Origin of the sequence: Streptomyces wedmorensis (genome assembly GCF_000716445.1) — a bacterium.
Taxonomy (GTDB): domain Bacteria; phylum Actinomycetota; class Actinomycetes; order Streptomycetales; family Streptomycetaceae; genus Streptomyces; species Streptomyces wedmorensis.
In genome coordinates this window covers 1-57,671 of sequence record NZ_JNWK01000009.1, presented here as the reverse complement: position 1 = coordinate 57,671, position 57,671 = coordinate 1, and the positions used below count along the sequence as shown (strand labels likewise).

The 57,671-nt window shown below is 72.0% G+C and carries 37 protein-coding genes and 1 pseudogene (1 of these 38 running past the window's edge); 19 read left to right on the top strand and 19 right to left on the bottom strand.

Features of this window, described 5'->3' with window-relative positions; all coding sequences use genetic code 11:
- The 3 genes and pseudogenes from OO54_RS09780 to OO54_RS47235 form a co-directional block, all read right to left on the bottom strand.
- Positions 1 to 89: the beginning of a hypothetical protein gene (locus OO54_RS09780; protein ID WP_033202459.1), read on the bottom strand. 271 nt of this gene lie to the left of the window's left edge; only the first 89 of its 360 coding nucleotides appear in the window; the start codon lies at positions 87 to 89; its stop codon lies off the left edge, out of view.
- A 134-nt stretch (positions 90 to 223) separates the two neighbouring features.
- Positions 224 to 559, bottom strand: a complete 336-nt coding sequence (locus OO54_RS47240) for a helix-turn-helix transcriptional regulator (RefSeq protein ID WP_245236718.1) — start codon at positions 557 to 559, stop codon at positions 224 to 226.
- A gap of 198 nt (positions 560 to 757) precedes the next feature.
- Positions 758 to 1,194, bottom strand: a pseudogene (locus OO54_RS47235) (cupin domain-containing protein); the annotation flags it as partial.
- Between the two features lie 288 nt (positions 1,195 to 1,482).
- On the opposite strand from OO54_RS47235, the gene OO54_RS45770 reads away from it, so the two are divergent.
- The 8 genes from OO54_RS45770 (at position 1,483) to OO54_RS09740 (ending at position 18,178) form a co-directional block, all read left to right on the top strand.
- Complete coding sequence (locus OO54_RS45770) at positions 1,483 to 1,644, top strand: hypothetical protein (protein ID WP_157856446.1); 162 nt, start codon at positions 1,483 to 1,485, stop codon at positions 1,642 to 1,644.
- Positions 1,645 to 1,715: 71 nt separating this feature from the next.
- The gene (locus tag OO54_RS09770; RefSeq protein WP_033202458.1) at positions 1,716 to 2,786 is read left to right on the top strand and encodes a ferritin-like domain-containing protein; all 1,071 of its coding nucleotides are present in this window, start codon (positions 1,716 to 1,718) and stop codon (positions 2,784 to 2,786) included.
- Between the two features lie 244 nt (positions 2,787 to 3,030).
- Positions 3,031 to 5,703, top strand: a complete 2,673-nt coding sequence (locus tag OO54_RS09765) for a DUF6603 domain-containing protein (RefSeq protein ID WP_033202457.1) — start codon at positions 3,031 to 3,033, stop codon at positions 5,701 to 5,703.
- Entirely contained in the window at positions 5,700 to 9,239 is a 3,540-nt protein-coding gene (locus OO54_RS09760; RefSeq protein WP_033202456.1) for a hypothetical protein, read from the top strand. Before OO54_RS09765 ends, OO54_RS09760 begins: the two co-directional genes overlap by 4 nt.
- A gap of 14 nt (positions 9,240 to 9,253) precedes the next feature.
- Positions 9,254 to 13,897 carry a hypothetical protein gene (locus OO54_RS09755; RefSeq protein ID WP_033202455.1) on the top strand — a complete coding sequence of 1,548 codons (4,644 nt, stop codon included), beginning with the start codon at positions 9,254 to 9,256 and terminating at the stop codon, positions 13,895 to 13,897.
- A gap of 2 nt (positions 13,898 to 13,899) precedes the next feature.
- Positions 13,900 to 15,621 (top strand): hypothetical protein, encoded by a 1,722-nt coding sequence (locus tag OO54_RS09750; RefSeq protein WP_033202454.1) that lies wholly within the window; start codon positions 13,900 to 13,902, stop codon positions 15,619 to 15,621.
- A 101-nt stretch (positions 15,622 to 15,722) separates the two neighbouring features.
- Positions 15,723 to 16,706, top strand: a complete 984-nt coding sequence (locus tag OO54_RS09745; protein ID WP_234439542.1) for a WD40 repeat domain-containing protein — start codon at positions 15,723 to 15,725, stop codon at positions 16,704 to 16,706.
- Positions 16,707 to 16,741: 35 nt separating this feature from the next.
- Positions 16,742 to 18,178 carry an Ig-like domain-containing protein gene (locus OO54_RS09740; RefSeq protein WP_033202452.1) on the top strand — a complete coding sequence of 479 codons (1,437 nt, stop codon included), beginning with the start codon at positions 16,742 to 16,744 and terminating at the stop codon, positions 18,176 to 18,178.
- On the opposite strand, the gene OO54_RS09735 is transcribed toward OO54_RS09740, so the two are convergent.
- From OO54_RS09735 to OO54_RS09700, 8 genes are all read right to left on the bottom strand, one after another.
- Entirely contained in the window at positions 18,145 to 18,456 is a 312-nt protein-coding gene (locus OO54_RS09735) for a hypothetical protein (RefSeq protein WP_033202451.1), read from the bottom strand. The genes OO54_RS09740 and OO54_RS09735 overlap by 34 nt on opposite strands.
- A complete protein-coding gene (locus OO54_RS09730) occupies positions 18,443 to 19,669 on the bottom strand; it encodes a neprosin family prolyl endopeptidase (protein WP_033202450.1) in 1,227 nt (408 codons plus the stop codon). Before OO54_RS09730 ends, OO54_RS09735 begins: the two co-directional genes overlap by 14 nt.
- 321 nt (positions 19,670 to 19,990) lie before the next feature.
- Complete coding sequence (locus tag OO54_RS09725) at positions 19,991 to 20,905, bottom strand: ATP-grasp domain-containing protein (RefSeq protein WP_033202449.1); 915 nt, start codon at positions 20,903 to 20,905, stop codon at positions 19,991 to 19,993.
- Positions 20,902 to 21,714 carry a hypothetical protein gene (locus OO54_RS09720; protein WP_033202448.1) on the bottom strand — a complete coding sequence of 271 codons (813 nt, stop codon included), beginning with the start codon at positions 21,712 to 21,714 and terminating at the stop codon, positions 20,902 to 20,904. Before OO54_RS09720 ends, OO54_RS09725 begins: the two co-directional genes overlap by 4 nt.
- Before the next feature lie 16 nt (positions 21,715 to 21,730).
- On the bottom strand, positions 21,731 to 22,732 hold the full coding sequence (locus OO54_RS09715; protein ID WP_033202447.1) for a hypothetical protein: 1,002 nt from the start codon (positions 22,730 to 22,732) through the stop codon (positions 21,731 to 21,733).
- Positions 22,733 to 22,734: 2 nt separating this feature from the next.
- Positions 22,735 to 26,514 (bottom strand): hypothetical protein, encoded by a 3,780-nt coding sequence (locus tag OO54_RS09710; protein WP_033202446.1) that lies wholly within the window; start codon positions 26,512 to 26,514, stop codon positions 22,735 to 22,737.
- Positions 26,515 to 26,517: 3 nt separating this feature from the next.
- Entirely contained in the window at positions 26,518 to 30,078 is a 3,561-nt protein-coding gene (locus OO54_RS09705; RefSeq protein ID WP_033202445.1) for a PLL family lectin, read from the bottom strand.
- 22 nt (positions 30,079 to 30,100) lie between these two features.
- Positions 30,101 to 30,856, bottom strand: coding sequence for an N-acetylmuramoyl-L-alanine amidase (locus OO54_RS09700; RefSeq protein ID WP_033202444.1), 756 nt, complete (start codon positions 30,854 to 30,856; stop codon positions 30,101 to 30,103).
- A gap of 626 nt (positions 30,857 to 31,482) precedes the next feature.
- On the opposite strand from OO54_RS09700, the gene OO54_RS09695 reads away from it, so the two are divergent.
- Both OO54_RS09695 and OO54_RS42315 read left to right on the top strand, forming a co-directional pair.
- Positions 31,483 to 33,378 (top strand): FHA domain-containing protein, encoded by a 1,896-nt coding sequence (locus OO54_RS09695; protein ID WP_033202443.1) that lies wholly within the window; start codon positions 31,483 to 31,485, stop codon positions 33,376 to 33,378.
- 118 nt (positions 33,379 to 33,496) lie between these two features.
- Positions 33,497 to 35,134 carry a matrixin family metalloprotease gene (locus OO54_RS42315; protein ID WP_051786814.1) on the top strand — a complete coding sequence of 546 codons (1,638 nt, stop codon included), beginning with the start codon at positions 33,497 to 33,499 and terminating at the stop codon, positions 35,132 to 35,134.
- Between the two features lie 103 nt (positions 35,135 to 35,237).
- On the opposite strand, the gene OO54_RS09685 is transcribed toward OO54_RS42315, so the two are convergent.
- The 4 genes from OO54_RS09685 to OO54_RS09670 form a co-directional block, all read right to left on the bottom strand.
- The gene (locus tag OO54_RS09685; RefSeq protein ID WP_078905120.1) at positions 35,238 to 36,251 is read right to left on the bottom strand and encodes a hydroxyacid dehydrogenase; all 1,014 of its coding nucleotides are present in this window, start codon (positions 36,249 to 36,251) and stop codon (positions 35,238 to 35,240) included.
- Positions 36,252 to 36,286: 35 nt separating this feature from the next.
- Positions 36,287 to 37,225, bottom strand: a complete 939-nt coding sequence (locus OO54_RS09680) for a carbohydrate ABC transporter permease (RefSeq protein WP_033202442.1) — start codon at positions 37,223 to 37,225, stop codon at positions 36,287 to 36,289.
- A complete protein-coding gene (locus OO54_RS09675; protein WP_033202441.1) occupies positions 37,222 to 38,118 on the bottom strand; it encodes a carbohydrate ABC transporter permease in 897 nt (298 codons plus the stop codon). Before OO54_RS09675 ends, OO54_RS09680 begins: the two co-directional genes overlap by 4 nt.
- Positions 38,119 to 38,192: 74 nt before the next feature.
- Positions 38,193 to 39,503, bottom strand: a complete 1,311-nt coding sequence (locus OO54_RS09670) for an ABC transporter substrate-binding protein (protein WP_033202440.1) — start codon at positions 39,501 to 39,503, stop codon at positions 38,193 to 38,195.
- 239 nt (positions 39,504 to 39,742) lie between these two features.
- Here OO54_RS09670 and OO54_RS09665 point away from each other — a divergent pair, with 239 nt between their 5' ends.
- The 3 genes from OO54_RS09665 (at position 39,743) to OO54_RS46755 (ending at position 42,171) form a co-directional block, all read left to right on the top strand.
- The gene (locus OO54_RS09665; RefSeq protein ID WP_033202439.1) at positions 39,743 to 40,831 is read left to right on the top strand and encodes a substrate-binding domain-containing protein; all 1,089 of its coding nucleotides are present in this window, start codon (positions 39,743 to 39,745) and stop codon (positions 40,829 to 40,831) included.
- 152 nt (positions 40,832 to 40,983) lie between these two features.
- A complete protein-coding gene (locus OO54_RS09660) occupies positions 40,984 to 41,892 on the top strand; it encodes a hypothetical protein (RefSeq protein WP_033202575.1) in 909 nt (302 codons plus the stop codon).
- 129 nt (positions 41,893 to 42,021) lie between these two features.
- Positions 42,022 to 42,171: a hypothetical protein gene (locus OO54_RS46755; RefSeq protein WP_200146592.1), complete on the top strand. Its 150-nt coding sequence runs from the start codon at positions 42,022 to 42,024 to the stop codon at positions 42,169 to 42,171.
- Between the two features lie 160 nt (positions 42,172 to 42,331).
- Here OO54_RS46755 and OO54_RS09655 read toward each other — a convergent pair whose 3' ends face one another.
- On the bottom strand, positions 42,332 to 43,072 hold the full coding sequence (locus OO54_RS09655; RefSeq protein WP_033202438.1) for a class I SAM-dependent DNA methyltransferase: 741 nt from the start codon (positions 43,070 to 43,072) through the stop codon (positions 42,332 to 42,334).
- Positions 43,073 to 43,297: 225 nt separating this feature from the next.
- Here OO54_RS09655 and OO54_RS09650 point away from each other — a divergent pair, with 225 nt between their 5' ends.
- The gene (locus tag OO54_RS09650) at positions 43,298 to 44,527 is read left to right on the top strand and encodes a hypothetical protein (RefSeq protein WP_078905119.1); all 1,230 of its coding nucleotides are present in this window, start codon (positions 43,298 to 43,300) and stop codon (positions 44,525 to 44,527) included.
- Entirely contained in the window at positions 44,511 to 45,296 is a 786-nt protein-coding gene (locus tag OO54_RS09645; RefSeq protein WP_033202437.1) for an alpha-ketoglutarate-dependent dioxygenase AlkB, read from the top strand. The genes OO54_RS09650 and OO54_RS09645 overlap by 17 nt, the downstream gene beginning before the upstream one ends.
- A gap of 28 nt (positions 45,297 to 45,324) precedes the next feature.
- On the opposite strand, the gene zapE is transcribed toward OO54_RS09645, so the two are convergent.
- The 3 genes from zapE to OO54_RS09630 all read right to left on the bottom strand — a co-directional run bounded on the left by zapE (position 45,325) and on the right by OO54_RS09630 (position 50,736).
- Positions 45,325 to 46,386, bottom strand: coding sequence for a cell division protein ZapE (gene zapE, locus OO54_RS09640; RefSeq protein WP_234439254.1), 1,062 nt, complete (start codon positions 46,384 to 46,386; stop codon positions 45,325 to 45,327).
- Positions 46,387 to 46,505: 119 nt separating this feature from the next.
- Positions 46,506 to 49,859 (bottom strand): serine/threonine-protein kinase, encoded by a 3,354-nt coding sequence (locus tag OO54_RS09635; RefSeq protein ID WP_033202436.1) that lies wholly within the window; start codon positions 49,857 to 49,859, stop codon positions 46,506 to 46,508.
- Positions 49,860 to 49,884: 25 nt separating this feature from the next.
- Positions 49,885 to 50,736, bottom strand: coding sequence for a serine/threonine-protein kinase (locus OO54_RS09630; protein ID WP_051786812.1), 852 nt, complete (start codon positions 50,734 to 50,736; stop codon positions 49,885 to 49,887).
- Positions 50,737 to 50,921: 185 nt separating this feature from the next.
- On the opposite strand from OO54_RS09630, the gene OO54_RS09625 reads away from it, so the two are divergent.
- The 4 genes from OO54_RS09625 (at position 50,922) to OO54_RS09610 (ending at position 57,483) form a co-directional block, all read left to right on the top strand.
- A complete protein-coding gene (locus tag OO54_RS09625; protein WP_033202435.1) occupies positions 50,922 to 51,956 on the top strand; it encodes a trypsin-like peptidase domain-containing protein in 1,035 nt (344 codons plus the stop codon).
- 7 nt (positions 51,957 to 51,963) lie between these two features.
- A complete protein-coding gene (locus OO54_RS09620; protein ID WP_033202434.1) occupies positions 51,964 to 53,022 on the top strand; it encodes an effector-associated domain EAD1-containing protein in 1,059 nt (352 codons plus the stop codon).
- Between the two features lies 1 nt (position 53,023).
- A complete protein-coding gene (locus OO54_RS09615; protein WP_033202433.1) occupies positions 53,024 to 55,888 on the top strand; it encodes an ATP-binding protein in 2,865 nt (954 codons plus the stop codon).
- A gap of 236 nt (positions 55,889 to 56,124) precedes the next feature.
- On the top strand, positions 56,125 to 57,483 hold the full coding sequence (locus OO54_RS09610) for a PASTA domain-containing protein (RefSeq protein ID WP_033202432.1): 1,359 nt from the start codon (positions 56,125 to 56,127) through the stop codon (positions 57,481 to 57,483).
- Positions 57,484 to 57,671: the final 188 nt, after the last annotated feature.

Genomic DNA, 57,671 nt, shown 5'->3' with positions numbered 1-57,671 from the left:
GCGAACGACTGGCCCGCGGAGCCCAGCACGCCGGCGAAGGCCAGGGCAGCGGCCCCGACAGTGGTGGCGACCTTCTTGCGCACGTTCATTCTTCCCCCATGAGTTGGATCTCGGACGCCTCCTCGCAGGACGGCGAGGGGCACGGAGACGCGGCTGTCACAGGCCGGTGCCACTGTCGATGGCACGCCGGGCGTCGGGCCGGGTTGTTGTCCCATGGCACCGTTCACGCTGTGGCGCTGTCTCCAGCGGAAAATGTAGGCCGGAGCGGCGCCCGGTGGTGTGCATGGCGTGCCGGGTTCCTGTCCTCTGCGTGCCGCGGGCCGGCCAGGGAGAGCGCACGGTGCTCGGAAGGGGTGACCCCGAAGGCTTCGCGGAACGCCCGGCTGAAGCCGGTCGCGCTGGAGAAGCCCCAGCGGGCCGCTATCGCCTGAACGGGCTGGCCGCTCAGTTCCTCGCACGCGAGGTCGGTCTGGGCGTGCTCCAGCCGGCTCTGGCGGATGTGTGCGGCGACGGTCAGGGGCTGGTCGCCGAACAGGCGGTGGAGACCCCGCACGGACATGTTGTGCCGATCGGCGATCACCTCCGGCGTCAGGCCCGGGTCGCCGGGATCGCTCTCGACGAAGCGGTAGATCCGCTGCAGCGCCTCCTGCGCACGCGCCTCGGCAGGCGCCTCGCCGGGGTCACCGAACCGCCGCGCGAGAAACGCCGTGGCCAGGTCGAGAGCGACGGACCCCATTCCGCGCAGCTCCTCCGGGCGACATTGCGGCCCTCGTGCGAGCAGCGTCTTCAGGAAGTCCGCGAGGATCGCCCCTGACCCCACGTCCGTGGCCAAGTTCCGCGCGAGGAGCCGGTCCACCCGGTCGGGGCTCAGTCCCAGCGCCTGACGGGGGATCTGCATGACCACCGTCTCGATCCGCTCCTCTGCGCACACCCCCTCGCTCGGTCGTGAGGTGTTTGTGAGCACGATTCCCCCGCGACCACCGATTCGTTGCCGTGCTGGGAGATCCGCACCTCACCTCGAGTGACGAGTCCCAGGTGCAAGCGCTCGGGATCGTCACGCCGGACGTGAGTCGAGGTGCGGCGCGAGAGCACCGGCGAGCAGGCCACGGCGGACAGCCGCACCACCCCGAGATCCAGGTCCGTCATGCTCGCCCGGAAGTCGGCCGGGTTCCGGGTGCTGAGCGTGACGGGCATGACAGTGCTGGACACCGTCTCGCAGAACCAGTCGAACCCGTCCTCGCCCGCCCCGACGGCATCCGGCGAAGCCGGCAAACCCATGCGATCCCCTCTCGCCTCGCCGCGCCCGTGATCGATTATCAGGCGCATGCGGCTGCCACGGGGTCGTGATGCCGGCAGGCGGCATGCGGGAACCGACCGCACACCGGGTCGCCGCGGCGCGCCGTCGGCCATCCGTCGTCCTACCATGGATGGTGGTGGTGAAGAGCGAGATCCCGGTGTCGGGAACACCCCGCAGGACGGCAGATGAGCCCCTCTTCCTCCCTCCCGCCTCACCCCGCCCGCCTGCGGCAGATCGGTCGGTTCCGGCCGGAGTCCGACCGTGAGACCGTCGAGGTCCGCGGGAACGCGCAACGGCTCGTCCGCCACCTCGCCGAGGGCGATCCGAGCGAGGCCCTGCGGCACTGACGGGCCTTCCGGCACCCGCTGCGCGCGCCGACCCTGGAACCAGGTGGGATTCGTCCGGAAGGAGACCGGTGGTGAACGCGCTTCTGTATGCCCGGAGCAACCGCATCGTCGAACTGATGGAGCAGCCCGCGGAGCGGCGTGACACCGACTGGATGCGGGAAGCCGCACAGCAGGCGGTCCTGCTGGAACTCGCCACGCTCCCCCCGTATCTGTGCGGCTTGTGGTCGATCGACGCCTCGACCGGGGACGGCACCGTCGTCGACACCCTGCGCGAGATCGTCTTCGACGAGATGTCGCACTTCGGTCTGGCGTGCAACCTGGTCACCACGCTGGGCGGGACTCCCCTGCTGGCCGACGAGACGGTGGTGCCGAGGTACCCCGGCCCGCTTCCGGGAGGTGTGCGGCCCGAACTCTCCGTATTCCTCAGCGGGCTGTCGAAGGATGCGGTGGACATGTACTCCCGCATCGAGGAACCGGACCACCCGCTCGTGCGGGCCGTGGCGGAGCACACGTCGATCGGGGCCTTCTACACCGCGCTCCTGGAAGCGTTCCGCGCGCACCCGGAGCGGATCACCGGGAAACGGCAGCTGACCCTGCGCATGCCTCATCACGGTGAGGGGAACGACGTCGTGCCCCTCGACACGCTCGCCGCCGTCGAGTCGGCCATCGACGTGATCAAGGAACAGGGCGAGGGCACGTCCGCCTCGCCCGAGAACCCGTATCCGGGGGCGGCGGGAGAGCGCGCCCATTTCTACGCCTTCCGGGAGATCTTCCACGAGCGCAAGTTGAGGAAGAACCCGGAGAGCGGAAGGTGGGAGTTCAAGGGAGACAGGATCGAGGTGCCCACGGCCCTGCCCATGGGGGTCGTGCCCGAAGGGGGCTGGCCCCGGACGGGACCCTCCGCACCGGACGCCGAGACGATCCAGATCCTCGACGAGTTCAACCAGGCCTACAGTGACCTGCTGCGCGCGCTGGAAAAGCCGTGGCAGGAGACCGACGCGTCCCAGGCGGAGGACCTGCTGTGGGTCGCGGTGGGGCAGATGTCCTCGTTGCGGGACCCCGCGACACGGCTGATGGCACGCCCGGTCCCCGGCGCCGGCGGCGCCACCTACGGACCGGAGTTCCGCTACGTGGCCCCGTGAGGGGGTCGCGCTCGCGGGAGCCGGCGCACGCCCCCCGCAGGCTTTGCGCGCGCCCCTGCCGCGCGGGTGAAAAGGACACCGGTTCGGCGCCCCGGGCGGTTCGCGACCGCGCCCGGCTCCGTGTCCGGGGTTAGCGTCGGACGCGTTCCGATCCCCCATCCGCCCGGCAGGGGCCCCTTGCGTGCCCGCGGGCGGAGAACGGCGACGATCCGATGAACGTCCCCCATCCCTCCCGGGCCCGCTGATGGCAGCCGCCCCCCTGCCACAGCTGGCCACCGACATCCGCGACGGGCTCGTCCTCCTGCTCCCGGACCTCGCGGGGCTTCCCGCCACCGAGCGTCCGAAGCGCCTGGCACAGGCGCTCGGACTGCCCACCGACGCGCTCACCCCGGAGGCACTGCTCGCTCGGCTCGCGGTGCCGAGCGGGGCGGCGCCGGGGGACCTGTGGCCGGTCCTCGTCGACCTGCTGCGGACCGCGGCGCGAGGCGCGACGCGGGCCGCGCCGAACTGGTCGCTCGCCATCGCGGACGTCCTCCGTGCCGGCCCCACCGAGGTACAGGCGCTCGGCACCACCCTTCCCCCGGTGCTGAACGTCACTTTCAGGCTGAGCGACGCGCTCGACCTGGTGCCAGGACTCGCCGTACGGGACGGGATCAGTCTCGTGCTCGCCCTGCCCACCGCCGTACCCGACGACTCCACCCTCGCGTTCCGGGCCGACGGCATGGAGCTCGCGCTCGTGGACCACGAGCTGCTGAAACTCCTCGCCCCCGGCGGCCTCTCCCTCAAGGGGAGTCTGGGCGTCCACCTCGACAGGAGCGGGCTGCGGCTCGAAGGCGGCAGCAACGGCAAGGGCATCGCCCTGCCCCTGGACCGGGCCCCCGCCGGGCTGCGCGCGCCCTCGCTGTACCTGGCCGCGCGCGACGGCGGGCTCCAGCTCACCTCCTCCTTCCGTGCCTCCCTGCTCGGCGTCGCGGACGCGACGGTCGACGGGGTGGGGCTCGAGATCCGTCCGACGGCCGGCGGGTACACGCCGACGGTGGTGCCGCCGAAGGGGATCGGACTCACCCTGGCGCTCGGCCCGGCGAAGGGCGGCGGGTTCCTCGGCGAGCACGACGGGCAGTGCCGAGGCGCGCTCTCGCTCAGCCTGGGCCTCGTCGAGGTCAAGGCGTTCGGCATCCTGCAGCCCCGCCCGCCGTCGGTGCTCGTGGCGCTGAGCGCCGAGTTCACCCCGGCCATCGAACTGGGCCTCGCCTTCACCCTCAACGCCGTCGGCGGTCTGGTCGGCATCGGCCGCGCGCTGGACCGGGCCGGCCTGGCCACGGTCGTGCAGTCCGGTCACCTGGACGACCTGCTCTTCCCCGCGGACGCCGCGGCGGCGGCGCCGCGCATCCTGACCACCATGGGGACGGTCTTCCCCGCGCGGGCGGGGAGCACGGTCGTCGGGCCGATGTTCCGCATCGGCTGGGGCCGTCCGGTCTCGTTCGTCACGGCCGACATCGGTGTGGTGCTCGAACTGCCCAGCGGGGTGGTCGGCATCCTCGGCCGGCTGCGGGTCGCGCTGCCGGCCCCACAGGCGCCGGTGATCGACCTGCGGGCCTCGGTCGCGGGCGTCGTCGACGCCGCCAACGGACTGGTCGAGATCAACGCGAACCTGGCCGGGTCCCGGCTGCTGACCTCCTCGGTGGACGGGGGTCTCGCCCTGCGGGCCAAGTCGGGCCAGGACGCGACGTTCATCCTCAGCGCCGGCGGATTCCACCCCCGCTACACCCCTCCCGCGGGTTTCCCGACACCGAAGCGCCTGACGATCCCGATCGCGGACAGCCCGTTCCTGAAGGTGGTCTTCACCGGCTACTTCGCCCTCACCCCCGGCACCGTCCAGGCCGGCGCGGAGCTGTCCGCCGTCATCGGGACGAGGAGCACCGGCGTGTCCGGGCGGCTCTCGTTCGACGCGCTGGTGCGCTGGGAGCCGAGCTTCGGCGTGATGCTCGACCTCGGCGGCTCGTTCGCGCTCCGCGTCGCCGGGGCGACGCTGTGCTCCGTCGGGCTGCGCGTCCACGTGGACGGTCCGACGCCGTGCTGGCACATCGCCGGACGCGCCAGCGTGTCCTTCCTCTTCTTCGACGTCAGCTTCCCCTTCGACGAACACTGGAACTGCACCGGCACGGCGGTCGCCCCGCCGCCGCCGGACGTGCGCCGGGCCCTGGAACGGGTCCTGGACGATCCCCGCAGCTGGGAGCCGGTCCTGCCGGACGACGCGCGCACGATGGTCTCGCTGCGCGCCGACGGCGTGGCCGCCGGCCGTCTCCTGCATCCCCTGGGGCGGGTGCGGTTCAGCCAGCGCACGGTGCCGCTGGGGATCGAGGTGACCCGGTTCGGGCCGGGCAGACTGCCCAAGCCGACCAAGTTCGACGTGGACGTCACGTTCCCCACCGGGGCCGGGGTCTCGAAACCGGTCACGGAGGACTTCGCGCGGGCCGACTTCTTCGACCTCACGGACGATCAGAAGCTCACCCAGCCCGCGTTCGAGCGGTTCCGCTCCGGCGCCGAGCTGACCCCGCCGCCCACCTCGGACAACGCCCCCCGGACCACGGTGCCGGTCGAGTACGAGACCAAGTGGCTGGGCGGTACGGCCCCCGCCTCTCCCTGGCTGATCACCGACGCGGCACTCCTGGCCGCCCTCCCGTACGGTGCCGTCGGCCGCAGCCTCGTCCACGAGTTGAGCACCCGTTACGCCAAGACCGTGCGCGCACCGGTGCTGAAGGAACGCATGTACGCGATCGCCAGCCGCCAGACGCTGAAGGCGGCCCCCGTCCATCACCCCAAGAACACGTTCACCGAAGCCGCAGCCCAACTGAAGACCGTCACGGGCCGGTCGGGGCTCCTCCAGGTCGTGCCCGCCTACGAGGTGAGGCCATGACCGTGTACACGTTCGCGTCCTGGGACCGGGACGGCGCGGCCGCCTGTCTCACCGACGCCGACGACCTGTCCCGTACCACCCCCGTACGGGGATCGCTCGCGGCCACCGCGCACGTCAATGGCCCGCCCGGCCGGCCGGTCCCGGTGCCCGCGCTCCAGGTGTACGGCCCCGGGGACGTCCGGGCGCTCGACCCCAAGGAGATCGTGCGGGTCTTCCCGATGCCCGGCACACCGGACGCGGAGCCCACCAAGTTCCCGCTGGTGGAGTTCGAACGCAGCGAGATGCCCTGGCTGTTCACCCCGCTGCGCGCCGGTGACGCGGGCGAGCTGCGCCCCTGGCTGAGCCTCGTCTGCGTGCCCACTTCCAAGGGGCGGCCGCAGCGCAGACCCGGCGTGCCGCTGCCGGTCCTCGAAGTCATGGGCAGCGAGCTGCCCGATCCGACGACCCTGCACCTGTGGGCGCACGCCCAGACCCTCCCCGGCCACGAGGACGACCCGCGGCGGTCGGTCTCCCGGCTCCTCGCGCCCCGCAAGCTGGAACCGCACACCACGTACACCGCCTGCCTGGTCCCCTCCTTCCTGGCCGGCAAGCTCGCCGGACTCGGCAAGGACACCAAGGACGCCACCCTCGCCCCCGCGTGGGACCCGAGCCCGACCGCCCGGTGCGAACTGCCCGTCTACTTCTCCTGGGTCTTCTCGACCGGCGAGGCCGGGGACTTCGAGACCCTCGCGGCACGGCTCAAGGCCCGCCCGTTTCCTCCGCGCGCCGGCCGCCGGCCCCTCGACGTCAGCCGCCCCGGCCTCTTCGCGACCGGCCCCGGACCCGTCGTCCAGGAGGTGGAGAGCGCCCTGCGGGCCCCCGGCAACCTGCCCCGCGACCCGTGGCCCACCGGCCCGCAGAGCGCCCAGTGGCAGCAGCGCCTCGCGAAGGCGCTGGTCCCGATCGGCGACGGCACCGGCGACGAGGACCCGGACGTCCTGCCCCCGCTGTACGGAGGCTTCCACGCCCTGCGCAAGGGCGCCGACCCGGCCTCGACGGGCTGGCTCGACACCCTCAACCTGGACCCGCGGTGGCGGGTCGTGGCGGGGCTCGGCGCCCGGACCGTGCAGGCCGACCAGGAGGCCCTCATGGCCTCCGCGTGGCGCCAGCTCGTGGACGTACAGGCGGCCAACCGGTTCCTCGACCTGGCCCGGTTCGCGCGGCTGGTCTCCGGCCGCCTGCACCTGCGGCACGTGAAGCCGCTCTCCGCCGACGAGGTCCTTCGCCTCGCGACGCCGCTGCAGAGCCGGATCTCCCTGGCCGCGGACACCACCCTGTGGTCGTCGGTCCGGGCGAGCCTCCTGCCGAACGCCATGGCCACCACGGTGTTCCACCGCACGGTACGCCCCATGGGCGTCCTCAGCCGGCGGGTGGGCCTGCTCGCGGGGCGGACGGCGGACGACCCGGAGCCGCCGTTCGCGACGGTGCTGAGCTCGGTCGCGGCCTCCCCCACCGGACTCGCCGTGCCCCGCCGCGACCCGGACGGCACGGTGGCCTTCCGCGTCGCGCCCGAGGACGTCGTCGCCGCGGAGCGGCTCGCCGCCGTACGGAAGGTGTTCGCGCCCGAGGACGGCGCGCCGGACGCCTGGCGGCAGGTGGCGGCCGACGCGACCGCGCGCTCCCGGCTGCGCGACGTCACCACCGAACAGCTGGCCGCCACGTCACCGCTCCCCGCCGCCGGACTCAACCGGTCCTTCCGGCTCGGCGCCCTGCCCGAGGCGGAGGCGCCCGAGAACTTCCTGGCCAGGACGAGGATCGACCAGCACGGCAACCTGGTCTTCCCCACCGAACGGACCGGCCCGGCGGGACTCGACCTGTTCACCGGGGCGGTGGGCACCGGGGCGGCGCCGGGGCGGTTCACCGGCTCCTGGACCGGGCCGTGGGACACCGTCAACGGCGGCAGGGGCGAGCCGGCCGGCGGCTGGCGGGGCACCTGTTCGGGCACCTTGCGGGTCGGTCCCGACCGGTCGGGCACGTGGAAGGGCGCCTTCCACGGCACGTGGAGCAACAACGCGGGCGCCGGCGGCACGGACCCCACCTGGCTCGCCCTCTACACCGGCACCTGGGAGTCCGGCGAGGAGCGCGGCGTGTGGCGCGGGGTGTGCACCGGCACCTGGGACCCCTGGAACTCGTCGTCCGACGGCGTGTTCACCGGGACCTGGAGCTCCGACACCCACCACGGAACCTTCCGGGGTACGTGTCCGGGCGACTGGGACTGGGACACCCCCAGCAGCGTCGGCGGTGAGTGGAGCGCGGACTGCTACGGCGAGATCCTCGTCGCGGCCGAGGGCACCGGCGGGCAGGACCCCTGGGAGCCGGGGCAGCTCAAGGACCTCGTCGACCGCTGGCACGCCACCGGCACCCTGCCCCTGGACGTCTTCACCGGCGGCGGACTGCTCGGCGGCCAGCAGGACCGGCTGCCCGCCCCCGCCGTGCTCGACGCGAGTCCCGGGAACGTCAAGGACATGGTCGTCTCGGCGCACGACCGGGTCCTCGGCCCGTCGGACGCCCCGCCGATCCCGCACCGGGAACCCTTCCCGACCGGGACCTCGCAGAACGGCATCGTGGCCCTGACGGACCCGTCGGTGACGGTGCCCGCGGTGGTGGCCTCCCGGGTCGATCGGCCCGCGGGCACCGACCCGCAAGCACCGGTGCAGTGGGCGCCCGTCTTCCCCGACCCCATGTGGCCGCCGCTGTCCGAACAGTCCAACGAGTGGCTCTTCGGCGGCCTCGAACACATCCCCGCCGACACGGCGGTCCTCGCCGTCACCAACCCGCCCTTCGTGGCCTCGTACATGGTCGGTCTCAACCACGAGTTCGCCCGCGAGCTGCGCTGGCGCGAGTACCCCACCGACCAGCGCGGCACCTACTTCGCCTCGTTCTGGGGGTACGGGACGGACCACGAGTCGCTGGACACGTGGAAGCGCGAGCTCCCGCTGGGCGCGCACCTCACCGGCCCGCCCGACCGGGTGGTCCTGCTGCTGCGCAGCGCCCTGCTCCGCCGCTACCCCGGCGCGATCATCTACGCGGCTCCGCTGATCGGCACGGAACCCGACGAGAACGGCGCCCGGCACCCCATCTTCCGCGGCGGTCTGGACGCCGACACCACCATGGTGGGCTTCAAGCTCACCGAAACCGAACTCAACGCGTCGCCCTGGTGCTTCGTCATCGCGGAGCAGCCCACCGAACCCCGGTTCGGACTCGACGACCCCGACCCCGAGGCGCTCTCCACCACGCCGCCCCCCGGCGCCTGGGGCGGCCCGTACACCCCGCCGAACACTCCCGGTGAGGCGAACGACTGGAACGACCTGAAATGGAGTCACCTCTTCGACTCCAAGGACGCCTTCCTGGCCGCGACCCACGCGCCGGGAACCCTACGGCCCAACGTCTCGTACGGCGGCCTGGTCTGGGGCAGGAGCGCGGCCGGGACGGCCCGCCAGTGCTTCCAGCAGCCCGTCAGGGTCATCCTGCCCGCCAAACGGCTCATGGCCCCGTGAGGAGAGAACATCCGATGAGAGATCTCGGCGCGCTGCGCCAGGACGTGGCCGAGGCCGAGGAGCACCGCGCCCTGCTCGGCGCCGGAGCCACCGACGACGAACGCAAGGCCGCCTTCGCCCGCCTCGGCACCGCGCGGCGCGCCGTCGACGCGGAGCTGCGCGCCCTCGCCGACGAGGGTTTCGCCCCGCTGCTGCGCCAGGTGGACCCCGAGGTGCCGCTGATGCTGCTGCCGGTACGGCTGGAGACGCGGCTCTGCCTGGACGACCCGGCGTCCCACCGGCTGCTCGTCCGCATCTTCCCCGATGACATCCACATCGAGTCGCACGAGCCGCACCCCACCGACGGCGAGGTCCAGCAGGCCCGGCGGTACTGGCGGACCGTCTGGCGGGCGGGCCGTGCCGACAACGCGGCCGGGGACCGCGAGCGGCTGCTGCTCGCCGCCTGGGGCCAGTTGGCGGGGGCTGTCGGCGCCCGGCGGGCCCGGTGGCTGGTCCGGCTCCTGAAGCCGGTCTCGGACACCCGGCCGCCGTTGCCCGTGCCCGACACCGGGACGGTGCCGGAGCCGTCGTGGCCCGAGGTGCCGGTCCGGGGCCGCGGCTGGAACCGGGCGGCGACCGCCTCGACGCTGCCGGACATGTTCGTCGTACGGGCCTACCAGGGCGACCGGCTGGTCGCCGAGGAACCCGGCAAGCCGGTGCCCGACGTCGTCCACGTCGGTCCCGACCCGGACGCCGAGCCCGCGGCGGGCGGACCGCACCTCGATCCGGCGCTGCTCTGGCTGAAGCAGTACGACACCGCGGTGGAGAACGGGCTCGCGATCACCGTGCCGCTGCGCCCCGAGAACGGGTACGCGGCGGACCGGAAACCGCTGCTGACCCGTGTGGTCGTGTTCGGCGTCTCTGCCTCGCTCGCCCCCGAGGAGGCGGCGGCCCGCGTCGCCGGCCTCCTGTCGGGCCGGGACGGTGACGGCGAGGCGGCGTTCGTGCCGCAGGGCACGCCGACCAACAACCTCCCGGACGCCGGGTCCCCGCATCCCGCGCCGCCCGACGTCGACCGGCTCCTCGGCGCCGTCCCGACCGCCCCGGCCGACGGGTGGGACAACGGCAGGCGCACCGCCGCCGCCCTCGGCCTGCCGCCCGGCGGCCTCGACGCGCTCCCCGGCGCCGACGACCCGGAACAGGCCGACGCGCGCAACCTGCAACTCGCCCTGTGGAGCGCCACCGGGGACTTCTTCCTCGACGAGCTGATGGACCAGGACAAGGGAGGCGGGCAGCTCGACGTCGACCGGGAGTGGCTGCGGGTCCATCACCACGACCACGTCCGGGCCAGGGGCCCGCTGCCGGTCCTGCGGGTCGGCAGGCAGCCGTACGGGCTGCTGCCGGTCACCGCGACCGCGCGCTGGCGGGCCGACACCGCCGCGCACGAACCGCCCGGCCTCGCGGGGCTCCACCGCGTCCTCGGGGTCCTGCGCCCGTTCTGGGAGGTGGGCGTCGGCACGCTGCCCCGGGTCGACGGACCCGACCAGGACGACGACACCCTCCCCCTGGCCAAGCCCGAGAGGGACGTGCTACGGGCCCTCGGCATGGCGCCGGTCTCCGGCACGGTGTCGGTGCGGAAGGTCCAGGGCGGCATGCTCGCCTGCTTCGGCGACCTCGGCCTCGGCATCCTCGGCTCGCACTTCGGCGGCGGCGAGCAGTGCATGGCGAGCACGCCGGAGGACCTGCACTCACGGGCCCTCAACGAGGCCCTCGGCATCCGCTACCGGCCCCGCATCACCCATCACGTCAACGGCCGGGCCACCCGGCTCTGGCTGCCGTACGCGCGACCGCACCTGCCCGAGGGCCAGGATCCGGTGGCCGAGCTCGCCGGCTTCCTGGACCGCGTCGTCGAACGCTTCGAGCTGCGCAGGCTGATGGTCGGCAAGGCGGAGGCCCGCACGCTCCTGGAGGCACTGCTGCGGCACAGCGCCAACCTGGAGTACGGGCGCGCCGCCGCCGGGGCGAAGGACCCGCTGGTGTTCCGGCCCCGGCTGCGCTTCGCCGAGGTGCTGCTCAACCCCGACACGGCGCTGCAGACGATCAGTTCGGCGGGGCTCAAGGCGACGCCGTTCACTCTGGGCAAGATCATGCAGTCACCGGCAGGAGCGGTCGGCGGCGCGGACGGCGACGGGACCGGGACCGACCGGGGTCCGACGGTGTCCGAGGCCATCGTCGAGGCCCGGCTGTCCCTGGCCGGGCGGGTCTCGGACGCGGCGGTCAACAGCCGGGGCGTCTTCGCCCTCCTGGGCACCGAACGCCCGTGGAGCGTACGGCTCGCGGAGATGGACGCGGCCCTCCAGTACCTCGCCGGGCGGGTGAAGGCGTGGGACAAGCGCGGGGACGCCTTCGGGCCGGTCGAGCGGCTCCTCGGCGAGTCCCTCGACCTCGTGTCGCACCGCCTCGACGCATGGATCACCTCCCTCGCCACCGCCCGGCTGCACGCGCTGCGGAAGCGGCGTCCGGCCGGTGTGCAACTGGGCGCGTACGGCTGGGTGGAGAACCTGTCGCGGCACCCCGGCCGGCGCAGCAGGGGGTGGGTGCTCGCGCCCTCGATCCCGCAGGCGGCGACCGCGGCCATCCTGCGCAGCGGCGCCCTGTCGCACCCGACCGACCCCGGGGCCTTCGCCGTCGACCTGTCCTCGCGCCGGATGCGCGTGGCGATGACCGTCGTCGACGGCATGGCGCAGGGCCAGCCGCTGGGCGCGCTCCTCGGCTACCGGCTCGAACGGCGCCTGCACGACGAGCGCGAGACCACCGGCGGGCTCCGCGAGCTGGACCGGTTCATCGCACCGCTGCGCGCCAAGTGGTCGGTGCAGAGCGCGCAGCATCCCGGCGACGGAGCGCAGGGGTTCATCGGCCCGCACGACGTGACCGACGGCGCGCGCCTCGCCGAGGTGCCGGAGCAGATCGTCATCGACTACCTCAAGACGCAGGCGGGGACCACGCCGATGTCCTCCGCGGAGCAGTCCACCGTACGGCGGCACCTCACGGCCCTGCGGGACGACCTCGACGCCGTGGCGGACCTGCTCCTCGCCGAGAGCGTCCACCAGCTGGCCAACGGCAGCCACGACCGGGCGGCCGCCACCATGGAGTCCCTGGCGGCGGGCGGACAGCCGCCGCCCCGGCCGCAGGTCCTCGACACCCCGCGGCGCGGCATCCCGGTCGGCCACCGCGTCCTCGTCGTCGTACCGGAGGGCACCGCCAGGGCCGCGGGCTGGGACGGCGCGCAGCAGACCGCCCGGCCCCGCGCGCTGGCCGAACCCCGGCTCGACGCGTGGGCCGGACACCAGTTGGGGCCGACGGCCCGGATCCGGCTGCGGGCCGCCTGGCTGCGGCCCGGCCAGACCGCCGGAGACGGGTCGGCCACGGTCACCGAGCACGCCTGGCCGCTCGCGCGGTACTGCGCCCTGGACGTGGTGGCGCTCGCGTCGGCGGGCCGGCTGCGGGCCGTCCTGGAGCACGCGCTGACCTACGAGCGGCCGGCGAACGTGCCCGAGGACGCCCTGCCGCAGCTGCGCACCGCCCGGGCCGCCGCCTGGCCCCGTACCACCGTGGGCATCGCCCAGGTCGAGGCGCTGGCCGCGGCGGTGACCGCCGTGCTCAGCTCCGGCAGGGCGGGCACGGAGGGCGATCTGGCCGCGGCCCACAACCCGCCGCAGTCGGCCGTCGACCAGGAGCTGAAGCAGCGGGCGGACACCGCGCGCGACGGCCTGCGGGCCGCACACGCGGCCGAGGACCTGGAGGCGCTCGCCGCCTACGGGGTGACCGGCCCTCCGTCGGGCTCCGCAGCGGAGCTCCAGGACCAGTTGGCGGGCGCGCTGCGCAAGGGGCGGGAGCGGCTCGGCCAAGCCGACGAGCTGGCGAAGCGCACGGACCCCGGGGCCTCGGCCGCGGTCCTGGAGGCCGTGTTCGGCTCCGGGTTCCGGGCCGTGAGCCTCTCGCGCGCACCGGAGGGCGACGCGCTGGACGCCTCGTTCGGGTCCGGCCTCGACCGGGGCGGCGACGCCCGGCTCGTCCCGGGCGACTGGGTGGAGCAGATGGGCATGGTCCGGCCCGGCGCCGGCGCCCTGGCGGACCTCCTCATGCACACCCAGGCCGCCGGGACCGGGGCGGGCCACGAACTGCGGATCGGTCAGGTCCCGTTCGCGCAGGGCGACCGCTGGGTCGGCGCGCACAGGACCGCCGACGACGAGAAGGCGCCGGCGACGGGACTGGTGGTGCACGGGCCCGCCAAGCCGTTCGCGACACACCGGGCGGCCGTCCTCGTCGTCGACGAGTGGTCGGAACTGATCCCGGCGCAACGACACACGGCGGGCGCCACCTTCCACTACGACGCGCCGGGGGCGCGCGCCCCGCAGGCCGTCCTGCTCGCCGTACCGCCCGAGGTGGGCGCGGCCTGGACGCCCGACGTGCTGGCCGCCACCGTCGTCGAGGCCCTCGACCTGGCCAAGCTGCGGCTCGTCGACCTCGACGCGCTGGGCTGGCTGGGGCGTTACCTGCCCGCGGCCTACCTGCCGGACACGGCGCTGCCTTCGGCGCCCTCCGTGAACATGAAGGACCTCATGAAGCGGGCCGAGCTGGGGTCCCTCGTCAAGCTGCTGACCGACAAGGAGTCCTGACGGTGTTCGATGTCATGCACTTCGGCCAGTTCCACCGCGTGGAACCGGTGGTCAGGCCGAGCGGTACGGGCGGTCAGCTCGACGACGCGCTCGCGGCGCGGGTCGCCGACCCGCTGTTCCTGCTGGCCCGGCAGTGGCAGGTCGCCGAGTTCGCGGGCGAGGACGGCGGATCGCCCGTCTGGTGCACCCTCAGCACCGAGAGCACCCCGCTCGACTCCTTCCGTCCGGCCTCCGACGGCACGGCGGTGGCCCTGTCGAAGGGCATGCCGCTGGAGTTCCTCGCGGAGGCCGGGGCGGCGCCGGGCGAGAGCGCGGGGGAGCTCACGCTCCGCGCCGCCGCCCGGGCCGGCGCACGGTTCCTCGCCACCCTCCGCACGGTGAACCTGCCCTCCTCCGTCCTGGACGACATCGACGAGGAGGTCCTCGACAGGGCGCCGTTGCCCGTGCCCGGAGACGTTCCGGAGGAGGACCCGCTGCGCCGCGACCCGGCCGGGCAGGGCCTGCGCGAGATCCTCGCGGGCCGGGCCCCCGACGGGGCCGCGCTCGCCGGCCATCTGGCGGACGGCTGGCGGCCGCCGGGGCTCACGGCCTCCCAACGGACCGCCTTCGACAAGGCGGCCGCACTCTGGCTGGCCTGGTACGGGGAGCGGTACCGGCCACCGGTGACGTCGAGCTGGGCACGGGAGCGGCTGGAGCACCGCTTCGCCGTCACCGCCAAGCCCGGCGGCCGGACGGTGACGCTGACCGCGCCCGAGTACACCGGCGGCACCGCCGACACGTACCACTTCGACCTCGACCTGGGCGGCGGCGCGCTCCCCGCCCCGGTCGGCGGCACACCGGTGGGTGTGCTGCCCACCCGGGTCACGTACCCCGGCATGCCGGCCGAACGCTGGTGGGAGTTCGAGGACTCCGCCGTCAACCTGCCCGACATCGGCGCGGGCGTGCCGGACCTGGCCCGGCTGCTCGTCGTCGAGTTCGCGAACGTCTACGGGAACGACCACTGGATCGTCCCGGTGGAGCTGGCCACGGGCGCGCTGCACCGGATCGCCTCCCTCACGGTCGTCGACACCTTCGAGGAGACGATTCCGGTCAAGGCGGCCGACGACGACCACTGGTCGGTGTTCCGTCTCACGGACGCCGCGACCGGAGCGGCGGCGCCGCCGCTCCTGCCGCTGCTGCCGACCGCCTCCGCCCGTCTCGAAGGCGCCCCCGTCGAGGAAGTCCTGTTCGCCCGCGACGAGATGGCCAACCTGGGCTTCGCGATCGAGCGGGTCGTGCAGAGCGCCACCGGCCGACCGCGGGTCCGGGCCGACGAGCCGCCGGACGACACGCCGCAGGTCCCGCCCGCCGACCCGACGGCGCTCGCCTACCGCCTCCTGACACCGGTGCCGCCGTACTGGATCCCCCTGGTGCCGGTGCCGTTGGAGGAGGACTCGGCGGCCGTCTGCCTGCGGCGCGGGCAGATCCCCCGTTTCGACGCGCACGGCGACCGGTTGCCACAGCTCAAGGCGGCCGGGCAGGTCCTCGAACCGAAGGTGAAGCGGGTGTTCTTCCGCGAGGAGGAGGTCCCGCGCTCAGGAGTGACCGTCAGCCGCGTGCCGGTCGTGGCCCGCGGCGAGGACGGCCGCATCTACCAGTGGGTCGGCCGGCGCGTCCGGGCCGGCCGGGGCGAGGCGTCCAGCGCCCTCGCGTTCGACGGGGCCGTACCGCCGAAGGGGTCGTGATGAACACGGAAGCCAGGACGAACGCACACACCGGGACGGGCATGCCGGGCAGAGGGAGCGAACACCGGCGCGGCGACCGCCCGCGGCGCGAAGCCGTCGCCGTGAGGAGCACGACCCGCTCGGCGGGCGAGATCACCACGCCCAGGGAGCTGATGGTCCTCGACCTCACCTCGGACGACACCGAGATCGTCGGGGTGGACTTCATCGGGTACGTCCACCGGTGGGACAGGCTCCTCGGAAAACCCGTCTCCGCCCCGGTCCAGGTGCACACGCGGACCGTCTACGCGATGCTGCTCACCCCCGACGACCACGAGATCGTCATCGGCGGCGGCGACGGCGTCCTGCGCCGCTGGAACCGGGTGAACGGCACCCCCCTGGGCGAGCCCCTCACCGGCCATCGGAGCCGCATCCGCGGCCTCGCCGTCACCCGTGACGGGCGGGAACTCGTCTCCGCCTCCCAGGACGGCACGGTGCGCCGCTGGGACCGGGCGGCCGGCTCCCAGCTCGGCGAACCCCTGACGGGGCACGCGGGTACGGTACGGGCGGTCGCGCTCGCCGCCGACGAGGAGCTCGTCGTCACGGCCGGTCAGGACGGCACCGTACGGCGCTGGAACCGGGCGGACGGCACCCCGGTCGGCGAGCCGCTCGTCGGCCACAGCGGTCCGGTCCAGGCGCTGGCGACCGCCCCCGACGGGCGAATCGCCGCCTCCGGCGGCCGGGACGGCACCGTGCGCCGCTGGGACCTCGGCTCGGGACGGCCGGTCGGCCCCCCGCTGGTCCTCGACTCGGCCGTCTGGTCGGTGCTGCTCACGCGCGACGGCGAGATCGCGGCGGGCAGCGCCCACGGCCTCCTGCACCGCTGGGACCGCACGGGACAGCGGATCGGCGCCCCCGTCGCGGCGCACGGCTGGGGCGTGCCGTCGATCGCGGCGACGCGGGACGAGTCCGAGCTCGTCACCTGCGGCTGGGACGCGAGGATCCGGCGCTGGGCGCGCGTCACGGGAGAGCCCACCAGGTCGGCCCGGAAGGAGACCCGCATCGACCTCGTACCGCGCCTGGAGATCACCGGCACGACACCGTCCTGACCCCCTTCCCCACCGACGACCGATCGGAAGAGCCGATGCCGGCCATCACCATCGACACCTCACAGCTGACGTTCCCTCTGGTCGCGGTCGCGGTCTCCGACACCGGGTCCGGGTCCGGGTCCGGGTCCGGGTCCGGGTCCGTGGCGGGAGCCGTACCCGGGTACGTGGACGGGGATGGGCACGCGTCCCGTTCCGGATACGGCGCCCGGCCCGGGACGCGGTTCCTCGACGGGGCGGCCGACCCGCCGCCCGAGGTGTCGCTCCCGCCACGTACGGGCTATCTGCTGCGGCCGGCCGATTCCGCCACGGCCGCCGTCACCTTCGACGTACGAGAGGACGGCACGCTCGACTTCGACCCGGAGTTCGACGCGTTCCTCGACGGCCGCGGCGGACGGCGGCTGACCGTGCGCGGCGTACCCGTCGCCATCGACGCCCTGGCTCTCGACCATCCCCTCGTACCGGAACTGCCGGACGCGGAACCCCTCACGCCGGACCGGGTTCACGAACTGCGTCTGCTGCCCGCCTACGGCTACCGGCTGCGGGCCTCGGCAGGCACCGCCGACGGCGGCCTCCGCTTCTCCGTCCCGCCGGACGGCCGGGTCCGGCTCGACCCGGAGGCGGCCGGCTTCGCCGACGCCTCCGGGCACACCCTGACGGTCCACGGGCACACGATCACCGTCGACGGCCGCGGGCTCTCCCACGGTCTACTGCCCGTCGGCGCGTCCGTCACCGGCACGGGCTCCCTGGCCCGCACCTCGACGCACCGGCTCACGCTGCTGCCGGCGTCCGGGTACCTCCTCCAGGCGAGTCCCGGGGTGACCGCCGACCTCGCGTACACCGTCCGGTCCGACGGCACCGTCGACTACGAGGAGTCCTGCGACCCCTTCCTGGCCGGACGCGGCACGGACACGCTGGTCGTGGGCGGGTTTCCGGTGGTGCTTTCGGCGGTCCGGGCGGACGGCGACCTCCTCGGCGTCACGGCCCTGGACTCCCTGCCGCAGACCCCCCGCGAGCTGACGGCCGTCCTCGCCCCGGCGACGGGCTACCTCGCGCGGACCGCGCACGGCCTGTGCAGCGCCTTCGGGATCGCCCGGGACGGCTCCTTCGCCATCGAGCCTTCGGCGTCCCGCTCCTTCGCCGCTCGGCCGGCCCTGGTCACGGGATCGCCCACGACGCTGACGGTACGGGTCACGGCGACCGTCCCCGGCGGTCCCCCGCCGCGCGGCGCCGTCACCTTCAGCACGGACGGCCGGGTGCTCGGCACGGCCCTCCTGGACGAGGTGGGCATGGCGACGCTGCGTACGCCGCACCCGCCGGTGGACGGGGCCGGGATCGTCGTCTCGTACGAGGGCGACGACGACCACGGTCCGTGCGGCGTGACCGTCTCCTCCGACTCCGCCGGGGTTCCCACGGCGTCCCGGAGCGTTCTCCCGGTGTCTCAGGGGGACGGGGGCGACGCCGCCGCCCCGTGAGGCGGCGGCTCGTCGGGATTGCGGGTCGCCGGGGCGTCGGTGACGACCCGTTTGCCGTCCAGGGTGTAGTCGCGGCGGCGGCGCCGGGGCACGTACCCGTCGGGGCAGAGCCGCACGCCCCGCCCCGGCGGGGCGCCCTGGTCCTGCGTGGGCGGGTAGGGCGGCGGCTCCACCGCCCCGCCCGCCCGGTCGATCCGGACGCACTCGACGTCCGGATCGGCCTCGGAGGGGATCACCTCGGGCCGGTCGTCCTCGGCCGGAAGGTCACTCGACTCCACCCGGACCTCCCCAGTAGCAGTTCGAGCCCCAGGTCGTCGCACCGGAGAAGTCGGTCGTGATCCGGTAGGCGTTCGGGTTGGTCTCGTGGATGTAGCCCTGCATGTTGACCATCGACCCGGCGGTGTCGGACTGATAGGCCAGGTTGCGCATGTAGGCCGCGCGGCGCCAGCCGTGGTAGGGGAAGTAGCCGCTGCCCATCCAGGTTTTCGTCGGCCCGGGGTGGCTGACCTCGTCGACGACCTCACCGCCCCAGTCGATGGACTGGGCCTGGTTGAGCAGCCCCGCTGCGTTGAACAGTCCGTCGGGGCCGCCGGCGGGGTAGTACCCCATCCACTCGTTGCCTATCCGGACCCACCAGTTGCCGGCGAAGAGCGTGACCTTGATGGCGAGTTCGTACTGGTTCCCGTCGAACACGCTCTCCGCGAGGCGTATGGTCGGGTAGACCGTGGTCGACTTCTGCTTCCAGCCGAGCACGTCGGTGTTGTAGCCGCCCTTCTTCGGGCCGCTGGCCGTGTAGTTGTTGGTCGTGTAGAAGATGAACAGGTGCGGATACCAGTCCCCGTAGAGGCCCTGGTAGGTCTGCGTGCCCACTTCGACGGTCTGCCCGTCGGTCGTGCCCGGCGCGAAGCTGCCCCGCACCACCCACTCCTGCCCGAGGGAGAACTCGTCCGACCACTCGACGTAGGGCCGCCAGGTGTTGATGACGCCTTCCGTCCCGTAGTTCGTGACCTGCTGGATGGTGTGCGCGTACTTGTGCGGGGAGACGGCTCGGGGCGCGATGCCGGGATCGTCGGGCGGTGTCACGAGCTTCGCGCGCGTCCCTTTGGCGAGGTAGTCCTGGAGCGTGCCGGCGGCGGTGATGCTGTCCAGCTGCTTGTGCACCATCGGGACCGTGCCGGGAGGGCCCGTCTGGCCGCTGCCGGCGGCCACCTCGAAGGGCTGGGGCAAAGCGGGACGGTCGCCGGGACCGGAGTCCCTCGGGTAATCGAGCTCCGGTGGCTCGGCATCGGCCTCGCTGGGGACCCAGTCGAGGTCCTCCCCGTACGGGGTCGTGGTGCGTGCCACCACATCGCGTCGCGCGTACAGGTCCTTGAAGTACTGCCGGATCTCGTCCAGCTGCTCCGCGGCCTCGCGGTCCAGATCCCGGCCCGCTCGCGGTGGCGGCGCCGACTTCGGCGACTCCGGGTTGCGTTCGATCCTGCCGAATTCCATGGTTCCCTCCTTCAGGGCTTCGCGAGGGACCCCGGGACGCCGACGACGTGACCGGGATTCAACACGCCGCCGCCCCCGTGGAAGAGCGAGATCCCGACCACGCCGTCGACGTCGCGGATGATGGTGCGAGGACAGGGGGTTCGTGTGCGTCACCGGTCATGGAACCTCTTGACGTCGGATGCGGGCGACGGTGTCGCGGCCGCATCGGCCCCGGTATCTCCATCGTGCCCCCACACGGGAGTCGGCGCAGCTCGACCCCTCCCGGCCGAGCCGGCCGCGGCCCGCCGGATGCCGGGTCGGGTGACATCGCACGGGCGCTCTTCATCGTCCGGCCAGGGCCCTTGCGATCGCGTCGGAGATCGGCTGGGCCGTGTGGTCCTCGTAGAAGCTGTACGCGGGGCTGGGGTTGACCTCGAAGCAGTAGAACTCGCCGTCGTCCGTGAGGACGAGGTCGATGCCGGCGAGGGCGAGGCCGAGCCCGCCGGCGAGGTCGGCGCAGCGGCGCGCCAGTTCGCGGGGCGGGGTCCACGGCGTGAGGTCGGCGCGGCCTCCGTACCGGCCGGCGTAGCGGTAGTCCACCTGGTCGGTCTCGATGCGGGTGGCGAGGACCTCGCCCGCGACCACGTGCACGCGGATGTTCACGCCGGTGACGTAGCGCTGGAACTGGACGGGGCACGAGCGGATCCGCGGGAGCCGGGCGGCGGCCTCGTCGTCGAGCAGCCGCACGATCGAGCGCACCGAGCTGATCGACTTGTAGACGACCCGGCCGTGCCGGTCCCGGAAGGCGAGTGCGCGGTCCGGGTCGTCGGTGACGAGGGTCTCGGGGACGCGGAACCCGGCACGGCGGATCAGCTGGGCCTGGTAGGGCTTGGAGCGGTTGGTCGCCGTCGCGGAGGCGCGGTTCATCACGCGTCCCGGCGCGATCTCGATCCAGGTGCCGAGGGCCTGGTGCCAGGCCTGGCAGTGCCGCAGCGTCTCCTGGTCCGCGCCGCGTGCCTCGGGCAGCAGCCGCCAGTCCATGAGCCGGGTGTAGATGCCGGTGACGTCGGAGCAGGCGACGGTCAGGCCGTCGCAGCGCAGGTGCCCGCGCACGTCCGTGCCGTCGACACGGATGTCGATCGGGGTGTCCGTGAAGTGGCGCTGGTGCAGCACGGCGTACGGCAGGCCCCGGCGTCGCAGCGCGTCGATGACGAGGGCGATCGGCCGCTCGCTGGCGATGCCGCAGACGACGATCACCGGGACCTCGCGGGCAGCCGGGTCAGGTACGCGTGGAGGCCGTCGAGCATCGCGGCGCCCGCGATCCGCAGGTCGGGCAGGAGCGTCGCCCCCGCGAATCTCGCGCCGTGCCGGGCGTGCGCGTCGGGCTCCAGGCGGATGCCCAGGAGGTCGGCCTCCGCGCTGCGGGCGAGGCGGAGGCAGGCCGGGGAGAGGCCGTCGAGCGATTCGCCGTCGTGGACGCCGTAGACGTCGTCGCCGAGGACGACCAGGGTGCGGGCGGGCGACCGGTCCGTGGGCGGTTCGTCCGGGATGTCGTCGGTCAGCCTCAGCGGCGACACCGCCAGTCCCGCCGCGGCGGCGAGCACCGTCCACTCGGCGGGAGAGCGGAGGGTGCCGGAAAGACCGAGGGGGCTGGGGCGGTTGACCGTCACGGGGGCGAGGCACTGGAGCCAGCTGAGGACGAGCGCGTCCCATTCCGCCATCGCGTAGGCGGTGTCGGCGTAGGAGGCGAAGCGGAGATGGTGCAGGGGTGCGAAGGTGAGCCGGTTGACCACGCCGTGGACGGCGTCGCTCGCGAGGTCGCGCCCGTCGGGCAGGGTGAGCTCGAAGCCGGCCCGATCACCATCGGCGGCATCGTCGCCGGACGGCTCCGGCTCGGTCCGGTCCTCCCCCCGGCCTCGCTCCTCCTCGATCCGGTGCGTGGACCGTTCGGTGCGCGTCAACGTCCCGGCGTCGACGAGCTCCAGCGGGTCGAGCCCCCTTTCACGCAGCCCGGCGGCGGCCCAGTGGGCAGCCCGGTCCTCCGCGTCGCACAGCACCAGCCACATGACGACCGCCGCCTCGCTACGGCGCCGGGTCCTCGTGGACGAGGGCGCTCGTCGACACGTCGGGGCGCAGCTCCTGGGGGATGAAGTGCACGTGCGGGGAGGCCGCACCGGCCCAGGCGACGAGGGGCGAGAGGGGGGTGGGGAAGAGGTCACCGACCATCATCAGTTCGTCCGGCGTGTCCTTGTTCTCCTTGTCCTTCCCCTCCTTCTCCTTCTCCTTGCCCTCCTTCTCCTTCTCCTTCTCCTTTTCCTTCTCCTTGCTCACCTTCTCGGAGCGTGTGAGGTGGAGCGTCCGCTCCTCCACGTCGCGGGTGTCGGCCTGCAGTGTGAAGTCGGTGCTGTGCCTGACGAATCCGACACCGCCGGGAACGAACTCGATGGGGGCGACCTTGATACGGAGGTGCCCGCAGGCGTTCGGAAGGACGGGCGACGTCCTCTCGTCCAGGAGGAACCCGTTACCGAGGTCGGTTCCCGCCGGGGTGTCGATGGTGAGTTCTCGCGTACCGACATTGGCCACGTTCACCACGATGTCGCCGACGGGCTTTCCCAGAAGGGCTTCCCTACCGTGGGACCGTTCCATCATGAGCCGCGGTTGACGGGTGTCGTCCTCGAGGTCCGAGACGACCCAGACGAAGAGGAGTTCCACCGGCGCCTTGTTCGTGATCCGTATCTCCCAGGGCCGTTCGGATGGTTTGCCGATGCTCACGCTGATCAGGATGACGCCCCGGGGCTCAGGGATCCAGGATGCCGTGGCGACCGGCGTCAGGGAGGCGTCATCGATCGTGACGGTGTCCGGTCCGCGTGGCACCGGCACGAAATCGCCCTCTCCCGCGCGCAGTTCGACGACCACGGCCGATTCCCCGGGAGGCGCGCACTCCGTCCCCGCCTTGATGAGGCGAAGGAACACGCCCGACAGCTGGGCACCTACCTGGAAGGCGACCGGAGTACTGGGTGGCGATCCCGCGGCGAGTCGCAGCGGCCCCTCCTCGGGATACATCTGGAAGACCGGGTCGACCATGGTCACCACACTCCAAGGGGGACGATGTCGGCGTAGACCAGCCGCCCCGGGCCCTCGACGGCGGATCCCGTCTCGTTCGTGGCGGGCGGATGCGTCTCGTACTCCTGGACGACAATGCGCTGGGGGCGGTCCCCGGTGGCGGGGAGGTCGAGGTCGCGGGCCTGACCGAGGGACCCGGTGGTCCGGAAGACGGTGCTCCAGCCCGCGCCGCCGCCGTCCGCGGCCGGGTCGGATCTGACCTGGAGTTCGGTACGGACGAGGTTCGGCCGGGGGCCGGCCGGGCCGAGGCCGTCGAGGAGCACGGTGGCCCGCCCCGTCGTCCGGGTGACGAGGAGGCGGCGGTGGGGCGGGAGCTGAACCGGCTCCGTCAGCACCGAGGGGGACAGGGTGGGCACGCCGTCGACGGTGTGGTCCTGGTAGCGGGCCAGGGCCAGTCGGACGAAGGGGAAGTAGGAGGCGGTGACGAGCGGGGACAGGTCGATGTCGGCGTACCAGCGGTCGGCCGCCTGGTCGAAGTGGACGGGGTACGCGATCACGTCGACGGCTCGTTCCAGTTCCGGCAGGTCCACCCGGTCGCCGCGCGGGGCGACGACGTCGCTCCGGCTGAGGACGGCGGGCGGGGCGCCGGTGGTCCAGATCGGGTCGCGGCCCGCCACGCTGACGTACCGCAGCACGTCGGCGGGGGCGGACGGGCTGGGCCAGGTGAGGACGGCAAGGCGTTCGTCGTCCCCGGAGACGTACCAGGGCCGTTCGAGCAGGACCCGAAGGCCGCCTCCGTACCTCCAGCGGGTGAGCGACTGCTGGCCGTCGTGCGAACGGGTCCAGCGGAACGTCGGCACGGTGTGGAGGACCTTGGGTGCGGGCGGTCGGGCGGAGCTCGGCACGTCGGTGACCTCCAGGACGCCCTCGCTCAGGCAGGCCTGGGGGTCGGCGGCGGTGGCGCGGGGGAAGCAGTCCTGGAAGCGGGAGACGGCGGTGGCGCGGTACGTGACGTGGCGGCGGCGGGTGTCGCCGAACTCCTGGCGGATCGTGGTGAACGCCTCGTGCTGCGGGGCGCGCTGGACGTCGTACGAGCCGAGGATGGCGGTCTGCCGGGGCTCGGCCGGCTTGTGCGGCGGGAGGTCCTCGTGGTCGGTCCACTCGGCGCGCAGGTCGAGGCGGCCGGTGCTGGCGATGTGGATGCGCAGATCGTCGGTGTTCAGGACGGCGCTGGTCTCTCCGGCGATCCGGCGGGCGGCGAGCAGGCCGGAGGGGACCGCCAGGGGGCGCTGCACGGCGTGGACGAGGGTGACGGTGCGCGGGGGCGTGACCAGGCGGTTGCTGCCCTCGGTGATGGGCTGGAACGCGGTGGGGTCCGTGGGGTCGATGCCCAGCCAGGTGACGATGCCGAACAGCTGGACGCTGCGGGTGCCGGGGCAGGAGGGGATGTCGAAGGTGACCTCTTCGGCGGGGCCGAGCGCGACGGTGAACGTGCGCTGGTCCGGGGAGCGGGTCAGGGTGCAGCCTCTGGGGCCGCCGACGAGGCGGAGCGAGATCGGCGCGTACGCCGGCCAGGTGCCCTGCCACAGGCCGGTCCTCTTGTCGCCCACGACCGTTCCGTACTTTCCGGATTCGGGGTCGAGGGGCCTGCGGCGCGGGCGCAGGGCGAGGTGGGTGGTGGCCGGGTCGGGCAGCCAGGGCAGGGAGACACCGGTCTCGGGGAGGAAGACGTACGGGGCGGGGACGGTCGAGCCGGTCTCCGTTCCCACGACGACCGCGCCGGCGATGTCGGAGAGGGACCGGTCGGCCCGTTTGGCTACTTCGAAGAACTCCTTCACCTTCGCGGTCGGTACGTCGGGGCCGAGGGCGGCGTCGAAGGTGCGCTCGTGCTGGAGGGCCAGTTCCAGGGAGCACGCGGGGGCGAGGAGGTGGCGGAGGTCGAAGGCACGGTGGCCGTGGGCCGCCGCGTAGGCCTCCACCGTCGTGTCGCGGTCGCTGCGGATGACCATCAGGTCCAGGGTCTCGCCGTCGGCCAGTTTGCGGGTGGGGACGAGTTCCGGGGGTGGGAGGGGCTCGAAGCGGTGGTGCCGGAAGACGTTCGTCCGTTCTTCTTCGGGCTCGGTCTCGTCGGGGCGCAGTCCGCCGCCGGCGAGGTCGGCGATCCGTACGCGGAGGCGGTAGTCGCGGCCGAACCGCAGGCGGGGCAGTGATCCCGGGTCGGTTTCGACGACCGCGTCGAAGGGCGGCGGGTCGACCGCCACCGGCATGTCGTCCCCCGTGTCGACGATCCGCTCGGGTCGCTCCACGACCGGGCTCCAGCCGTCGAAGCGCAGCACGATCTGGTGGAGGTACAGGTCGTCCTGCGCGCCGGCTCCGGTCGTCGCCGCCTCGGGGCGTACGAATCCCTCCTCGAGGAGGCCGGCGGGGCCGCTGCCGCCGGACGTCTCCTGGCCGATCGTCACGTCGCCGATCTTGTAGCGGACTCGCCTGCGGCAGAGGGGGAACCACTGTCTCCTCGCCACGTCGAAGACGTCCACCCGGTAGCCGCCGAGCAGCGAATCCGCCGTCACCGGCTGGGAGGTGAGGCCGTCGGCCGTGGCTCGCTGGGCGGCCCGCTGGAGCTGCCTGCGGTGCTCCTCCACGCGGTCCCGCTCGACGAGGGCGAAGCCCATCGACCGCAGGGCGGGCAGCGCGCCGACGTCGGCCCGGTCCCGCGAGGCCGTCCCGGCGCGGTCCGACTCGGCGACGCCGACCATGCGCAGGGCGGCGCCGTCGACGTCGAACGGCATCACCTCGTACCGTGCGCCCGCGTCCCCTGCGGGGGACGCCACGCCGGTTCCGGCCAGGGGCAGCATGCCGCGCTTGAGTTCGGTGGCCGCCGGTCCCGGCAGTGACGCGGTGACGAAGCGCTTCCCTTCCAGGAGGTAGGCGGTCTTCGGGGACAGGTCGTCCTGGGTGGCGTGGGACCAGCCTGGGGGCGCGGAGCCGTCGGGGTTCGGCCACTTCGGGACGACGCGCAGCTCCTTCGCTCCGCCGGCCGCCGTCAGCGGGGTGGGCTCCACGGCCAGGTCGACCAGCAGTCCGAGCGCGCGGAGGAGCAGCGGGTGGTCGGCGAGGCGGGAGACGGTCTCGTGGAACTCGTGCACGGGGACGGCGGCGGGCGTCGGCAGCGCCGTGAACGCGTCGGACTCGCGCCGGTAGAAGGCGTACGCCTGGGCGAGCGCCGACCGGGGTGCGGACGGGTTGCCGTCCGCCGCGCCGTCCGGAGGCGCGAGTCCCGCCTGCCACATCGCGCTCACCCGGCTCAGCGCCGCTCGCAGCCCGGGGTCGGTCTCGGGGTCCCCGCCGTCGTGGTCGAGGTGGACACGGGCCGTGGCCGTGTACGCCTCCCGGACCTCGGCGGCGGCCTCGGCGGCCGGGAACTCGCGGATGTCACGATCGCCGTAGGAGGTCGTCCGGTACGGGACCACCGGCGAGTCACCGGTGAACAGGGCCTTCCAGGCCGAGAGTTGGCCGGCGGTGGTGAAGCGGACCTCTTTCTGCTCGATGGTGAGGTGCGGGACCCGGTGGGCGGTGACGGGCTGTGTTCCCCGGAAGACGTCGAACCGGAGGGCGGCGAGCCGCTCGGGCCAGGTCTGCATGCCGAAGTCCGACAGCTTCCGGTCACCCGGGGGGCCGATCAGCCGGGGGGTGAGGAGGACGGACAGCAGGGCCATCGGGGTGGAGTGTCCCGGGACGAGGGCGACCCGTCCTGCCGGGATCGGGGTCCAGACGAACTGTCGCCGCAGGACGGAGGCCGACATGGGTCACTCCTTCGCGAAGGCCCGGCAGTACGTCTGCCACGGGAACGAGGAGCCGTCGGGGCCGAGCGCGGCCTCGACGGTCGAGGTCCGCAGCGCCGCGTCCTCGGAGGCCTGCCGTGCCGCAGCGGACGCCGTCAGGGCGTCCCGGGGACCGGCGGCGAGGCTGGGGCCCTTGAAGCTCTTGTGGCATTCGAGGGTGACGGACGTGGACCAGAAGGTGAGGTCGACGGTGATCACGAGCCGGGCGGAGCCGTGCAGCTCGTTGCGCTGGACGTCGTAGGTGAGGCTGAGCGTCAGCTCCACGGAGACCCGGATCAGGCCCAGGACGGAGACGCTGCCCCCGATCCGCAGGTAGCCCGTGATCTCGATCGTGCTGCCCGTCTTGACGAAGACGACACCGCCGAAGACGTGGACCTCGCCTGCCGCGACGCCGAAGTCCATGGCGACGCCGGCGCCGAACTCGATGCCGCCGACGAACCGCTGCAGTCCCCCGTCGGGTTCTCCGGCGCTCACTCCGAGCTCCAGATAGCCGCCGCCTCCGAAGCCGCTGACGGTGACGAGGAACGGCCGTTCCCGGGTGGCGAAGGCGAAGTCGATCTCGATGGGCCGCTGGGCGAGGGAGAGGGTGAGGCCGATGCGGATGGCCAGGTTCTGCACGGTGAAGACGCCCATGCCGAGGGTGGGAACGGCGATCGTGTACGTGGCCCGGATCTGGAGCGCGGAGGCCTCGACACGCGGCCCGCCGCGCCCCGCCTGCGGGATCTTCTCCGCCAGCGTCCTGACGAAGTTCAGCTTCCCGGCGAGCCGTGCGTCCGCGAGCTCGAAGGTGAGGGAGGGGTTCGCTCCGGAGTCGCCGGTGAAACGGACCTTCTTGAAGGTGAGGACGACGAGGGCGGAGGCTCGGGTCGGGATCTCCAGCGTGAAGTCCGTGACCTCGCCGGTCGTGCGCAGCTGGGGCCGGCCGGCGACGACCTGGGAGAGGACCTCGAGGAAGACCTGGGACGTGGGCGTCTTCGGGTGGAAGGGTTCCACCGCCGTCGTCAGCTTCTCGCTCCAGGTGAGCTTCGCGGACGGCGCGCCGACCGCGTCGGACCACGTGATCTGCGGCCGTGAGGTGATGACGGACACGATGCGGCGGAGCGAGATGACGCCGAAGAGTCTGGCGTCCTCGGCGAACATGTCCTGCGGCCTCGGCGGGAAGGGGCCTCCGGCGATCGGTCCGGCCAGCCGGGAGATCTCGGTGACGGCCATGTTCGGCGCGGCGACCATGCCCGTACGCGCCCCGGCCGCGGCGAAGTCGATGACCTTCGGCTCCAGGAGGGCGAGCAGGACCTCGGGCCGCTGGCCGCCCGTGGCCGTCAGGAACGCCTTGGAGAACTCGGCCGGCACCGTCGGCGACGATCCGGTCAGCTGGCGTACCGCCGGCAGCGCGACCTCCATGCGGGTGACGCGGGGGTGGAATCCGACGCCGTTCGCGGCGAGGGCGGCACCGGTGCCGCCGAAGGACATCGACCGTACTTCCTGGACCGCGCCTTCGAGCGGCTGGGTGGCGGTCTTCATGGCGAGCGCGATCCTGCGGCCGATCTCTCGCGTGGGGTGTCCCGTGGCACGCTGGACGCCCGAGCGCGGTCCGCGGGCGTACTCGGCGTCGTGAGAGGCGGCGTGGGAGGTGCCGACGGCCGCGTCGTCGACGAACAGCATCGGCAGCCGGAAGTCGACGACCTCCCGGTCCGCCCGCGCGCGAATGGTGAACTCGACTGCCGCTCCCGACTGCGTGGGCCAGAACGCCTTGCCGGGCAGCCACACCGCCGGGTCCAGGCCCGTCAGCTGCCGGGGCTCGACGGACACCTCCTGGAAGGGGAAGGCACGCTCGTACGCCCTGCCGGCGCCGTCGCCGATGCCGTAGTGGCGCGTCGGCTCGGTGACGATCAGCGTGCGTGTCGTGCGGAGCGCCGCCACGGCCGGAGTCTGTCGGTCGAACCGGCGCTCGGTGACCTCGACGAAGGCGGCCCGGTGTCCGAAGGGGAAGAGCGCGCCGCGGGTGAGGACGCGGACGTAGTGGTCGCGGCCCATCGCGGTCCGGTGGGTCCAGTCCAGGGTGGGCCACGAGGCGGAGGCGTCGAACCAGGCGCCGAACGCGCTGAGCATGAGCCGGTCGACCGTCACGGGCGGATCGGCGGACTGCGCCCCGAGGGCGGCGATCGTCGCCGTGTGGCGGCCGAGCGGGGTGGCGAGGGCCGATTCGTCCGGGAGTGCCTTGACGGGCCTCACCCGCAGCGCGTCGGCCCCGTCGGGGCGCGTGATGCGGCTGTGCCACAGTTCGGTGATGCCGTCGTGGCCGACGGCGGGCTGGGTGTGATGCGTGCAGTGGGCGCCGGTGGGCAGCTGCACGAGCAGGCGCCAGGGCAGTTCGAGGCGGGCGTCTTCCGCCCCCGTGGTCCCGGGCGTCGCGACCAGGGGCAGTCTGCCCATGGCGGTCAGTACGCCGTCGACCGTGAGCGGCACGGCCTCCCGGCCGATGGCGAAGGCCAGCCGTGAGGGTCCCGCGATCCGCGCCTGGCTGGTCGTGCCCGTCTGGGAGACGGTCTCGGCGATGTGCTGCGACGGGAACTCGACGACGAGTCGGGCGTCGGGCTGGGCGGCGAGGACTTCCACCACCCCGTCGGCGCGGACCCGTTCGCGCAGTCCGCTGCCGCGGACGGTCAGCGCGACGAGGTCTTCGGGACGCAGCGCCTGGTAGGCCCGCACGTCGGCCCAGATGTCGATGAGCCGCCAGTCGGACCACGTGCGGTCGAGCTGCCGGTGCATCAGGGCCGTACCGGCCCAGACGGCGAACACGTGGGTGGGACCGGCCTCGTCGTGGACGGCGGCGAGGTGGGGGGCGCTCCCGTCGTCGGAGGTGAGGTCGCCTCCGAGGTCCTCCCATGGGGTGCTCTCCGTCCACATGCGGTGCCACAGTCTGCGACCGGCGACGGCGAAGAGGTCACGTTCCGTCGCGGCGAAGCCGGTGGGCCGGGGGTCGGCGTCGGAACGCCGACCCTCGGAGACTCGTCTGCGGAGCAGCGCCGACTGCTCGTCCGTCAGCGGCGGGGCGGTCGCCGGAGGCCGCCCCGCGAGCGGGTCGGGGGACGTCCACGGGGTCCAGCCGTGGCCGGCCACGTCGCCGAGGACATCGTCGACGACGTCACCGGCTCCGCCGCCCGCCTCGGCACCGGCGGTGTTTCCGGCCTCGGCGTCGGCCTCTTCACGGAGTGTGTCGACGGTCCCGTCACGGGCCGCCGCGAAGAGCCTGTGCTTCGCCCCCCGGCCGCCGCCCAGGGCGAGGAGCTCGATCCGGCCGGGGCCGGAACGCAACGCGGCCAGCCAGCCGGCGCGCTCCGGCGCTCCGGGCGACGGCCACGGCCGGCCGAGCGAGTGCCACGCACTCCACTGTCCTCGGACCGCGTCGTGGGACTCCGTGCGCGTCCTGTGCCATACGCAGCCGTCGCCGTCGCCCACGAACAGGTCGAGACGGCCGGGTGCGACCGAACAGGCAGTGAGCGCGGTCACCGTGGAGGCGATCATGAGGCGTCACCTCGTACGCCGGTCAGAGCGTCTGGTAGGAGGGCGCCTCGGACCCCTGTGCCGTCTGGATCGGGGTACCGGAGGTGAGGGTCGGGCCGGACGGGCTGTCGGCCATGCGGCTCGCGAAGTACTCCACGCGGTTGATGTAGTAGTCCCACGGGAAGTACGGTCCCGGGTCGGTGTGACTGTTGCCGGGCACGTTGTAGTGACCGCCGAAGCCCGTGAACCAGTCGCGCTCGTTCGGGGCGAGCGGCACCTCGATCGGGATGCCGTACAGGACGCACATGTACGCCGAGAGCTCCGCCGAGGAGTCCATCATCTCCTCGGTCCAGTCGGCGGGGTAGGTGGCCCCCGTGTACCCGAACTCGTGCTCGATGCCGAAGTAGCGGGTGTTGCCTCCCTTGCAGTGCCAGGCCGTGTACCGCCCGTCCCTGGGTCCGTTGGTGTCGGGGTCGGGCAGCGGGACCATCTGGACGCGCCGGCCGTCCCTGGCGACGATGAAGTGCGCCGAGACCTTGGACGCGGGGTTCTGGAAGTGGCCGATGGCTCCCTCGTACCTGCCCTGGGTGTAGTGGACGACGATGCCCTGCGGGACCAGCGGGCCATACGCGTCACGGTTCGGACTGTTCTTGTAGGGAACCGCGAGGCTCCGCAGGTTTCCCAGGTTCTGGTGCGAAGCCAGACCCGACTGCTCGGTCACCTCGCCGTTCGTCTGCACGGCGTACGACGACACCTCGCCGCACTTCGGGCAGGCGAACTGCATGTTCTTGATCGTCATGTCGCTCTCCGGAGACTGGTCCGGCTCAGAGGGATGCCCTGCACACAAAGGAGGGCAAAGATCGTTGATGAGACAACTTCTCAGTTGTTTCGGACGATTCCGTTCCGCATGGGGCTGCCTCCTTCCATACTCTTACGCCTTCCGCAACCGCTCAACCGGGACGCTCGCCCGGCAACTCGCCGTAGCAGAAGACACTCAGAGTCAACGTACGGCCCTGAGGCATACGGAGTGTGACGAACCGCCGGTCTTCTTCCGGACGCACGAGCACCCGTCCGTCCCGACAACCGCCGCCTGCACCACCGGGCCGCCGCGCTGCCGCCTGGGTTCAGGAACGGCGTTCGGGCAAAGGCGAATTCGGCTTCCGAAGCCGACGCCCAACAGATTGCGCCATTCCCGCCACACCATTCACATGCGACGCACCGACCCCGTCGGGATTCCTGTTACATCGTCACGGACCGCCCACCGTGTGGTGATAAGTCACTCCGTATGCCTTCTCAGCGACGTCGCGGCCCGCTTACGATTGCCCTGCGTGCCGGACGACTGGCGGTGTGGTGTGGGGTGTTGCCGTCCGGTCGCCGGTCTCGCCCTTTGTCATCGGATCCGTGACTCATGGAATTGGGTGACCCATGCCCCCTCGGCTTGTCGGCCATCAAGGCTCCCTGACGGGAAAGCAGTTCCCCATCGGAAGCACACCGGTCACCTTGGGCCGCAATGGCGAAAACAGCATAGTCATAGTCGGCGAGAACGTATCGCGATTTCACGCCGAAGTACGTCGTGAAGGCCATGGATTCGTGCTGTACGACAGCGGCAGCAGCAATGGAACGCACGTCAACGGGACGCGCGTGACCTCGCACGAACTGCAGCCCGGAGACCTCATCGCGATAGGAACCGAGACCTTCCGCTTCGAAGCGGCCGACGCGATGGAGACCATCCTCGACCTCTCCGTGCTGCGCCCGCTCGGCCCCTCCTCGCAGGCGGCACTGGCGGCGGGGCCGGTACTGAACGTCACCGTCTCCGGCGGTGGTCCCGTCGGCCTGAGCTTCGCCCTGCTCCTGGAACACCTCATGGGGCACCGCGTCGCCATCACCGTGTACGACGGCCGCTGGACCCAGGACGGTCCGAAGGTCGTCTGGAAGAGCGAGAGCCAGGGCAACGTCCGCCGGCAGCAGGTCGTCACGGTGCAGAGCCGCCAGTATCTGAACCTCCCCGAAGAAGTGCAGCAACGGCTGTTCCGCGGCGACGCGTACTCCGAGATGTGGCCGGTCGGCCCCGACTCGATCCGCGGCCGCAGCCCGAGGAACCTCCGGATCGCCTACATCGAGGACACGCTTCTCGACCTGGCCAACGAGAAGCCGGACCGCATTCGGCTGGTCCCCGAGACGTTCGACCCGGCCGAGCACCAGAAGTCCGGGACCAAGGATCACGTACTCGCCATTTGCGAGGGCGGCCGGTCCCGAACGCGGGAGCACTTCGCCGACAAGTTCGGCAACGCCGACAAGTCCATCTACTCGCTGCACGGTCAGCACGTTCAGGACGTCGTCCTGGGCCTGCGCGTCACATCGACTCTGACGGACCCCATGACGGTCCTGCTGACGGTGGCCCAGAACCGCTTTCTCCTCAACGCCCTGCGCGGCGAGGGATTCCTGAACATGCGGCTCACCGACGAAGAGGCCGCGGAAGTCGTCGGAATCGATCCGGTCCGGCACGTATTCGAGGAGTGCATCGCCTCACGCCCGTGCGTCATGGGACGCGATGACCACGGCGACTTCCACTGCTCGACGCACAGCACGCTCTTCCTGCCCGCCATGGTCAAGGGTTCGGCCCTGTGGAAGCGGGTCCTGGAGGGGCTGACACTGTTCGGCGTCGCCGAACAGAACCTGCGGGCCGTCACCGCCTTCCGGCTCGACATGGTGCAGCGGCCCAGGTTCACCACCCGTCTGCACTCGGCCACGTCGACCTCCCCCGGGACGTACGGATTCCTCCTCGGCGACGCCGCCAACGCGATCCACTTCTGGCCGGGCCGCGGGCTCAACAGCGGCCTGGGCTCCGCCGTATCGCTCGCCCGGACCCTCAACGGAGCCTGGACCGGCAGGCCGTTCCGCGACGCCGACTTCGCACGCCACGAAGCGGCCATGTCCATGCTCCAGTACCGGCACAAGAGCCGCGCCTGGAACACGATGATCACCACCGACGAGAACGGCGTCAGCCGCCCGATCAAGGAGAAGATCGCCCAGAGCATCGAGGAGTCCGAAGGGAAGGACCTCGACAGGAACGCGGACATCGACGCCCTCATGGAACGACTGCGATCGATCCGCGACCGGCTGACCTCACGCCTCCCCGGCATGCCCGACGACTCGACGCTCCGGAACCACCTGGACTCCCTCGACTCCTCCACCCTGCGCACCCTGTGGGAGAGCGGAGCGTGGGACACCCTGACCGTCGGCGGCGAGGAGGTGGACATCGACATCTTCTACCAACAGGACCCATCCCCCACAGCGACGAAGACCCCGGCGACCTCCTGACCACGGTCGTGCCGATGGAGAACGGATTGCGGAGGCTGTCGCCCCGCAGGAGACTGAAGGTGCACCCCGGCTCCTGCAGGACTCGGTTCGATTCCCATCGACGCCGAAGGAGTCCGCCATGGGACAGCACACCACCGCGTCGAGACCCACCGTCGCCGGCGTGCCCACCACGAAACCCGGTCAGAAGCAGGACGGCTTCGAGTACGTTCAGAAGTTCCTGGAAGAGCTGGGGTACCTTCCCGCTCACTCCTACGAAGCCGGGCGCCTCGACGGCATCACCTCACTGGCCCTGACCTGGTTCCAGGAGCACAGCGCGCTCACGCCGACGGGTTCGTTCGACGAACGGACGCGCGAGGTCATGCTGAAGTCCCGCTGCGGGTTCATGGGTGACCCGGTCTTCCGCGCGATCGGAGAGCCCATCCTCCACAGCGTCAACGGGCCCATGTGCGCCTGGGACAAGAACCACTTCACCTACGCGTTCGGCGCGGGGACCGTGCAGATACCCGGTGACGACGAGTTCACCGCCGTGCGGACCGCGTTCGCCACGTGGCAGGCACTCCTCCCCATCACCTTCACCGAGGTGTCCTCTGGGGCGAACCCCGACTTCATGGTCAGTTGGGTTCCGGCGAACGACCCCGACTACCCCCTCCTGGTAGGCCCACGCCACGCACATTCCTTCCCGCCGCCGGGGTGCGGGACGCCCGATATGCCCAAGCCGCTCCACTTCGACAAGGACGAGCACAAGTGGCACATCGGGGCCAAGCCCGACTGCTTCGACGTGGAGAGCGTCGCCCTCCACGAGATCGGCCATCTCATCGGCATGCGGCACGCGGCCGGAGTCGGCATGCAGCATGACGTCATGTGGGCGTTCTTCGAACCCAACACCCTGAGGCGGGTGCCGACGGAGAGCGACAAGAGGCGCGCGCGCAGCCTCTACTGGCAGCAGCTCGACGGCAACCCGGCCACCGCCCAGCTCGCCGCGTCGGGCAACCGGCTCTACCAGCGCCACAGCACGGGCGCGATCTTCGAGTACACCGGAACGCCCATGATCGGCTGGGTGGCACTCGACCTGAACCCCACGACGACACAGATCGTCGCCGACGGAGGCGAGCTGTACCAGCTGCGTCACACCAGCGGCGCGATCCTCCGGTACACCGGCACCCCGCTGGCGGGCTGGCAGCAACTGGACGCCAACACCGCCACCGCGCAGCTCACCGCGTCCGGAGGGAACCTCTACCAGCGTCACAACTCCGGCGCGATCTTCCGGTACACCGGCACGCCCATGACCGGGTGGCAGCTCCTGGACAACAACCCGTTCACGGCTCAGATCGTCGCCGACGGCAACCAGCTGTACCAGCGGCACACCACGGGTGCGATCTTCCGGTACACCGGTACGCCCCTGACCGGCTGGGAGCTCCTCGCCTTCGCCGGCAGCGGCGCCACCCGGATCGAGGCCGGCGGCGGAGTCATGTACCAGTTCAGGCTGGCCAGCGGTCAGATCCTGCGGCACCTGGGAGGAACGTCCTGGGACACGGTCGACACCGACCTGCGGACCTTGGAGATCAGCGCCTCCGCCGGGGACGTGTACCAGCTCCTCGACAATGGAGAGATCTTCCGGCACACGCCGAGCGGCGAGGTGGGGCAGGTGAGCCACCTCCGACTGTCGGGCCGCCCCATCCCGGTCATGATCGCGAGTTCGAGCACCCAGCTGTACCACCTGCGGGCCAACGGAGAGCTGATGCGGTACTACAAGTAGCCGGCGCGACGGAGCCGGCGATGGACTCGCCGTCGCCGTCCCGGCGGGGCCGGGGTCGGGGCCGGGGTCGGGTCGCGGCCCGTCCCCGGCCCCGGTGTACGCGTCAGGCCGAGGTCGCCAGGGACGCGGGGTGGACGGAGTGGGCGAACGGTCTGCCGGAGGAGTAGCGCTCGATCTCGTCGAGGGCGGTGGTGGTGATGCGGCGGAGTTCGCCGCCGAGCGAGCCGGCGATGTGGGGGGTGAGGAGGACGTTGGGCAGGGAGTAGAGGGGTGAGGCGGCGGGGAGCACTTCCGGTTCGGTGACGTCGATGACCGCGTGGATCCGCCCGGTCACCGCTTCGGCCGTGAGGGCGTCGGTGTCGACGAGGGAGCCGCGGGCCGTGTTGACGAGTGTGGCGCCGTCACGCATCAGTCCCAGCCTGCGGGCGTCCAGCAGGTGCCGGGTCTCGGGCAGTTCCGGCGCGTGCAGCGACACGACGTCCGATCCGCTCACCAGCTCGTCGAGGTCCACCAGGCGGGCGCCGAGCGCGGCGGCCCGCGCGGTGTCGACATGGGGGTCGGCCAGCAGCAGTTCGAGGTCGTAGGGGCGCAGTAGTTCGAGCACCTTGCGGCCGACGAGCGAGGCGCCCAGCACGCCGACGGTCCGGCGGTAGTTGCCGAATCCGGGGAACAGGCGGGACCAGTCGAGCGGCGCGCGGTGGTCACGGTAGAGCCCTGCGATGTCCAGGACGCGTTTGTTGGCGAAGAGGATCGCGGCGACCGTGTACTCGGCCACGGGCACGGCGTTGGCCGCGGGAGCGGAGGACACGGCGAGGCCGCGGTCCCAGCACGCCTGGGTGACGTGGTGCTTGACGCTGCCCGCGGCGTGGACGACCGCCTTGAGGTCGGGGGCGCGCGCCAGCACGTCCGCGTCGAGGGCCGGGCATCCCCAGGAGGTGATCAGGAGTTCCACTCCTTCCAGGTCGGGCTCGTCGGCGAAGTCCTCCACGACGTGGTCGGGGTCGATGTCGACGTGGGCCTCGAGGCGTCGGATCACGTCCGGCGGGAAGAGCTGCTCGCGGTGGTGCCGGGCCATGGCGAACAGGGCGCGCGGGCGGGTGGTCGTGGACGGGGCCATGCGGGGGATCCTCACGGTGTCGGCCTGTCTGACGGCTACTTGACGGCGCCGGCGGTCATGCCGGACTTCCAGAACCGCTGGAGCATCAGGAACACGGCTATGAGCGGGGCGACGGAGACGAGCGAGCCGACGACGGCCAGCAGGTAGTCCTCCGGACGCCCCTGCGAGAGGGCGGACGAGTACCACACGTACAGGCCGAGGTTGACCGGGTACAGGTCCTGGTCGGAGAGCATCACCAGGGGCAGGAAGAAGCTGTTCCAGATCTGCGTGAACTGGAAGAGGAAGATGGTGACGAAGCCGGGCGCGATCATCGGGAAGGCGATGCGGCGGAAGGTCCGGAACTCGCCGGCGCCGTCCATCCGCGCCGCTTCCAGCACCTCGTCCGGCACGTAGGCCGCGCTGAAGACCCGCGCCAGGTAGACCCCGAACGGAAAGACCAGTCCGGGCAGGAACACGCCCCAGAACGTGTTCACCAGGCCGACCTTGGCGGCGAGCAGGTACAGCGGGATGGCGAGCGCCGTGGCCGGCACCATCACCCCGAGCAGGACGAGGGAGAACAGCCGCTCCTTGCCGGGGAACGCGAGCTTGTCGAAGGCGTAGCCGGCCGCGACGCTGAACACCGCCGCGAGGAGGGCGCCGACACCCGCGTACAGCACGGTGTTGAGCACCCAGCGCAGATAGACGCCGTCCTGGGCGCTGAACAGGTACTGGAGGTTCTGCGTCAGGTGGATCTCGTCGCCCAGCGCGAAGCCGTTCGTGCCGAACAGGTCCTGGCGGCTCTTGGTGGAGGACAGCAGCAGCCAGGTCAGTGGGAGAAGGGTGTAGAAGGTGGCGAGGGCGAGGAGCGCGGTGACGCCCGTCTTGGAGAGCAGGGCCGACGGCCGTCTCGCGGCGCGCCGCCGGCCGCGGGGCGGCGGGACGGGGCCGGGGGCGGGCACACGTGCGGGGGCGGGGGGTCGGACGGAAGTGGTCACGGCTTGCTCCCGCGGCGTGAGATACGGGTGACGGCGAAGGAGAGGACGGCGGCGAAGAGCGCGATCAGCAGGGACGCGGCGGCGGCGAGGCCGAAGTCGTTGTCCTGGAAGGCCGCGGTCTGGACGTACATGTTCGGCGTCCAGCTGCTGCCGATCGCGGTGGAGGCGCTGTAGATGACCTTGGGCTCGGTGAACAGCTGGATGGATCCGATGACGGTGAACAGGACGGCGAGCGCCACTGCCGGACGGATCATCGGCAGCTTGACGGACAGGGCGGTGCGCAGCGCGCCTGCCCCGTCGACCTTCGCGGCGTCGAGCGTCTCGCGGGGCACGGCCTGCAGCGCGGCGTAGAAGATGACCATGTTGTAGCCGGTCCACTCCCACACGGCGATGTTGGCCGTGGAGAAGACGGCGTTGTCGGCCGACAGGAAGCTGACGGCGAGGCCTCCGGACTCGAGGAGGTCGATCACCGGGCTGAGGCCGGGCGTGTAGAGGTACACCCAGATCAGCGCGGCGATCAGCCCCGGCACGGCGTGGGGCAGGAACAGCGCCAGCTGGAAGAAGGACCGGGCCTTGGCCAGTCCCGAATCGAGCAGCAGGGCGAGGGCGAGCGCTCCGCCGATCATCAGGGGGATGTAGATCGCGCAGTACGCGGCGACGACGAGGAACCCGTCGCGGAACGCCGGGTCGGCCAGCGCGCGCACGTAGTTGTCCCACCCCGCGAAGGCGTTCTCGGCGCCGCCGAACCCGAGGCCCGAGGTGCGGGTGGTGAACAGGCTGAGCCAGGCGGCGTAGAGGAGTGGAACGAGGGTGACGGCCGTGAAGAGGCCGAAGAACGGTGAGAGGAGCAGCGCGGCGGCGCGGCGCTGTCCGCGTGTGGAGGTGCTTGCCATGACGGCCTTCCGGGATGGGGCGGGGCCGGGTCCGGTGGCCTGTGCGGGCGGGCCACCGGGCCGGGCGGGGGCTGTCAGGGAGCGGAGACCTTCATGCCGCGCCGCTCCATCTGCTCGACGGTGGTCCGCTCCGCCTGTGTGAGGACCGCCGGCAGGGCGGCCGTGCCGTCGGCGACCTTGGGCAGCTCGTCCGCGATGGCCGCGTTGGTCGTGCCCGTGACCGGACCCCACGTCCAGCCGCTCCGGATCGCCTTGTACGACTCCGCGCCGACCGCGTAGACGTCCTGGCCGCCGTAGTAGTCCGTCTTGAACGCCGCCCTGGCGACCGGTACGAGCGCCGGATCGGCGGGGAGCATGCTGCTGGTTCCCGAGGCCACCCACGCCTTCATGCCTTCGGGGTCGGTGGTGATCCACTTGATGAACTCGGCGGCGGCACCGCTGTTGCGCGCCCCCTTCGGGACCACGAAGGAGGAACCGCCGAACATGGCCGAGGCGGGCTTGCCGTCCCAGGTGGGCGCGGGCGCCACGGCCCACTTGCCCTTCTGGTCGGGGACGGTGGCCTGCTGCGCTCCCGCGCACCAGCTGGCGCAGACGTAGGCGACCGTCTGGGACTTCTGCACGCTCGTCCAGAACGGGTCGGCGTCGGTCAGCGAGCGGACGAGGTCCTTGCGGGCGAGGTCGCCCCAGAAGGAGGCGACCTTGTTCGAGGGCGCGTCGTCGAGCGTGACCTTCCAGGAGTCGTCGGCGGCGGTGAACCACTGTCCGCCGGACTGCCAGGCGAGGGCGGTCAACTGTCCGGGGTTGTTGGTGTACAGGACCCCGCCGCGGGCGTTCGCGTCGGCCTTCTTCACCTGCTCGGTCATGGTCCGGTACGCGTCCCAGGTGGTCGGCACGTCGATCTCGTGCCGGGTGAAGAAGTCCTTGCGGTACATCAGCGTCAAGGGTGCCGCGTCACGCGGAACGCCCCAGGTCCTGCCGCCGAGTTCGACCAGCTGCCGTACCGCTTCGGGGAAGCCGTCCTTCACCGCCGGGCCGAGCGTGCCGGTCAGGTCCTCGACCTTGCCCTGCGCCGCGAACTCCGGGAGGTGCGGATACTCGACGACCGCGACGTCCGGCGCGGTGCCGGCCTTCACGGCGTTGGTGAGCTTGGAGTAGTACTCCTGGCCCGACGGCACCGTCTCGAAGGTCACCTTGATGTCCGGGTGGCTTCGGTTGAAGGCCGCGGCCACTGCCTCGGACCCCTTCAGGAAGGACCAGAAGGTGACCTCGCCGGTCTTCTCGGTGCCGGCGGACGTGTCCTGTCCGCCACCGCCGCAGCCGGTGACGAGCAGGGCGAGCGCCGTGACCGAGCCGGCCAGGGTGGTGACCGCGGTTCTACGCAGCATGGGTTTCACCGATCGTTCGATGTGATGTCGAATGAAATCATTCGACAAGGCGAACGCCGCGTCAATACTTCCCGCCCCAATTCGATATCAAGTGAAGGCACGAGGCGGTCCTCCAGGTAGACGGGACGTGCCGACGGCCGTCGAGGTCGACGGGATCGCGACAAGGAGCATCGCGGGCGACCGGCCCGCGACACCGAAAGTGATATCGTTTGACGGTGACGAGTGGAGGGGAGCACGGGATGCTTGCGGAAGACCGGCAGCGCGCGATCGTCGCTGCGGTGCGGGAGCGGGGATCGGTCAGGATCGGCACGCTCGCCGAGGAGCTGAACGTCGCCGCCGTCACCGTGCGGAGCGACGTACGCGAGCTGGCAAGGCGCGGCGAGGTCGTCCGCGTCCACGGCGGAGTCGCCCGGCCCGCCGAGCGCGGGGAGAACGGACCGTCCACGCCGACGACCGGCGCCGGACAGGCGCCCGCCGAGGACGTGGCGGCGGGGCGGACACCCAGGACGTACAGCCTGGGCATGGTGGTCCCCCACTCGTCGTACTACTACCCGGAGGTCGTCGGCGGCGCGACGGCGGCCGCGGAGTCGTTCGGCGCGACGCTGACCGTGGAGGTGTCACAGAACTCCTTCACGGAGAAGGCCCTGGTGGCCAAGATGCTGCAGACGGGCGTCGACGGACTGCTGGTGACGACGGCCGAAGACCCTCGCACCTCACCCGACACAGAGGCCTGGCTGAGGGAACTCCCGGTCCCCGTCGTCCTCGCCGAGCGCCGGACCGGACTCGACACGGGAACGGTCGAACACGTCGCCACCAGCCACGAGTACGGCGCCCACCTCGCCCTGCGCCATCTGGTCGCGAGGGGCCGCAGCCGCATCGCGCTCCTCCAGTTCGCCACCATGACCGCCCCCATGCTGCAGGCCGGCTACGACCAGGCCCTGACCGCGCTGAACCTGGAACCCTGCTCCCCCGACGTTCCGAGCACCCTCCTGGAGAACGACCTCACCGACCTCGACGACAAGTGCGCGCAGCTGGTGCGCTGCGTGAAGAGCGGCCAGGTCGACGCGATCCTGGTCCACAACGACTCGATCGCCCTCCCCCTGGTCAGCCGACTCCAGGAATCCGGCATTCGTGTCCCCGACGACCTGGCCGTCGTCACCTACGACGACGAGCTGGCCACCCTCGCCGATCCCCCGCTCACCGCCGTCGCCCCACCCCGGCGCGCAGTCGGCGCCGAGGCCGTCGAGCTGCTCGTCAGGCGACTGGAGGACCCCACCCGGCCGACCCACCACCTCATGCTGAACCCCGTCCTCAACGTGCGGAGCTGACGGGACGACGTCCGGAGCCGGCTCGACCCGGACGGAACGGTGTCGCGGCCCGGTCCCCCTCCTCCCCCATGGGGGCCCGGGCGGGTACGACGATGCCGACCTCGTCCGGTCCGGTTCTGACCGGTCCGGTGGCCGCCTGGCACGATGGCGCCATGGTCATCGGCACGTCCCCCTCGCTTCCCGGTCCCGCAGGTGCTGCCGCCCGCGCTCGCGACCTGCACGACCGCCCCGACGCACACCTGGGCGCGCCTGCCGTGCTCGTCGCCCCGTACCCGCCCGGGTCCGGGCGGGCGGCCCGGCGGGAGGCGCTTCGGCCGGTGTACGAAGCGGTGGCGGCCGAACTGGGCGAGCCCACCCTGTACGGCGGTTCGGCCGTCGGCCCCAGCGTGCGGTGGCACACAGGGCCGCACGTGGTGCTGTTGGCGGGCGGCCCACAGGGGGCCACGCTCTCGGTGCACACGGCGTCGGACCTGCACGGACGCGAGTACACCGCGGTGGAGTCGGGTTCGGTCGGCTGGCGGCCGGAGGACCCGCACGGCTTCGACGCGCTGCCCTATCTCTGGCTGCTGCACCGGGGGCCGGGGCACGACTGGCCGGCCTTCCGCTGGGACGGTCACCACACGGCCGCGTCCTGGGAGCACCTGGAGTCCTCGCTCGAACTGCTCCTGGAATCGTGGATGGAGCAGTTGCCGGTGCAGGTGCCGGGTGACTGGGCGTCCTTCGTCGTGGGGTGCGCGCGGGACTGGCCGCGGCACCTGCGGGTGGGGTACAGCCAGGGCCGCGGGCAGCTGTCGCTGATGGTGGACCACCGGACCACGGCCGACGTGCCGGGTCTGGAGGAGACCATGCGGGAGCGGGGCTGGCAGGTACGCGACGGCGGTTGGTGGCGCGCGGTGTTCCCGGACGACGACCCCGCGGCGGCACGGTCGGCAGCCCGACTTCTGGTCGCCGACGTCCGCGGCCGTGGTTCGGTCCGCCCGGACGAGCTGGTCGCCTGGGAGCTGACGGTCAACGACCACGGCCGGCTGTGGCTGCCGGGCATCGGCATGCCGGTGAACTGAACCCGCCTGGGGCCCGGGCGGGCGCTCCGCCCAGCCCACGATCCCCCCGCCATCGTCGTCACCCCGCCCTGCGCCGCCGCCGGACGCCGAGCTCGGGCATGCCTCTCCGGCCAGGAGCATCCCGGAGGCATGAGCACCGTCCCGATGGTCGTGCACGCCCCCTCGGCGACCGGGGGCCGACGGGTCACCGTGGTGACCTACCCGGACGGCACCGACACCGACACCCTCGCCGCCCGCATCATCGACACCCTGCTCCACGGCGCCGGCCCACGCCCCTGAGCATCCGGCCGAGCCATCGCAGCGCGGACGCCATGGGCTCCCGGGCGCCGTCGACGGCTCCCGCATACGGGCATCGGAGGGGGATCAGGACGGGACGACGCCCGGTCCACCGGGGCGGGACGGGCAGCAGGCATCACACTGACGGCCCGGTGTCCGGCGCTCAGATCGGCTTGCGCCACACGGAGATGTGCTTCGTGGAGTCCTGGACGAACGGTGCCCCGTCCCAGTCGGCGACGCGACGTTCCAACTCGAGCCCGGCGATCCGTGCCATCAGGTCGAGCTCTGCCGGCCAGGCGTAGCGGTGCCGGGAGTTCTCGCGGCGGTAGTGGCCGTCGTCGCCGTCACGGGTGAAGTGGTGCGAGACGAGAACCTGCTCGACGAGGTCGAAGGTGTCGAAGCCGACATGCTGATCGGAGACGTCGAACGGCACCGCGACCTGGCCGGGCGGCAGGAACCGCAGCGGCGGCACGCCCAGCTCGATGACGAATCGACCGCCGGGCTCCAGGTGACGTGCGGCGTTGCGGAAGCACTCGACCTGCTCGTCCTGCGTGAGCAGGTTCGTGATGGTGTTGTAGACGAGATAGACCAGGGTGAACCCGCCGGGAACGACGGTGGTGGCCATGTCCCCGATGGCCACCGGAAGCGTGTCCTCGTCGATCTTGCGCCGCAGCACCGCGGCCATGTGCTCGGACAGTTCGATGCCCACTACCGGCACGCCGCGCTCCCGGAGCGGGACACCCACTCGTCCGGTCCCGATGGCGAACTCCAGTGCCCGCCCGTCTCCGGCGAGCTCGGCGAGAAAGGCGAGGGTCGGTCCGAGAACGGCGGCCGAGGACAACTCGGCCTCCTCGGCGTCGTAGCGGTCGGCGGTCGCACGGGTCCACAGTTCACTGCTCGTCACGGGCGGCCACTCTGCCGGGTGCGTACGGGCGCTGTCGACGCATTTACCGTCCACCGCCCGTACGGCAGAACCGCGTTGCCCGGCTTTCGAGCACCGTGAGAGCATCGGGACTCGACGGTCCGTCTCCCTTCATTCGCGTTGCTCGACGTGAATGAAGGAGCGGGCCGTTGCCGTGTCCACGGTTTTGAGGAATCCGTCAAGATCCCGGATGGCAGGTACAGCCTGATGTACGCAGAAGAGCCGACAGAGGCCCGCATCGACGATGCGGACAACGTCCTGGTCGCGCCTGCGACGTTGCAGGACGACGAATCGATCAGGGACTTCTTCGGGTCGAAGATCACGCCGGAGGACCTGGCGTCCGGTTCGTTCGACCTCGCGCGGAAGAACGTCTACCTGTGCGGGGACGTGTCCGGGATCAGCGGCCGGCAACTGCGCACGGCTGCGAGGGTGTTCGTCGTCGGGGAGCCGGCGCACGGGTACCACGAGGACGTCGACGAACCTCGGACCGTCGTCGGCCTCGGCCGCGTTCCCGTCGACGTACACGGCGTCGGCGTGCTGTACCGGCGATTCTTCGAACCCGGCGACGATCACTTCGGACGGATCCAGGCGGAGCACGCGTTCCAGTCACTGACGGAGTCCACCAAGCCGGGCACGGCCCATCGCACCGGCATCTACCTGACGCCCGTCACACGGAACGGTGACGAACTGCGTTTCCGCCTGCTCCGGTGCTCCACGAATCTCTCGGGGCCGACCGAAGGCTTCCGCCCGACCGATACGCGCATCGTCGAGGATCTGAACCGCGAGGCCACCGCCGTCTTCCGGGGCCATGCGCCGCTGAATCATGTCCTCGCCCAGATCTACCACAACACCCTCGCGACCACCGAGCGCAAGCAGTCCAAGGCCAAGATCTCGGCCCATGCCGACAAGACCAAGGACATGCCCGTCAACGGGATCATGGCCTTCTGCACGTTCTACGACGGGCTCGACAAGCTGGAGCCTCTGACCGCAGACACCTTCGACCACGGCGTGAAGGGCGTCAGCGGACTGACCACACTCCGCTTTCGCCTGAAGGAGCCGACCGAAGCGAGCGACGGCGTCGCGCTGCCCCCGCACTTCACCGTACCGCTCTACCCCGGCTCCGTGTTCTTCATGCCGCTGTCCACCAACCGCCTGTATACGCACGAGATCCGGCCCTCGTCATTGGATGCCGGGCTGCTCCCGACCCGCCTGGGATACGTGGTGCGCTGTTCGAGCGCCGAGGCCGTTCACCAGGACGGCCGGACGTTTCTCAAAGTGGCCGGGGATCGGGTGGAGCTGGAGCCGCCCACCCAGGACGGCATGGACGACCTGCGCAGGCTGTACGCCGAGGAGAACAGGACCTCGGCCTTCGTCGACTACGGCGAGGAGTTCCTCTTCAGCATGAACACAGGAGACTACGTTGCCCCCCGCGTCTAGGTTCTCGGACGAGATCCTCTCGTTCGCTCTGCCGGCCGAGGAGGATCTCTTCGCCGAGCTGTCCGCGTCGGCTCGTCTGGAGGACGTCGGAAGAGGCCGACGAGGTGCGGTGCTCACCAAGGTCGACGAGGCGGGCGGCGTTCCTCTCGTGCGTACCACCAGTCGGTACGGCAGCCCGGCACAGCGTTTCCAGGCGGTGCACGAACGGCTGGCACGGCAGATCCGGGAACGTGCGGCGATTTCGATCGACTTCAACAACGCCCTCATCGAGAGCTACACGAACGCTTACCGCACCATGGGCAGCCATTCCGACCAGGCTCTCGATCTGGCTGACGGGTCGTTCATCGCCGTCTTCTCCTGCTATCGAGATCCCGAAGCCGGTCCGCCGAGGAAGCTGATCTTCGAATCGAAGGGGTCCGACGGCGAGAAGGCCGAGATCCCCCTCGCCCACAACGGTGTCGTCGCGTTCTCGGTCGACTCGAATCGGCGGCTCAGGCACAGGATCGTTCTGGACCAGCCCGGCAAGCCGGCGGACAACGAATGGTTGGGGGTGACGTTCCGAACGTCACAGACCTTGGTGCGGTTCCGCGAGGGACACGCGTACCTCCCCCAGGGTGCGCGCCTCCTGTCGGCCGACGATGAGCAGAGGAGCGAGTTCTACCGACTACGGCGCCGCAAGAACGACGAAACGGACTTCGTCTACCCGTTGTTGGCCTACACCGTCAGCGAGAGCGATCTGATGCCGCCGTCCGAGCCTGCGGACTCCTGAACCGCCTCCGGTGAGGCGGGTGAGCGGGTCAGTTCGTCCGCTGGAGCATCGCGAGGCGGCTGGCCGTGCGATCCAGGTCGCGTGTCAGGGCCCGGTCGGCGGGGAGGGCGGTCAGGGGGTCGGAGCCGATGAGGACGAGCCGGATGTCCCTGTCGCAGGCGACGTCGACCAGGTTCGCGAACCGCTGCCGTCCGTCGGAGGAGGCCTCGGTCAGCGGGGGTACGCCGTCCAGGACCAGGGTGGTGAACCGTTCGGCGAGGGCCAGGTAGTCCGGCACCGCCGTCGTGGTCTCGCACAACGCGTCGAAGCCGAACCAGACGAGTTCGCCGCGCGTGGCGCGGGCCGGCAGCTCCCGCAGGTGGGCCCGGACGGCTGTGGCCTCCGCGGGGGCCGGGAAGGTGAGGCCGAGCGCCTCCAGGGCGCCGTCGCCCGGGGGCAGGCACAGGCCCGTCGCGAACCGCCTCCCACCGCCTGCCGGTTGGGCCGGGGTGAGGCGGCGGAAGTCCACCGGGCCTGAGACGTCCAGGACGTCCATCCGCTCCTCTATGAGCTTGATGGTGGGCTCGAACAGGTGGTGGTAGAGCGGGTCCGGCATCAGGCCGGCGGGCGGGTAGTTGGACGTGGTGACGAGGGTGACGCGGCGGTCGAGGAGGGTGCGGAAGAGCCGTGCGATCAGCATCGCGTCACCCGCGTCGTGTGCGTGGAACTCGTCGAAGACCAGGACCCTGCTGTCCCCGATCAGCTCGTCGAGGGCTCTGTCGACGGCGCTCTGACCGTCGTGGCGGGTGCCCGGTCCGCTCACTCCGTCGTGCAACCGCCGGAAGAAGTCGTGGAAGTGCAGGCGGCGTTTGCGCCCGGCGGGCAGACCTTCGTAGAAGGTGTCCACCAGCCAGCTCTTCCCCCGGCCCACCGGGCCCCAGACATACAGGTCCCGGGGTGGTCCGGGAAACGTCCAGGCCGGACGGGCGAGTTCGGCCGCCAGGTGTGCCAACCGCTCGACGGCGGCCTCCTGTGCGGGGGCTATCGAGAATCCGCGCCGTGCGGCGGCCTCGTGGAAATGGCGACGCATGGCCTGGTCGTGCTTGGACACCGGGCAGTTCTTCCGTTCGCGTGCGCTGGTCACCGGGCAGGACATCGGCAGCAATCATGGTCGCCCCGGCCCTCGGTGTCACTCCGCCCTTCGCGCGGAAGACCACGCCCGCACGCGGCCTACGCGGCGGCCCGCCCACGCGACTCCCTTACCTCGGCCATCGATTCCTCGGCACGCCGCTCCCATGTCTCGGCCTCGGCCGGCCGGATGTGGTCCACCTGCCGGCGCATTTCCTGAAGCACGGCCTGCACCCCGGGTTCGTCGCCTTCCCACCCGAGCGCGGACGCCCAGATGATGTAGGCGTCGAAGCAACGGGGGGCGAACTCCGGTCGGCCGAGGTCCGTGGTCAGGCGCCGGAGGCTCGCCACCGCGCGGCGGAACGCGTGCCGTGCTGCGCCGCCGCGTGAGCAGCTCCCCGCGCAGGCCCCCAGGAGGAGCGCCGTCTCGGCCAGGACCTGTTCCACCGCGTCGCCGGGGTGCGCGAGCGCCAGCCGGTGGAGCATGCCGGCGGAGTGCTCGAGGAGTTGGCTCGCCTGTCGCGGGGAGCCGACCTGGAACAGTTCGTGGGCTGCGGCCTGGACCGCGCGGCGGCGGTCGAGCTCACGTTCCAGCTGGTCGGGGCCGGTGGCGAGCACCTCACGGGTCTCCGCGAGCAAGTACTCGACGGATTCGATCTGCGCCGTGCGACGCGGGCCGCCCGGGGGCATGGTCCGGTCCACGTCCCGGTCGGACAGGGACTCGTAGGAGCGCAAGACCGACTCCAACTCATCAGCGGCGGAGTCGAGTTCTCCCTCCCGGAGGAGACACACCCCGAGCAGCATCCGGGTCCTGGCCGCTTCGGCGGCCAGGTCGACGCGCCCATCCGTGACGAGTCCGTCGTAGTTTTCCAGTGCCAGGCGTGCGGCGACGGCGGCGTCACCGGCGTTTCCGTATTCGGCGCGGGCCTGGGCGAGTCGGTGGATGCCGTCGGCCAGGTCCGCCTGACGCAGGAATCCGGCTTCGGCCTGGGCGAGCATGGCCGCTACGACGTCCTGACGCATCACGACGGCCTGCCGGTAGCGGCCGGTGTCCAAGCAGATGCCGGACAGGGTCTCCATGGCGAGGACACGGAAGTGCGCGGCCTCCTCCCCCTCCTGCCCCTCCAGCAGGTCGAGGGCTCGCGTGCACTCCCGCCACGCCTCGTCGTGCCGGCCGCGTCGGCGATGCCAGACTCCCCAGGCGCGGTACAGCCCGGCCTCGGTCAGCCGGCCCGTCCGGTCACGGCGGAACCCGGGGGCGGCGGTCACCCGCACTGCCTCCTCGATGGCCGTCTCCGCCTCCAGCATGTGGCCCGCGTCCTGCAGCGCTTCGGCGAGTCTGCGCAGCGCCTCGACCAAGGGGCTTCCGGTGGGGCCGAGTCCGTCCATGTCGGCGACGCGGCGCCACATGTCCACCGCCCGCCGGGCCATTCCGACTGCCCGCTCCGGGTCCTGTAGGTCGGCCGTGAACCTCGATTCGTGGTCGTACGAGCGGGCGAGGTCCTCGGTGAACTCCGGTCGCCCGTCGCGCAGTACGGCGGACGCCAGCGCCTCCGACGCCAGCCCGTAGGCCGAGAGGGCCACCTGCGGACTCCCCCGGTGCTCGGCGACGCGGCCGACGCGGAACAGTGCCCTGCCGAGGTCCCCGGAGTATTCGTGGATCCCGTGGTCACGGACCAACGGGGCGTAGAGGTCCACCGCCTTCCTCGCACACCTCAGTTCGGCGTCGGTTCCGGCTTCGGCCTCGGACGCCCGCTGGAGCCACAAGGCGCCCCGGGCCGCCCGCACGTCGTGCCGGGCGGGATCCTCGTGACGTGCGAGGACCTGGTCGGCCTCGTCCCAGAGCCGGTGCGCTTGCTCCGTCGAACCCTGTCGGGCCAGGAACCCGGCGAGGTTCGCGAGTACCTTCGCCTCGCCCACGTCGTTGCCCGCCGCCCGCATCGCGCTCGCGGCGGCGGTGTAGCGGGCTTCCGTTCCGTCCTTCCCCTGCAGGGTGTTCGCCTTGGTCAGCAGCGCGTTTCCCAGCGCCGGGCTGGTCGGGTACGCGTCGACCTTCCGCCGCGCCGTCGCGATCGCCCGGTCGGCGAAGCGGAGCGACTCCTCGACCGCCCCCTGCCTCCGCAGGAGTACGGCCAGGTTGTTCAGTGCCGGTGACAGCCACCGGAAGGACTCCTCCGGTGGCAGGAGGTCGAGCAGGCGCACACAGGTACGGCAGCGCTCGACGGCATCGCCCAGATCACCCAGACCGTCCTGCACGTCGGCCATCGACAGGGCACAGCGGGCACGCAGCAGCAGGTGCGGACCCGTGGCGTCGGGCAGGTGCATCAGGACGCGCCATGCCTCGTCGAGTACCTCCAGTTCTTCGAGAAGTTGCGCTTTGCGGCCGCCGGTGGGCTGCTGCCGGAATCCGGTGCGGTCCGATTCGCCGACGCGCGCGGCGGCGTACGCGGCACTCAGCAGTTCCCAGGGGTCCTCCCGTTCGAAACCGACGGTCGACCGGCGTTCGTGCACCCGTTCCCGTACGTCACTGGTCGGCTCGACGGCCGGTACCACCACCGGGAGGGGCGTGCCCGTCTCGCCCTCGGCGATGTCCAGCAGCGCGGCCGCCAACGGTCGCAGGGAACCCGGCCTTGCCCCGGGATCCTCGTGGAAGCAGCGGGCGAGCAGCTCCGCCAGGGGTGGGGGGATCATCAGCGAGCGGCCGGTCAGTGGCTCGTGCCGGGCGGAGTCGAGGACCAGGGCGGCGACGGCGCCCGACGGCCATGTCCGTTCGCCGACGAGCATCTCCAGGAGGGTCACCGCCCAGCTCCACACGTCGGCGGCCGGACCGACCGCCCTGCCCTCCGCCTGCTCGGGCGAGGCGTACGCCTGGGTGTGGCCCGGAGCCCGGGGGACCGTCCACGGGGCCCTCTCCGTCTCCGCGGGCACGGGGGCATCGGCTCCGGTCGTCGACCGCAGCGCGACCGCCAGGCCGAAGTCGGTGACCTTCGCGTCCCCTGCGTCGTCGAAGAGGACGTTGCCGGGCTTGACGTCCAGGTGCAGCAGTCCGGCGGAGTGGGCGGCGTCGAGGCCGTACGCGATCTGCGCCGCGGCGGTCAGGGCACGACGGAGGGCCGGTCGGCCGCCGTCGCCGTACAGCGCTCCGGACCGGATGCGGTCCGCCAGGGAGCCGCCGGGCACGTAGTCGCTGAAGACGACCAGCCGTTCCTGCACGGTCCGGGTGAAACGGCATCCGGTGATGTACGGGTGTGGGGGCAGCGCCATCCATCGCCGGGCCTCGCCGATCAGCCGCCCTTGGTGGACGGTGCCGGTCTCGTGCAGTCGCTTGGCGGCGTACCGTTCGCCCGAGCGGAGCGCCCGGAGCAGGGCGACGCTGCCGAAGCCGCCCGCTCCCAGGATCCGTTCGACGGAGAACTCCTCCAGCACCGTGGCGCCGGGCTGCCATGCATCGGTCACGAGAACCTGCCCTCGAACGGGCCCCTCAGGCGTCGCGCAGTGCGTCCCTGAGCCGGTCGGCGGTGGCGAAGCCCCGGGCGGGGTCGTCGTCGAGCGCCTGGTCCACCACCGCGGCCAGGGCTCGGGGGACGGTCGCACCCCGCTCCGCGACCGGTACCGGGGAGGCGTGTGCGACGGTCAGCCAGGGGTCGCGGCCGGGTGGGAAGTCACGGGGCGTCCGGCCGGTGAGCGTGAAGTAGAGCGAAGCGGCCGTCGCCCACACGTCGACGTACGGCTTGGCGTACTTGAAGTTGATCAGCTGTGCGCGCGGCACGAAGCCCGCCGATCCCGCGAACCCGTCGGTGCGGGTGAGGCCGCTCAGGCCGGCGGTCTCGTAGGCCTTGGCCAGGCCGAAGTCGGCGATCTTGGCCACCTCGGTGCCGTCCTCGCCGGCCGTCAGGAGGAGGTTCTGCGGTTTGATGTCGCGGTGGACGGCGCCTCCCGCGGTGTGCGCGTACGACAGGCCGTCGAGCACGCCCAGGAACAGCGGTACGGCGCGCGAGGCGGGCAGCGGGCCCCGCTCACGGACCCGGTCCGCCAGTGAGCCGGCTTCGCACCGTTCCATGACCAGGTACCAGAGCCGCCCCTCACGGCCGGAGGATTCCATGCGGACGACATGGGGATGGCGCAGGCTCATGCCGATCCGGATCTCGCGGTCGAACCGCGCGGCCTCCTCCGGTGACGGCTCGGCGTCGCAGGAGATCACCTTGAGGGCGCGGTGCCGGCCGCTCTCCTCGTGCACGGCGGCGTACACCGTGCCCATGCCGCCGCGCCCCAGCTCCTTGCCGACGATCCAGTCGCCGAGCCGTCGGGGCCGTACGTCCGTGTGCGTGTCCATGGCCTTCGCCTGGTGTCCGGGTCCTCCTTCCATGGTCCGTCGGGCACACGACGCGCGCAGCACGGACGACGTGCCCGCCGGAGGCGTACGACGCATACTGAAGTCACAGCCCGCACGGGGCCGGAACGGGGCGCCGCGGGGCGGGGTGGCGTCGCGCGGTGGGGGCTCGGTGGTGACGGAGTGCCATGCCACATTTCCTCGACAGCCTTCCCTTCGACTGGACTCACCCGGCCGCGCGGGAGCTGTGCGACCTCCTGAGCGAGACCTACTGGAAGCCGGACGCCGTCGCCGTCCTGGCGCAGCAGGCGGGCGTCCGGAGGGCGCGCATCAACTGGGGGCAGCCGACACATCTGATCTGGCACGACCTCATCGAGAGCGCCCGGAACCAGGACCTGTTGCGGACGCTGCTCACCCGGATCGAGGACGGTGTCGACGCGGCCGTGGCGGTACGGCTGCGGGAGCTGACGCACGGACCGCCCGTGGTGGAGGCGCCCCGCCCGCATGCCGGTGCCGAGAAGTGGAAGGAGCCCGGCGAGTCCGACGGCGCGGAGCGGCAGATCTTCCGCGAGCCCTCCCTCCTCGACGTCGCGTTCCTGCGCCGCGGGCTCGAACTGGCACCCGCGGTGGCACGACTGCTGGTCACCCTGCCGACCGGAAGGTTCCACGGCACCGCCTTCCACATCGGCGACGGCCTGCTGCTCACGAATCATCATGTGCTGTTCGGCCAAGGACCCGGGGGCGCCCGGGCCACGAGCGTCGAGGCCTGGTTCGGTTACGAGAAGGACGTGCACGGGCTGCACCTCGCCCACACCGTCGTCATGGGCCTGCCGGACACCATCGTGGGAGACGAGGTGCACGACTGGGCGGTCGTCAGGGCAGCTGAGCCGCTTCCCGAAGGCACCCCCGCGGTGGCGTTGGACAGCGGGGCGCAGGTCGCCGTCGGGGACCGGGTGTACATCATCCAGCACCCCAGCGGCGGTGCGAAGAAGGTGGGCGTCCACCACAATCTCGTACGGCACGTGGACGACGAGGTGGTCCAGTACTGGACGGACACCGAGGCCGGTTCCTCCGGGTCGCCGGTGTTCGACGAGCGCTGGCGGCTGGTCGCGTTGCACCACAGGTGGGTGCGACGGGGACGGAGCGACGACCGCGAGTACCGGAACCAGGGCATCAGGATCGAGCGGGTGCAGGAGGACTTGGCAGCGGCGGGGATCGTGTGAGGGCGCCATGAGCATCCTGGACCTACGACGCTTCCCCCGGTCCCACAAGGACGCCGAGGACCTGCTGGAGACGCTCATCGCGCTCTACTGGCAGGCGCCCCCGACCAGCGACCTCGTGGCGCGGGCGGGGCTCCGGCGTGCGGACTTCGCCTGGAACACCCCCATGTCCGACGTCTGGCCCGAGATCCTGCGGCGGGCGGCCGCCCAGGGAAGGCTCCGTGCCCTGGTCGAGGCGGTGGACTCCGCCCCCGAGAGCACGGCGCACACCATCTTCAAGGCGCTGCTCGAGGAGCGGGCCGACGGCGACGCGGTGGTGTTCCGCCTGAGTCTGATCGGGAAGACGAAGCCTCAGGCAGTGTTCGACCGGGACGAGCTCCGCGCCCACCTCCGGGACCTCGTCTCCGGGGATTCCCGTGTCCTGATCCTGACCGGCGGGTCCGGGTGCGGAAAGAGCTACTCGCTGGAGTTCGTGATCTACGCGCTGGGCAGGACGGGCGTGTCGACCGGCCACATCGACTTCCGCAGATGGGCGGGCTCCCTGGCCACGCCGGCGGGCATCATGCGGGACCTCGCCCATCAGCTCGACTGGACGCCCCGCACCACCGTGGTGCGGGAGACCGAGGACACCCAGGCCCGCCTGCTGCTGAGCTGGTTCCTGGAGAACGTCCGCCAGAGCGGGGAGGACGTCTGGGTGTGCTTCGACGGTCCGCATCCGGACCGGCTCACCCCTCCGGCCATGAGACTGGTCAAGGACATCGCCGTCGCCGCCGAACGGCGCACGGAGGTCGACCGGCTGAGGGTGGTCCTCGCCGACTTCCAGGACCGGCTGCCCGAAGTCGACCGGACAGTGCTGCGCGAGCGCATCGAACCCATCGGGGTGCCCGAACTGGAGGCGTTCTTCCGCGCGATGGCGGCGGAGGCCGGGGAGGATCCCGACCAGGGCGCGATCGACGTCCTGATGGACGAGCTGCTCGGAAGCCGGCCACCGGCCTCTCTCCCACCACTGTACGAACTGTCGCTGAGTGCCGCCGACATCGCCCGTGCGGCCTTCTCCCCGGACGTGTGAGATGGCCGAACTCAGAAGCGTCACGTCCGCGGAGATCACGGCCCGTCTGCGGGCCCGACGTGCCCGGGCCGAGCACACCTCCGGCCCTCCCGGTCCGGACGCGGTCACGTCCTCCGCGGTCTACCGGGAGGCGGCCGCCCTGCTCGGCTTCTTCGACGCGGGTGAACTCGCCGCCCTCGAAGAGCCGGCGAACGAGCGCGCGCTGCGCGACTTCATCGTGCGGGACTGCGAGCGGGTGAGTACGCCGGCCGGCCCCCGCTGGAGTCTGACCGCCCCCGCACGGACCGAAGCCCTGGAGCTGCTCGGGGACCGCGACCGGCTGCTCGGCGGTCTGGCGGCCGTCCGCCCCGAACCGTCCGACACCGGTCGCGCCATGGCCGAGGCCTACCTTCGCGGCACGGCTCCCACCGTCGAGGCGCAGACCATGGACCAGCTGGCCGGAACCCTGCGCCTCACGGAATGGCTCGCACGGGCGCCCCGCACGGCCGAGACACTGGCGGAGCAGGGGGTCTCGCTCCCCGCCACGGACGACGTCCGCCGGGCGATCGAGGTGACGGCGATCCTCCAGCCGATGAGGCTCCTGGCGGACGACCACTTCGTGGGCCGCCGGGCCGAGCTGGAACTCCTCTCCCGGTACGCCGAGAACCCCGAGCCGCTCCCGGACCTCGCCGCCTGCCGGCCCGTCGCCCTGTACGGACCGGGTGGGGTCGGCAAGTCCACCGTGGTCTCACGCTTCCTCCTGGACCGTGTGGGAACGGCGGGTCGTCCACGCCTTCCCTGCTGCTACCTGACCTTCGACCGGGCCGACCTCCTTCCCCAGCTGCCCCTCACCCTCCTCGCGGAGGCGGCCCACCAACTCGGCCTGCTCTACCCGGCGGCCGGGGAGCGAGCCCGCTCGCTGGAGTGGGCCGTGCGCGGCACCCTGCTCAACGCGAGCGCGGCGGTCGTCGAGGGGAGCACGGGGCCGCTGCCCGACTATCTGAGGGACGACGAGGACGGTCTCATCCGGCGGTTCGCGGACTTCGCGGAGACCGCCCTTGCCCCGGGGACGACGGTGCCCCTGGTGATGGTCCTCGACACGATGGAGCGGGCGCAGCGGCAGGGCCCCGACGCCATGGCGCGGCTGTGGGGTTTCCTGGACCGGCTGCAGCACGCGTACCCCTTGCTCCGTCTCGTGTTCGCGGGCCGTTCCCGGCTGGATCACCCCACCCGGGCCGTCTCCCTGCCGGGACTCGAACCGGCCCTGGCCGTGGAGTACCTGGGGCAGCAGCTGGCCGCGGCGGGCGTCAGGGTGGACCGGGAGTTCCTGCGGAGGATCACCGGGCGGATCGGAGAGAATCCGCTCAGTCTCCGGCTGGCCGCCGAAGTGGTCCGTCGCGAAGGCGAGGGCGTGCTCCGCGACGACGAGGTCCTCGACCGGATCCTGTCCACCGTCGAGGACGAGGAGGTGCAGGCCGTCCTCTACCGGCGAGTCCTGGACCACCTCGAACACCCGGATCTGAAGAAGCTCGCCAGCCCCGGTCTCACCCTTCGCCGGATCACCCCGGACGTGATCCGCCACGTGCTCGCCGTCCCCTGCGAGCTCGGCGAGGTGGACGAGGCCCGGGCCCGGCACCTGTTCGAGATGCTGGCGGGGGAAGGGACCCTGATGGACAGGGTGCCCGGCGAGCAGGTCCTCGTCCACCGCGCCGACGTACGCCGGGCCACCCTGCCCCTGCTCCTCCGGGACAAGCGTGAGGCGACGCGCGGCATCCACCACCTGGCGGTGGACTACTACGCCGCGGCAGCCGGTCTGGAGGCGCGGGCCGAGGAGCTCTACCACCGGCTCGCCCTCGGCCAGGACACCGTCACCCTGGACGAACGCTGGACCCCCGAGGCTGGCGCGCTGCTCGACGGCGCGCTCGACGAACTCCCCCCGTCGGGCCGTGTGTACCTCGCCGACCGGCTCGGGCTCCCCGCCGACCTGGACACGCTGACCGCCGCGGACTCCGAGGTCTGGACCCGGCAGACGGTACGCAGGAGCCGCGTCCTCCTCGCCTCCGGGAAGCCCTCGACCGTACTGGCGCTGCTACGGGAGCGCCCGGAGGAGGGACGGCGCACGGAGATCGTCGCCCTGGAGGTCGAAGCCCTCGCCGCGCTCGGGCTCACGGCCGAGGCACTGGATCGGGCGGCCGGTGCGCTCCGGCGAGCCGTCGAGGCGGGGGACGCGTCCGGCATCGTGGACGTGACGCTCCTCGCCGCGAAGATCTCCGAGGACCTCACCGAGTACGCGGACGCGCTCGCCCTGTTGGAGCGCGCCCGCCGCATGGCGCTCGCGCTGCCCGACCGCATCCCGCACCTGCGGGTCGACGTCGCGCAGCTCCGGGTGCTGCGCCGCTCCGGTGCGGAGGGCTCCGATGCGGCCGCCGCGCTCAGGACGTCGGTCCTGGCCGCGGCGAACGAGCTGAGCCGCCACGAGCGCCTGCGGCACCCCACCCTCGTGCGGGACCTGGCTGCCGAAGTGGGCGACCGGATGCCGGGGCTGGTGTCGGACACGGCCCGCCTCCTCGGGGTCACCACGGAAGGCAAGGCGGGTGTCGCCCTAGGCGAGGCGCTCACTGCCGACGACATCCGGGACTTCGCCTCCGAGACCGAGACGGCCGCGGGCCGGCCGGCGGAGGATCCGACCGGCACGCTCCCGGTCGACTGGCAGACGTACACGAGCGGCGAACGCGGCGAGGTGATCGCCGCGTATCTGGACACGACCCCCGAGCACGGCCCCGAATGGACCGAGGCACTCGTCAAGTCCTACCGGGCCGAGGCCGACGAGCCGGCCTTCGAACGACGAAGCGACGAGGGCGACGAGTCGCCGCCCGAGGGGGCGTGATCGCCACCCCGACGCGCGCGGTCGCCGACCGAACAGGCGCGATCGCCGCCCGACCAGGTGGGATGGCTGTCCGGACGGGCAGGACGGTCGGAGACCTGCGGGCCTTGGGACTTGGCGGGCCGCCTTCCGCCGGGACGGAACGGGCGTTCGACAGGCGCTAACATCCCGTACGTCCGAGATCGCCGCACAGGGCCTCCCTCGGTCCCCCCTTCGCACCTCCGAGCTCAGGGAAGCCCGTGTCCAATCCACTCACCGACGACCCCCGGACCGCCGCGGTCGCGGCCGGCGAGACCATCTCCCTCTCCGACGACCACAAGAAGGTCCTGCTGCGGGAGCTGGGGCCCCATGAGGTCGTCCGGGCCCTGTACCACGACGGTTGGGGCTATGCCGTGCTCACCCGGAAGGGGCTCATCCTCTTCCGTAACCTCCTGGCGCCGAAGGCGACCCGCGTCACCGGACCGCTGCGGATCCTGCGCCGCGCGCACGGCATGTTCGACTCCGTCGAGATCCTCGTCGACGGGAAGCCGCACAAGCTCCACGGCTCCAAGCTCGATCCCAAGGGAGAGCTGCTCGAAGCCGCGGGAGAACTCCTGCCCTCCGGTTCGCCGCTGCGTCCGGGAGGCGGAAAGCGGTCCTTCACGTGGATACGGCGCCACCCGGTGTCGGTGTCCTCGCTGGCGGCCGCGATGCTCATCGCGGGGGTGAGCGCAGGACCCGGGCAGGACGACGCCGTGGCGACGGGAGGAACGGATCGCACGCTGACCGTGCCCGACTTCCGCGGAGTCTCCCTGGCCGAGGCCACCGCCCAGGCGCGCCGAGGTTCCTGGCGGGTGGCGGCCGCCGACGCCTCCTCCGCGTACCGGACGGTGACGCCCGCGCAGGCCGGCTGGCGCGTCTGCTTCCAGAACCCCTCCTCGGGCGGGCGTGCGCCCGCCTCCGGTACGACGCTGACGTTGTACGCCGTGCCGAAGGACGAACCGTGCCCGTCGCAACTGGACGGCACCCGGCGGGTGGTGATGCCGAACCTCGTCGGCGAGCGGTACGACGCCTCGGCGCGCGCACTCGACGACCTCGGCCTCGGGCGTGTGGTGCGGTTCCACGCACACACCGGGCAGCAGTTGGACGACCGCTCCCAGGACCTGGGGGACTGGCAGGTCTGCAGGCACCAACCCGAAGCCGGCATCGAGGTCCCCGTCACCACGCAGGTCGACCTGTGGCTCATCGGGCCCGGCGTCTCCTGCACCGCGCCCAGCCCGACCCCGAAGCCGAAACCCAAGCCGAAGCCGAAGCCCCAGCCCAAGCCCAGGCCCGAGCCGGGCGGGCAGGCGACCCCCAAGCCCAAGCCCCGTCCGCAGCGTTCCTACGACTCCACCTCGGGCGGCGGCACGACGGGCGGGGACGACGCCGGGTCGACGAGCGGTGGAAGCTCCGGTGACGGCGGTTCCTCCGGCGGCTCGGGCGGCACGATCGGCGGCGTCGGCTTCGGCCAACCCTGCTCTCCGGTGGGCGCCACCGCCACGACCTCCGACGGACGTCCGGCGAAGTGCTTCATGGGCAGGGACGGCGCAGCCAGATGGGGCTACAACTCCGGTTGAGCCGCCCCGCGAGACGCCCCCTGGTCGAACGGATCGAGGGTGACGTACGCCTGGCGCGGCCCGGTGACGGATGCTCGGGACACGCCGAGGTGCGGCGGGCAAGCGGTCAGCGCGCCAGCCGGGTGAGGGCGGCGAGCACCGGTGCGACGCCGTCCTCCACGGCCAGGCGGTCGGCCAGCGCGCGGGCA

What these genes read in the sequence shown, in the direction of transcription:
- OO54_RS47240 (WP_245236718.1), bottom strand. Translation starts at nt 559, where the DNA reads ATGTCCGTGCGGGGTCTCCACCGCCTGTTCGGCGACCAGCCCCTGACC.
- OO54_RS09700 (WP_033202444.1), bottom strand. Translation starts at nt 30,856, where the DNA reads ATGACGATCAAGAACATGCAGTTCGCCTGCCCGAAGTGCGGCGAGGTG.
- OO54_RS09660 (WP_033202575.1), top strand. Translation starts at nt 40,984, where the DNA reads ATGGTCATCGGCACGTCCCCCTCGCTTCCCGGTCCCGCAGGTGCTGCC.
- OO54_RS09685 (WP_078905120.1), bottom strand. Translation starts at nt 36,251, where the DNA reads ATGGCCCCGTCCACGACCACCCGCCCGCGCGCCCTGTTCGCCATGGCC.
- OO54_RS09720 (WP_033202448.1), bottom strand. Translation starts at nt 21,714, where the DNA reads ATGTGGCTGGTGCTGTGCGACGCGGAGGACCGGGCTGCCCACTGGGCC.
- OO54_RS09730 (WP_033202450.1), bottom strand. Translation starts at nt 19,669, where the DNA reads ATGGAATTCGGCAGGATCGAACGCAACCCGGAGTCGCCGAAGTCGGCG.
- OO54_RS09765 (WP_033202457.1), top strand. Translation starts at nt 3,031, where the DNA reads ATGGCAGCCGCCCCCCTGCCACAGCTGGCCACCGACATCCGCGACGGG.
- OO54_RS09620 (WP_033202434.1), top strand. Translation starts at nt 51,964, where the DNA reads ATGAGCATCCTGGACCTACGACGCTTCCCCCGGTCCCACAAGGACGCC.
- OO54_RS46755 (WP_200146592.1), top strand. Translation starts at nt 42,022, where the DNA reads ATGAGCACCGTCCCGATGGTCGTGCACGCCCCCTCGGCGACCGGGGGC.
- OO54_RS42315 (WP_051786814.1), top strand. Translation starts at nt 33,497, where the DNA reads ATGGGACAGCACACCACCGCGTCGAGACCCACCGTCGCCGGCGTGCCC.
- OO54_RS09705 (WP_033202445.1), bottom strand. Translation starts at nt 30,078, where the DNA reads ATGATCGCCTCCACGGTGACCGCGCTCACTGCCTGTTCGGTCGCACCC.
- OO54_RS09675 (WP_033202441.1), bottom strand. Translation starts at nt 38,118, where the DNA reads ATGGCAAGCACCTCCACACGCGGACAGCGCCGCGCCGCCGCGCTGCTC.
- OO54_RS09650 (WP_078905119.1), top strand. Translation starts at nt 43,298, where the DNA reads ATGTACGCAGAAGAGCCGACAGAGGCCCGCATCGACGATGCGGACAAC.
- OO54_RS09715 (WP_033202447.1), bottom strand. Translation starts at nt 22,732, where the DNA reads ATGGTCGACCCGGTCTTCCAGATGTATCCCGAGGAGGGGCCGCTGCGA.
- OO54_RS09625 (WP_033202435.1), top strand. Translation starts at nt 50,922, where the DNA reads ATGCCACATTTCCTCGACAGCCTTCCCTTCGACTGGACTCACCCGGCC.
- OO54_RS09630 (WP_051786812.1), bottom strand. Translation starts at nt 50,736, where the DNA reads ATGGACACGCACACGGACGTACGGCCCCGACGGCTCGGCGACTGGATC.
- OO54_RS45770 (WP_157856446.1), top strand. Translation starts at nt 1,483, where the DNA reads ATGAGCCCCTCTTCCTCCCTCCCGCCTCACCCCGCCCGCCTGCGGCAG.
- OO54_RS09710 (WP_033202446.1), bottom strand. Translation starts at nt 26,514, where the DNA reads ATGTCGGCCTCCGTCCTGCGGCGACAGTTCGTCTGGACCCCGATCCCG.
- OO54_RS09665 (WP_033202439.1), top strand. Translation starts at nt 39,743, where the DNA reads ATGCTTGCGGAAGACCGGCAGCGCGCGATCGTCGCTGCGGTGCGGGAG.
- OO54_RS09740 (WP_033202452.1), top strand. Translation starts at nt 16,742, where the DNA reads ATGCCGGCCATCACCATCGACACCTCACAGCTGACGTTCCCTCTGGTC.
- OO54_RS09755 (WP_033202455.1), top strand. Translation starts at nt 9,254, where the DNA reads ATGAGAGATCTCGGCGCGCTGCGCCAGGACGTGGCCGAGGCCGAGGAG.
- OO54_RS09615 (WP_033202433.1), top strand. Translation starts at nt 53,024, where the DNA reads ATGGCCGAACTCAGAAGCGTCACGTCCGCGGAGATCACGGCCCGTCTG.
- OO54_RS09695 (WP_033202443.1), top strand. Translation starts at nt 31,483, where the DNA reads ATGCCCCCTCGGCTTGTCGGCCATCAAGGCTCCCTGACGGGAAAGCAG.
- OO54_RS09760 (WP_033202456.1), top strand. Translation starts at nt 5,700, where the DNA reads ATGACCGTGTACACGTTCGCGTCCTGGGACCGGGACGGCGCGGCCGCC.
- OO54_RS09670 (WP_033202440.1), bottom strand. Translation starts at nt 39,503, where the DNA reads ATGCTGCGTAGAACCGCGGTCACCACCCTGGCCGGCTCGGTCACGGCG.